The following is a 54,497-nucleotide window of genomic DNA, read 5'->3' on the forward strand; positions in this document are numbered from 1 at the left end:
GCCGCCGCGGTTCCGGCCGCCGCGACCGCGGCTCCCGCCACCACCACTCCGGCCGCGGCCGCGTCTGCGACGCCCGCGCCGACCTCCACGCCTGCCGCGCCCGCTCCGGCGCCGGCGGCGAAATAAGCTTGGGACAGCGTACGATGGCACAAGCCGCCGCTCACGATCATCACGACGAAGCCGACCACAAGCCCGGCTTCATCACCCGCTGGTTCTTCTCCACGAACCACAAGGACATCGGCACCCTCTACATCCTCTTCGCCATCATGGCGGGGTTGGTGGGCGGCGCCTTGTCCGGCCTGATCCGCTGGGAACTGGCCGAGCCGGGCATCCAGATCTTCAAGGAAGGTTCGTCGATCAATCTGCTCGGCCTGATCGAGCAGTCCAAGCACGGATACAACGCCGTGGTCACGGCCCACGCCCTGATCATGATCTTCTTCATGGTCATGCCCGCCATGATCGGCGGGTTCGGCAACTGGTTCGTGCCGCTGATGATCGGCGCGCCGGACATGGCCTTCCCGCGGATGAACAATATCTCGTTCTGGCTGCTGGTCGCCGCCTGGGTGATGCTGCTGGTCTCGATGTTCGTCGACGGCGGCCCCGGCCGGGGCTTCGGCGGCGGCTGGACCATGTACGCGCCGCTCTCCACTTCGGGCCACGCGGGCCCGGCCATGGACTGCGCCATCCTGGCCGTCCACCTGGCCGGCGCCAGCTCGATCCTCGGCGCCATCAACTTCATCACCACCATCTTCAACATGCGCGCGCCGGGCATGACCCTGCACCGCATGCCGCTGTTCGTGTGGTCGATCCTGGTGACGGTGTTCCTGCTTCTGCTCTCGCTGCCTGTCCTGGCCGGCGCGATCACCATGCTGCTCACCGACCGGAACTTTAACACCCACTTCTTCGACGCCGCCGGCGGCGGGGACCCGGTGATGTTCCAGCACCTGTTCTGGTTCTTCGGTCACCCCGAGGTCTACATCCTGATCCTGCCCGGCTTCGGCATGGTCAGCCACATCGTGTCGACCTTCTCGAAGAAGCCCGTCTTCGGCTACCTCGCCATGGCCTACGCCATGGTCGCCATCGGCTTCATCGGCTTCGTCGTGTGGGCGCACCACATGTACACCGTGGGCATGAGCATCAATCTGCGCGCCTATTTCGTGGCGGCCACCATGGTCATCGCGGTGCCGACCGGCGTGAAGATCTTCTCCTGGATCGCGACGATGTGGGGCGGCTCCATCGACTTCAAGACGCCGATGCTCTGGGCGATGGGCTTCATCTTCCTGTTCACCGTCGGCGGCGTGACCGGCGTGGTCCTGGCCAATGCCGGCGTCGATTACAGCCTGCACGACACCTATTACGTGGTCGCCCACTTTCACTATGTGCTGAGCCTGGGCGCCGTCTTCGCGATCTTCGCCGGCTTCTACTACTGGTTCGAGAAGATGTGGGGCGTGAAGTACCGCGAGTGGCTGGGCGCCGCCCACTTCTGGATCACCTTCGTGGGTGTGAACCTGATCTTCTTCCCGCAGCACTTCCTGGGCCTGCAGGGCATGCCCCGCCGCTACGTGGACTATCCCGACGCCTTCACCCTGTGGAACCAGGTGTCGTCGATGGGCTATGTGATCACCCTGGCGGGCGTGGGCGTCTTCCTGCTGGTGCTCATCGACGCCATGATCTCGCGCCGCAAGGCCGAGGCCAATCCGTGGGGCGAGGGCGCGACGACGCTGGAATGGACCCTGTCCTCCCCGCCGCCGTTCCACCAGTTCAACGAACTTCCGGTGGTGAAGCCCGACCTGCACTAGGTCGGCTTGGCCCCAAAAAGACGCAGGACGAGGGGCGCGGGCTGGGACAATCCGGCGCGCGCCCTTCGGTCGTTTTGCGAGGGATTTGAGAGTAACTAGATGGCCATGTCGCCAGCCCTCTCCAGAGCATCCTCTCCGGCCCGGTGGCAGGACTATGTCCAGCTGCTGAAGCCGCGGGTGATGTCGCTGGTGATCTTCACCGCCATCACCGGCCTGGTCTGCGCCCAGGGCCCGGTGAACCCGGTGCTGGGCGCCATCGCCATCCTCTGCATCGCCGTCGGCGCCGGCGCCTCGGCCTCGTTCAACATGTGGTACGACGCCGATATCGACGCCAAGATGCGCCGCACTCGCGCCCGCCCCGTGCCCTCCGGCAAGGTGCAGGGGGCCGACGCCCTGGCGCTGGGCGTGGTGCTGTCGCTGTTCTCGGTGATGCTGCTGGGCATGACCACCAACTGGCTGGCCGCCAGCCTGCTGGCCTTCACCATCTTCTTCTACGCCGTGGTCTATACGATGTGGCTGAAGCGCTCGACGCCGCAGAACATCGTCATCGGCGGGCTGGCCGGCGCCCTGCCGCCGGTGATCGGCTGGGCTGCGGCCACCGGCGCCGCGCCGCTGAACGCCTGGCTGCTGTGCGCCATCATCTTCATGTGGACCCCGCCGCACTTCTGGGCGCTGTCGCTCTACACCAGCGAGGACTATGAGAAGGCCGGCGTGCCGATGATGCCGGTGACCGCGGGCGCGGCCTCCACGCGCAAGCAGATCCTGATCTACAGCCTGCTGTTCACCCCGATCTGCATCGTGCCGGCCTTCACGGGCCTGGGCGGCCTGACCTACCTGGCCGTCGCGGCCGCCGGGGGGCTGGTGTTCCTGGTGCTGGCCTGGCGGGTGTTCAAGAGCCGCGCGGGCGAGCGGATCGGCGAGCGTAACGACGACGGCCTCTACGATGTGAAGGCCAGCTCCAAGGACGCGCGCAACCTGTTCGCCTTCTCGATCCTCTACCTCACCCTGCTGTTCGCCACCCTGCTGGCCGAGCACCTGCTCGGCCTTCCCGCCGTCGGAGCCTTCCAGTGAGCGAGCCTGTTCAAGACCCGCAAGCCGAGGCCAAGGCCCGCCGGGGCCGCAACATCGCGCTCGCGCTCGGACTGGTGCTGTTCGTGGTGCTGGTCTTCGTCGTCACCGTCGTCCGCCTGGGGGCCAGCGTTGCCGTCCGCCCGCTCTAAGCCGACGCCCTCGCCCGAGGCCAGGCGCAACCGGCGCGTGGCGCTGATCTGCGGCGCGCTGTTCTTCGGCATGGTCGGCATGGCCTACGCCTCGGTGCCGCTCTACAAGGCCTTCTGCCAGCTCACCGGGTTCGACGGCACGATCCGCAAGGCCGAGGCCGCGCCGGACCAGGTGCTGGACCAGATGCTGACCATCCGCTTCGACGCCAATGTTCGCGAGCTGCCCTGGACGTTCACCGCCGAGCAGACCTCCCAGACCATCAAGATCGGCCAGACGGGCCTGGCCTATTTCAAGGTCACGAACAACGGGACCAAGCCGATCACCGGCCGGGCGGTCTACAATGTCGTGCCCGAATCGGCCGGCGCCTATTTCCAGAAACTCGAGTGCTTCTGCTTTTCCGACCAGACGATCCCTGCCGGCCAGACCATCGAATTCCCGGTCGTCTACTTCGTCGATCCGGAATACGCGAAGGACTTCGAGACCAAGACCAAGGGGGAGGTGACCCTCTCCTACACCTTCTTCCCGGCGGTCGGCGGCGGCGCGGAGGCCAAGGCCGCGCAGGCTGCGCCGTCAAAGCATCCTTCGGCCCTTGGCGGAACGGCCAGGGCGGGGCTATAGCGTCACGCGAAATGTCTTACGTCCGTTCGAGAGAGGGACGGGCGTCAGTGAGATACAAAAGGGGTTAGGACCGAAATGGCCCACGGCGACGTCAAACACGACTACCATCTGGTGAACCCGAGCCCGTGGCCGCTGGTGGGGTCCGCCTCCGCCACGGTGATGGCGCTGGGCGGGGTGACCTGGATGAAGGGCCTGTTCGGCCTGCCGGAGGGCACCTCCTGGCTGTTCTTCGCGGGCCTGGCCGGCGTGCTCTACACCATGGTCGGCTGGTGGTCGGACGTGGTGAAGGAAGCCAACGCCGGCGACCACACCCCGGTCGTGGCGATCGGCCTGCGCTACGGCATGATCATGTTCATCGCTTCCGAAGTGATGTTCTTCGTCGCCTGGTTCTGGATCTTCTTCGAGATGGCGCTCTTCCACGAGGCGCGGACCCTGTCCGGCATTGAGGAAGTCCGCACGGCCTGGGCCACCTGGCCGCCCGCCGGCATCGAGACCGTTCCCGCCTGGAACCTGCCCCTGGTCAACACCCTGACCTTGCTGCTCTCGGGCACGACGGTCACCTGGGCCCACCACGCCCTGCAGCAGGGCGACCGCCGCGGCACCCAGATCGGCCTGATCCTGACCATCCTGCTGGGGGTCCTGTTCACCTCGATCCAAGCCTACGAGTACAGCCACATCCTGCAGCACAACTACTTCTTCGGCGCCGAGGACCAGGCCAATTCGGGCCTCTACGGCTCGTCCTTCTTCATGGCCACGGGTTTCCACGGCTTCCACGTCCTGATCGGCACCATCTTCCTGACCGTCTGCCTGATCCGGCTGATGAACGGCGGCTTCTCGCCCAAGCAGCACTTCGGCTTCGAGGCCGCCGCCTGGTACTGGCATTTCGTGGACGTGGTCTGGCTCTTCCTGTTCGCCTTCATCTACGTGGTGTTCGGCGGAGTCGGCGGCCACTAGCCGATGAGCAGCCCCAATCCGCTGCTGGCGGGCCTTCGCGGCCGCTGCCCGAACTGCGGAGTGGGGCGCTTGTTTCAGGGGTTCCTGAAGGTCGCGCCGTCCTGCGACAGCTGCGGCTACGACCTGGCCAAGGCCGATTCGGGCGATGGGCCGGCGGTGTTCGTGATCCTGATCGCCGGCTTCCTCTGCGCCTTCGCCATGCTGTTCACCGAGATCGCGTTCTCGCCGCCGATCTGGGTGCACATCCTGATCTTCCTGCCCCTGACGCTCGGCGTCTGCCTTGGCCTGTTGCGCCCGCTGAAGGGCGTCATGCTGGCGGCCCAGTTCTCCAACCGGGCGTCCGAAGCGCGGCATGACTGACAAGGCGCCCCGCCGGCTTCCGATCGGCCTCACCCTCAGCGTCCTGGTCGCCCTCGGCATCCTCATCGCCCTGGGCGGCTGGCAGCTCCGGCGCCTGGTCTGGAAGCAGGACCTGCTGGTCCGGGTGGCGGCCCTGCAGTCCGCGCCCGCCCGCGATCTCAGGCCGCTCCTGGAGCGGCTGAAGGCCGGCGAGGATCTCGAATACGCCCGCGCCCGCGTGGCCTGCCCGGGCCTCGCAACCGCTCCCTATCTCGAGGTCTACGGCGTGCGCGGCGGCCAGGCCGGCGTGCGCCTGGTCTCGGCCTGCGCCCTCGAAGGCGCCGTCTATGGCTCCATCCTGGTGGATCGCGGCTTCGTGGCCGACAGCATCTCCTCCCGCCCGCCGGTCGATTCCACGGCTATCGCCCCGGTGGAGGTGGTCGGAGTATTCCGCGCGCCGGAGAAGCCGAGCTTCGTGACCCCGCCCAACGACCTGGCGGCCAACCACTGGTACTCCCGCGACATCGCCGCCATGGCCGCCCAGTTGAAGGCGCCCGGGCCCGCGCCGCTGTTCCTGATGGCGGAGACGCCCACCAACCCGGAGTGGAAGGCCCTGGTCCCCGCGCCGCTGCCCGCCGAGATCAACAACCGCCACCTGGAATACGCGCTTACCTGGTTCGGCCTTGCCGCGGCCCTGGTCGGCGTCTATGCCGCCGTGCTCTGGAGAAGGTGGAAAGCTTGATGCGGTATGTGTCCACGCGTGGGCAGGCGCCCTCGGTCGGCTTTATCGACGCGATCCTGTCGGGCCTCGCCCCCGACGGCGGGCTATATGTGCCCGAGACCTGGCCGACTCTCTCCAAGGACGAGATCGCCGCCTTCGCCGGCCAGCCCTATCACGCGGTCGCCACCGAGATCCTGTCGCGCTTCGTCGACAACGAGATCGCCCGTGACACCCTGGCCGAAATGTGCGCCGAGGCCTACGCCACCTTCTCCCACTCGGCCGTGACGCCCCTCAAGCAGATCGCGCCGCAGGGCTTCATCGCCGAGCTGTTCCATGGCCCAAGCCTGGCCTTCAAGGACGTGGCCATGCAACTGCTGGCGCGGCTTTCGGATCATGTGCTGGGCGAGCAGAAGCGCACCCAGACCATCCTTTGCGCCACCTCCGGCGACACCGGCGGCGCGGCGGTCGAGGCCTTCCGCGGCCGGACCAACACCAAGATCGTGGTGATGTTTCCCGACGGGCGAATCTCCGAGGTGCAGCGGCGGTTCATGACCACGGCCGACGAGGGCAACGTCGCCTGCGTGGCGGTAGCCGGCGACTTCGACGACTGCCAGGCGATCCTGAAGACCGCCCTGCAGGACGTCGGCCTGAAGCAGTCAGTGGGCTTGGCGGCGGTCAATTCCATCAACTTCGCCCGGATCGTCGCCCAGAGCGTCTACTACTTCACCACCGCGGTGGCGCTGGGCGCACCGCATCGGAGCGTCTCCTTCGCCGTGCCGTCCGGCAATTTTGGCGACGGGTTCGCCGGCTATGTGGCCAAGCGCATGGGCTTGCCGATCGACAAGATCGTGGTGGCCACCAATTCCAACGACATCCTGGCGCGGGCCTTCGAGGAGGGCCGCTACGTGCGCGGCGTCACCGCGCCGACCCAGTCGCCGGCGATGGACATCCAGTCGGCTTCGAACTTCGAGCGGCTCTATTTCGAGTGCGCCCGCCGGGACGGCCTGGAGACCGCTCGCGCTTTCCTCGCCTTCGGCGAGACCGGGATCATCGACATCCCGCCGCAGGCCCACGCCGCCATGCGCGAGACCTTCGTCGGCGTCTCGGTCAGCGAGGGCGAGACCGCGCGGACCATCGTCTCGACCCTGCGCGAGACCGGTGAGCTGATCGATCCCCACACCGCGGTCGGCGTGGCCGGCATGCGCCGCGCGCCCGGCCTGACCGGCCCCGTCGTGGTGCTGTCGACCGCCCATCCGGCCAAGTTCCCCGACACCGTGGCCGCGGCCACCGGCGAGACGCCGGTCATGCCACGCGCCGCCGCGCACCTGGCGGGCAAGGCCGAACGCTACGATCGCCTGCCGGCCGACGCCGACGCCATCAAGGCCTATGTCCAGGCCTTCGCCGAAAGCCACGCGCCTGCCTAGAGTCCACACCCTGAGCAACGGGGTCCGGGTGGTCTGCGATCCCATCGACGGCCTTGAGACCCTCGCCCTTTCCGTGGTCGCCGGACGCGGGGCGCGGTTCGAGGATGAGGCCCGCTCCGGCTGGTCGCACCTGCTGGAGCACATGGTGTTCAAGGGCGCCGGCGCCCGTTCGGCCCGCGATATCGTCGAGGTGATCGAGGCCCAGGGCGGCCAGCTCAACGCGGCCACCGGCTATGAACGCACCAGCTTCCAGGTTCGCGCCCTGAAGGGCGGCCTGGACCTCGGCAGCGCCGTGATCGCCGACCTGGTCCTGCGCCCGACCATGGAGGCCGGCGACCTGGCCCGCGAGATCCACGTGGTCGGCCAGGAGATCGCCGAGGCCGCCGACACCCCCGACGACGTCGTCTTCGAGATGGCCCAGGCCGCTGCCTATACGGGCCAGCCGCTCGGCCGCCCGATCCTGGGCACGGACGCCTCGATCGCGCCCGCGACGCCTGGAACGCTGTCGGACTGGCGGGCCAACGTCTATGCCCCGGACGCTCTCATCGTCACGGCCGCCGGCGCGGTGGACGAGGACGAACTGCTGGCGCTCGTCGAGCGCGATTTCGGCGGAGCCAGCGGGCAGGGACCGGCCATGCCCAGCCCTCCGGTGTTCGAGGGGGGCGCCCAGACTGCCGTGAAGGCGTTGGAGCAGGCCAATCTGGTCTTCCTGCTGCCGGCTGTCGGCGTCCGCGACGAGGCCTATTTCGCCCTGCGGCTCTATGCGGAGATCCTGGGCGGCGGCATGGCTTCGCGCCTGTTCCAGGAAGCCCGTGAGAAGCGCGGCCTAGCCTATGCCGTCGACGCCTATTCCGAAACCTATGCCGACGCCGGACTGCTGGGCGTGTTCGCCGGCTGCGCGGCTAAGGACGCGGCCGAACTGGCCCGGGTCGCGGCCGCCGAGATCCAGGGCATGGCCGCCGGGGTCGAGGCCGCCGAACTCTCCCGCGCCAAGGCCCAGCTCAAGGCGTCCATGTTCATGTCGCGAGAATCGCCGCTGGCGCGCGCCGAACAGGCCGCCGGCCAGGTCCTGCTGTTCGGCGAGACCCTGCGGCCCATCGATCTCGCCGAGCAGATCGACGCGGTGACGGCAGCCGACCTCGAAGGCCTGGGAGCGGCCCTGCTGGCGCCGGGCCGGTGCGCGGTCAGCGTGCTGGGGCCCAAGGCGGCGCTGAAGGCGGCCGACGCCTTCCGCCTGGCCCTATTCGGCTAGCTGCCCGCAGCCGCGGGTTGACGCCGGCTGAAATCCCGCGATTTTCAGGCCATGGCCCTGCTGGATTGGATCGCGCCCGAGAGCGGCCTTCGGATAGAGGGCGAGGGCGTGCGCCTGCGTCCGCCCCGGGCGACCGACTACGCCGAGTGGCGCGACCTGCGCGCCCGCTCGCGGGACTTCCTCCAGCCGTGGGAGCCGACCTGGCCGGCCGACGACCTTAGCCGTGCGGCGTTCCGACGCAGACTGACGGCTTATGGCCGCGACCGGGAGGCCGGCACCGCCTATCCCTTCTTCGTGTTCCGGGCTTCCGACGACGCCCTGACCGGCGGAATCACCCTCTCGAACGTTCGCCGTGGCGTCGCCCAGATGGGGTCGGTGGGCTATTGGTGCGGCCAACCCTTTGCCCGACAAGGACAAACTCTGGCGGCCGTGCGGATGTTGACGGTCTTCGCCTTCCGCACCCTGGCGCTTCACCGGCTGGAGGCGGCCTGCCTGCCACAGAACGACGCCTCGCGGCGCTTGCTCAACCGGGCCGGGTTCAAGGAAGAAGGGCTCGCCTCGGCTTATCTGAAAATTAACGGCGTTTGGCGAGACCATGTCCTGTTCGGCCTGGTGTCGCCCTTGCGGGCGCATGAGGGACCGGACAACGGAGTGTCGGTCTGACCGACGCGTTGGCCTGTAGCGTCTTGAGGCGATGCCGAACGATCGTTGGATCTGGGACGCCACCACGACGCTCGAAGCGCTGGGCGCCGCCGATGTGGTGCTCTGGCTTTGGGAGCCGGAGAAGGATCGTCTGCGCCTGACCGGCGCATCGCGGTCGCTCGGCCTCGGCCCGCTCGCCCCCGAATGTTCTTCCGCCGCCATGCGGGCCTTGGCCCTGCCCCAGGATCGGGCCATGGCCGACGATGTCTTACGGGTGCAGGATCCGGGCTCGGAGATCGCCGTGCGCCTGCGGATGCGCGGCGGCGGCGTCTGCATCTGGCGCGGCGTCTGGCTCGAGGAGGGCCTGCGCGCCGCCGGCGTGATCGCGCCGGAGACCAAGTTCGCCGCCTCCGACCTCGACCATCTCACCGGACTGCTGGACCGCAAGAGCTTCGTCACCCGCGCCCGTGAACAGCTCCAGACCCCGGGTCATCACGAGCTGGTGGTCGCTGACCTGGATCGCCTGCGCCGCCTGAACGAGGCCCTGGGCCACGAGCGGGCCGATCTTGTCCTGGCCGCCCTGGGCTCGCGCCTGGCCGCCGCCTTCCCGCCCGGCGCCCTGCTGGCCCGGGTCGGCGAGGACGAATTCGCGGTCCTGGCGCCCACCTCCACGCCCAGCGCCGCGGAGATCCTGCGCCAGGCCCTGGAGCAGCCCCTGCGTGTGGCCGGCTTCGACATCCATCCCACCCTCTCCATCGGCGCCGTCGAGGCGATCGGCGGCGAGGACGCGCCCGAGGCCGCCGAGCTGCTGCGTCGCGCCGAGCTGGCCGTTGAGTCCGCCAAGAGCGGCGGACGCGGCGGGGCCGCCGCCTATGGCCGTGGCCTGGAAAGTGACGGCCTGTCGCGCCTGGCCCTGGAAAGCGACCTGCGCGGCGCCATGGGACGCGGCGAGATTGTGGCCTACTACCAACCCATCGTGCGGCTTTCGACTGGCGCCCTTTCGGGGTTCGAAGCGCTGGTCCGCTGGCGCCACAGCCGGCGCGGCCTGCTGACCCCCGACCAGTTCCTGCCGCTCTGTGAGGAGATGGGGCTGATGAGCGAGCTGGGCGCGCGGATGATGCGCGAGGCCGGCCATCAGCTGGCTGTCTGGCGTCGTGACCACCGCGCCGCCGGAGAGCTCACCGTGGCGGTGAACCTCTCGACCGGCGAACTCGACCGTCCCGACCTGATCTCCGACGTCCTGGCCATCCGCCGCGAAACCGGCCTGCCGCCGGGGGCGCTGAAGCTGGAGGTCACCGAGGGCGACGTCATGCGCGATCCCGACCGGGCCGCCTTGGTGCTGCGCAACCTGCGCGAGGCGGGCGCGGCCTTGGCCCTGGACGACTTCGGCACTGGTTTCTCGTCTCTCAGCTACCTGACCCGGCTGCCCTTCGACACCTTGAAGATCGATCGCTACTTCGTGCGGACCATGGCCACCAACGAGGGCTCGGCGAAGATCGTCTCCTCGGTGGTCAAGCTCGGCCAGGACCTGGCCCTGGAGGTCGTGGCCGAGGGCGTCGAGAACGCCCAGATGGCCCGCCAGCTCCTGTCGCTCGGCTGCGACTACGGCCAGGGCTTCGGCTATGCCCCGGCCCTGTCGCCGCAGGAGGCCGAGGTCTATCTCAACGAGAGCTATGTCGACGGCGCCGCGCCGGTGAAGGCGCGCGGCTAGCCGCCCGCGACGGGTGGCCCTTTGCGGACAAACTCCAGCAGATCGGTGACGGGTATGTGGAGATCCGGTTGCCCGGCCGTGTCCACCAGGCCGCTGGTCGTGATCTCGCGCCGCGTCTGTACGACGAGCTCGGTGGCGCTGACGGCGTCGACCACGCAGGGCTCGCTCAGCGGGGCGTCTGGCCGCATCCTCCCCGTGTAGAGCCGGGGGGCCGAGCTCCCGCGCTTGTAGGCCCACACGTCGCTCCAGCTGACCGCCAAACTAGGCTCGTCGACCAGACGGCAACTGAAGTCGGGTTGCGAGACGATGTCGCCCACTACCTCGCGGACCTGGCCGTCCGGCCCGCGATAGCGGACATAGTCGTCGAAGACGAATAGCGACTTGGCGATGTTGATCCGCCCCCGTGAAGCGATCCGGGCCTGGTCCTCGTCCGCGAGCAAGTCGGTCGAGATGAGGATCCGGGTCTTCAGGTGTTTCGGACCCAGCCCGGCCAGCTTGCGGAGCAGGACGGCGTTGAACGTCACCAGCGGCGCGGCCTGCGACGTGCCGCTCATGGCGAGGTCTGCGCCCTCCGCGTCGATCCATGAGCGGATCCTGCACCCCGGCGCGGCGACGTCGACAGCCCGGCGTCCGGTGTTGCTGAAGGTCGCCAGCCGTCCCACCTGGGTCAGGGCCGCGACGGTGATCACATTGTCCTTGGCCGGCCCGCCAAAGGCCGCCGGGTAGACCCCGCTACCCTGAACGTCCGACACCGAGTCGTTGCCGGCGGCCACCACATAAAGATGCGGCGAGTCCCCGTTGATGAAGGGGAACGCGCGATCGACCTCCGCAGACAGGCCACCCTGATAGGTCAGGCTGAGGTTCACGATGTGCGGCGTCTTGAGGAATCCGATGTGGTTGGCGAGGGTCTGCTCGGAACCGGTGATCAGAACGTCGCCGCCGCGACCGACATTGAGGATGGCGATCTTGAACGGCGAACCGGCGGCCAGGATGCTTCGATAGGGCATGAACGCGGGTCCGCCCAGGACGAGGCCGGTGACGTGCGTTCCGTGGCCGGCGATGTCGTCGGAGACGGTCAGCTGGTTCTGGAAATTGATCGGGTAGGTCTCGGGCGTGGTTATGGCGAGCACCGGCCCAATGAAGCCGGCGGCATAGTCGAAGGTGTTGAAGTAGTCCCTCGCGAACCGGTCGGGATGATTGAAGCTCAGGGTCGCGGGCGCGCGGGTGACCCCGAAGAAGCCGTTGTCGATGACGAAAACCCGAGCGGTCTCACCCGTGCCGAGTCCGCGCGACGTGGAATATCCATAGGCGTCGGCGACGCGCCTGGCGTCGAAGGCCTCGCCGTCGGAGCCCGCGCACTCGACCGGCTCGGCGATGGCCGCCGGGCCGCTCTTGACCCCCATGATGATCCGGCCTTTGGACGGAGGCGTGTCCTTGGTGGGCGCCAGCAGGTTGTCCGCGGCGACCTGGGGGGCGACGGCGCCGCTGATCGCTGGCACCGTGGTCATCATTCCCTTGGTGAAGTGAAACGCGTCGTCGACGAACAGTTTCGTCGGGGCGGTGATGTAGGGCACCGGGACCTGCTGGCCGATCGACAGGCTGTCGAGCTTTCCAAGCGGCAGGGAGAAGTACTTGGAGTTGGTCTCACGTTTTCCGGGCACCCCGGTCAGCTTGAGGCGCACGGCGCTGGCGACCTCGCCCGATGCGATCGTGTAGTTCAGGTCGCCCGCCGTCAGCCGCACATAGGGACAGGCCGGAAACTCGTACTCGAACGCCCGCGCGCCCATCGGTCCGTCGACGTCGTCATGACTGTTGCGGGCGCGGAACTCCGCGAGATAGCTCTCGCGGACGGAGCCGCACAGGATCTGGATGGCCTCCCGGGCGCTGAACAGCCCGGCCTCCGGATAGTTGGCGCGCGCCAGGCGCGTGGGTTGGGCGTTGCGCGCGATATACTTCAAGAGGTCGTCGGGCAGGTTGGGCGTGGTGGCCCTGAGGGTCACGGTGGAGGTCGTGACGCCCGCCGGCTGGCTCCGGGCCCAGTCAGGCGCGGCCAGGCTCGCGGCCATGACGGTGATGAGCACCTGGCGCGCCAGGCGACCGCCCGCCGAAGTCCTGGTTATGCGGCGGCGGCGCACTTCCCGCCTTCCAGGTTCTTGCCGCAGATCCGGGGGGGCTGCTTGGCCGAATCTTCCTTGGTCCTGGCGGCGATCCAGGCGTCCAGGAAGGCCCTGAAGTCAGGCGTCGCCACAGCGGAATAGCGCGAGACCAGGTCGTATTGAGTGGCCGAGGTCCAGGCCGCGGCGATGGACGAGTTCACCGCGACCACCTCGCGGGCCGCCTTGCCGTTCACGCCATAGTCGGCCGTCACCAGCGCGGGGCCACGATACAGCGGGCCGCCCGAGTCGCCGGGGCAGAGGGCGCCGCCTGTCGCGGGCTTGGACCGGGTGGCCAGGTAGTTGGGTTCGGCGGGCGACCCGGCCGGGGCGTCCACCGGCGCGCCGACGGCCAGGGGCTTGGGACTGGCTTCGCCATGGGCGAAGCCGCCGCCGGGCTTGAAGACCGCCTTGGTGCAGCCCCATCCGGTGATGGCGACGTTCGAGCCCTTAGCCACGATGCTGTTCAGGTTCAGCCGCTCGTAGCGAAGGCCGGGCGCATTGAGCTGGCCGAGGTCGGCGTCGAGCAGGCAGAGGGCGTAGTCGGCGCTGGTGCGCACCGAGCCGGGCTTGGGCGTCGCATTGGCGTAGCTCGCGGGAATGGCGCAGCGCATCGGAATGCCAAAGCCCTGCAGGGTCAGGCTGGCCGATCGCAGGCTCGCCGGCGCGCCGCCCTTGTCCAGGCAGTGGGCGGCGGTGAGCAGGGTGCGCGGGCCGATGATCGTCGCGGTGCAATTGAAGCCGACCGGCGTGTTCGTCGCGGGGTCGACTTCCGTGAACTGCGCCTTGATCAGGGCCGGCCAGTCGGCGGCGACGATGGGCCTGCCGTTGATAACCTGAACGCCGCCCTTCGGGACGAACATCGGCGTAAAACCCAGCTCGGTGGGCTGGTCGACCGCGACAGGCGCGCTTTCGACGAGGGCGGCGACCGGCGCGGGCGGCTCGCTCGCGGCGTTGGTCTCCTCCTGCACGCAGGCTCCCAGCAACAGGAGCGTCGTCAAGAAAGGCCGCATGAAACCCTCCTCCGTGATCCGCCCGATTCAGGCCTGGGCGCAAGCCTTGACCTGTTGCTCCAGCATCGATGTGGCCGTGGTGACGACCGTCAGGTCGTGGGCGCGGGCCGCCGCGGGATTGGCCGCGGCCGCGGCCGCCTTGGCAGCGCCCGCCGCGTTCGCCGCCGCGGTCACCTGCTTGTCCCGCTCATGCTTGACTGCCGAGATGGTCTGGAAGTCGCCCATGGTCATGGCCTTGGTCGTCCGGTCCTGCAGGAAGCGGACATAGATCTTCTGGTATCCCGTCGTGATCGACATGTAAGAGCCGCGATAGGCGCCCAGGGCCTTCGCCTCGTCGGCGGTCAGGCCGCCGAGCTCTTCCTGGGCCTCGAGCTGGCTCACGCTCGCCTGAATCTCGGGGGCCAGGGCGCTGGCGGCGGCCTGGGTGTAGCAGAGGGTGGAGCCCAAGGCCCGGCTCCAGGCCTCCGGCCCGCCGGGATTGGTCACCGCGTCGAGGCTCGGCAACGAACTCCCGATCAGGGAGCTGATGAAGATGTTGTCCGGGTGGGCGCGAAGCCCGGCCGCGCCCGTCGTGTAGACGGTCGCCGTCAGCACCCCCAGATTGATGTTGCGTCGCCACCGCCGCGCATCGGACTCGCCGCGCGCGTAGAAATCGATCAGGGCCGTGCCCACGCCGTAGGCCTCGGCGAGCGAGTGCGCCTCCATGGCCGGAGTGGAGTCCGCGATGCCCGTCGTAAGATTGGCGCCCGACTTCGAAGGTGCGGTCGCGCAGGCGGAGAGCGCAAGCAGCGCCCCGAAGTAGCTGATATTTCGGCTAAATTTCATGCCCGAGCCCCCTCGTTCACGAAATTTAGCCGACTCTAAGGCGTCTTTGTCAAATTAAAAACGTTAAGTTGTGTTCCCGACAAGCAAGCGGGAAGCCGTTTCGATCGGCATGCGATCATCGCCGAACGGCTCAGGCTCGTCCGGCCGTGGCGCTGAGCAGGCTGGCGTCGACGCCCAGCTTGGCGAGCGCCTTGCTCCACTTCTGCCCGTGGTCGCCGTCGAAGATCAGGCTCTCGTCGGCCTCGCAGGTCAGCCAGACGTTCTCGCGGATTTCCCGCTCCAGCTGGCCCGGCCCCCAGCCGGCATAACCCAGGGCCAGCAGCGAACGGCGCGGAGCCGAGTTGTGGCCGGCCATGGCCTCCAGCACCTCGCGCGTGGCGGTCAGCGAGACATCGTCGCCGATAGGCAGGCTGTGGTCGCCGGCCATGTAGTCGTTGGTGTGCAGTACGAAGCCGCGCTCGCGCTCCACCGGCCCGCCCATCAGCACTAGGTCGGGCGGGATATCGATGGTCGACTTGACCTCGAGCCGTTTCAGCAGGTCGGGCACGGTCAGGCCCTCGACAGGCCGGTTCACCGCGATGCCCATGGCGTGGCTCTCGTCGTGGGCGCAGACCAGCACCACCGCGCGCTCGAACCGCGGGTCACCTATTCCCGGCATGGCGATCAGGATCTGGCCGGAGAGAAATGAACCGTCTTCCATTCCCAGCAGATTTGAGCCGGAACGCGGCGCTTTCAAGCCTGGATGCGAGATAAGGGCGTTGAAGACGAACGCATCCGCGTTATCTGCTGCAGAACTTCATTCGGGAGAGAGCAAGATGACCATCAAAGTCGGCGACAAGCTGCCCGCCGCCACCTTCGCCGCCGGCACGGCCGAGGGCCCGCGGCCCATGACCACCGACGACGTGTTCGCGGGCAAGAAGGTCGCCCTGTTCGCCGTGCCCGGCGCCTTCACCCCGACCTGCTCGGCCCGCCACCTGCCGGGCTTCAAGGAGCACGTGGCCGATTTCCGCGCCAAGGGCGTCGACAGCATCGTCTGCCTTTCGGTCAATGACGCCTTCGTCATGAAGGCCTGGGGCGAGAACCAGGGCGTTGGCGACGACATCATCATGCTGGGCGACGGCAACGGCGATTTCACCAAGGCCGTGGGCCTGGGCATGGACGGCTCCAAGTTCGGCATGGGCGCGCGGTCGCAGCGATACTCCATGCTGGTGGAGGACGGCGTGGTGAAGGAGCTCAACATCGAGCAGGGCGGCGAGTTCAAGGTCTCGGCCGCGGACTATCTGCTGGCCCAACTCTAGGTCGACGAGGCGGAGGCGCCGACCAGCGCCTCCGACTTTCTTGACTCCGGTATCGTGGCGTCCGCACTGTTCGAGGCGGGCGACCACAAGATCGCCGGGAGGACGCCATGCCCTACGTCGACGGCCAGACCATCCACGACGCCGACAGCCATGTGATGGAGCTGCCGGGCACGCTGCACCGCTATCTGGATCCCAAGGTCCGGGAGGCCTTCGTCGAGGCGACCGGCAAGAAGGACGTGTTGCCTGAGTGGTTCGAGAAGGCCACCGCCCTGCAGGAGGACCCGGAGTTCCGGGCCGGCGACGAGACCAACCTGCTGCTGCGCAAGAACTACCACGCGCTGGGCGCCTTCCGCAGCCAGGACCGGCCCAAGGCGCTGGACCTGTTCGGTTTCGCCAGCCAGCTGGTGTTCACCACCGCCTCGCTCAGCAATTACGGCCTCGAGGAGATGGGCGAGGCCGACCTCGCCGTGGAGGCCGCGCGCGCGCACAACCGGATGATGAGCGAGTTCTGCTCCGTGGACCGCCGGCTGCTGGCCACGGGCTATGTGCCGCTGATCGACATGGCCCGCGCGCCGCAGATCGCCCGCGAAGCCATCGCCATGGGCTGCAAGGGCATCGTCATCCCCTCGCGTCACCCTAGGGGCCATTCCCCCAGTCACATCGACCTCGATCCCTTGTGGGCGGTGGTCCAGGAGGCCGGCATCCCGATCCTCTTCCACGTCGGCGGCGAGGAGAAGATGCACCAGGACTACCTGGTCAACGGCGGTCCCCAGGTGCTGGATTTCCACGGCGGGGCAGAGAACTTCACCTCGCTGACCTTCATGACCATCCCGATCTCGATCTGGCAGACCCTGTCGGCCCTGGTGATCGACGGGGTCTTCGATCGCTTCCCGCGGCTGAAGTTCGGGGCCATCGAATTGGGCGCGTCATGGCTGCCCAGCCTGATGCGGTTCATGGATTCCGGCGCCGCGGCCTTCGGCAAGGAGGAGCGTCTCCAGAGGCTCTCGGCCAAGCCCAGCGAGATCCTGCGCCGCCAGTTCCGCGTCACCCCCTATCCGCACGAGGACACCGCCTGGATCATCGCCAATTCGGGCGAGGAGATGTGCCTGTTCTCGTCGGACTTCCCGCACATCGAGGGCGGCCGCAACCCGCTGAAGCGGTTCAACGACGCCCTGGAGGGCGCGTCGGACCACGCCAAGCGGGCCTTCTACCGCGACAACTTCATCGACCTGATGGGGCGTGGCCTGGATCCGACCCTGCACGACGCGCCGGGATTGGCGGCGGCCTAGCTAGCCGCCCAGGGCGTGGGCGGTGACGCTTTCCAGGTCGCCGGCGCCGTCCATCACGCCGTCCGCCAACCCTGGCGCCTGGGCCAGGACCTGGCCGGCATAGAGGCGGGCGAGGGCCGACTTGCTCTGCGACCACTCGTCGGACCCAGCCGCCGTAGCGAGCGCTTGGCGGGCCAGCATCCAGCCGCCGATCACGTCGCCGGCCAGCTTCAGATAGGGCGTCGCCGCGGTAAGCGCATTGGGGCCCTTGTTCTGAAGCAGCCAGTCGGTGGCCCGCTCCAGGGCCGCGATCCCGGCGTCGAGCCGCGCGGCCACGGCCTCAAGACCCGGCGCGGCGGCCAGATCCTCGACGGCGGCGTGCATCTCCGCGCACAGAGCATCCATGACTCCGCCGCCCTCCATCGGAACCTTGCGGCCCACAAGGTCGATGGCCTGGATGCCGTTGGTGCCTTCGTAGATCGGGGCGATGCGGGCGTCGCGATAGTGCTGGGCCGCGCCGGTCTCCTCGATGAAGCCCATGCCGCCGTGGACCTGCACGCCCTGCGAGGCGACCTCGACCCCGATGTCGGTGGACCAGGCCTTGGCGATGGGGGTCAGCAGCTCCTGGCGCTGGCGAGCGGTGGTGCGTTCGGCCTCGCTGGGCGCCAGCCGAGCGAGGTCGGCGCAGACCCCGGTGGTCAGGCAGATGGCCCGGGCCGCCTCGATCTTGGCCTTCATCAGCAGAAGGGTGCGGCGCACGTCGGGGTGGCCGTAGATCGAGCCGTCCGCCGACCAGGCCGCGCGGCCCTGGCGGCGCTCCTGGCTGAAGGCCAGGGCCTGCTGGAAGGCCCGCTCGGCGATGGCCACGCCCTGGACGCCGACTTGCAGGCGCGCGGCGTTCATCATCACGAACATATGGGCGATGCCGTTGTTCACCTCGCCGACCAGCTCGGCCTTGGCGCCTTCGAACAGCATGACGCAGGTGGGCGAGCCATGGATGCCCAGCTTGTGCTCGATGGACCCGGCGCGCAGGTCGTTGGCGATCCCCAGGCTGCCGTCGTCCTCCACCAGCCGCTTGGTGGCCAGGAAGAGCGAGATGCCTTTCACGCCGGGCGGCGCGTCGGGCAGGCGAGCCAGGACCAGGTGGCAGATATTGTCGGCGGCGTCGTGATCGCCCCAGGTGATGAAGATCTTTTGGCCGTGCAGGCGATAGCCGCCTTCACCGTCCGGCTCGGCCCGGGTGGTCACGGCGGCCAGGTCCGAACCGGCTTGGGGCTCGGTCAGGTTCATGGTGCCGGTCCATTCGCCGGAGACCAGCTTGGGCAGGACCAGGCGTTTCTGGCGCTCGGTGCCGTGCAGGTCCAGGGCCTCGATGGCGCCCTGGGTCAGCATCGGGCACAGGCCGAAGGCCATGTTGGATGCGTGGACCATCTCGAAGACCGCCAGCTCCATGGCCTTGGTCAGGCCCTGGCCGCCGTGCTCGGGATCGGCCGACAGCGAGTTCCAGCCACCGGCCACGAAGGCCTGGTAGGCCTGGGCGAAGCCGGGCGCCGCGCTGACCACGCCGTTCTCGAAGCGCGCGCCGACCTGGTCGCCCTTGCGGTTCAGCGGCGCCAGCTCGCTCTCGACGAAGGCGCCGGCGGCGTCCAGCACCGCGGCGACGGTGTCGTCGTCGAGCTCGGGGAAGGCCTGACCAACCAGGGCCGGGTGACCGGCGGTCCGAAGGGCGAGCGCGAGATCGCGAACCGGGGCGCGGAAGGTCATTGGGAACTCCTCATGGCTGGCGCGTTCTAGGCTAAGCTAAGGGAGCGGCCAAGCCAGCCGCGTCAGCATGCTGGGAGCCGCCATGGTCAGGACCATGCTCGTCGCAATCGCGTTCAGCCTCGCCCTGGCCGGCCAGGCCGCCGCCGACCCCACCAGCCAGGACCCGGCCCGCGTCCCGGCCGGCGACTATGGGTTAGACCCGCGCCACGCCAGCCTGCTGGTCAAGGTCCCGCACATGGGCGGATTTTCGAAGTTCGTCATCCGGTTCGAAAAGCTGGCCGGCGGCTTCACCTACGACCCTGCCAACTGGGGGGCGACCCAGGTGACCATCACCGTCGACCCGGCATCCCTGCGCACCAATGTGCCGGGTTTCGACAAGACCCTGACGGGCTCGAGCTATCTGGACGCTGAGAAGCATCCGACCATCACCTTCGTCGCCACCCGGACGGAGGGCGAGCCGGCCAAGGGCGTCGTCCATGGCGATCTGACCTTCTTGGGCGTGACCAAGCCGGTGGACCTCGACGTGGTGTTCAACGGGGTAGGGCCTGGCCTGCTGGGCGCAGGCACGCGAATGGGCTTCTCGGGGACCACTCGCATCAAGCGCTCGGATTTCGGCCTGACCACCATGAGCAGCGTGGCGGGCGACGATCTGGACCTTATGTTCGAGGTCGAGTTCACCAGGAAGTAGGAGCCACGTGGTTCGGGACCGTTACAGCGCCGTCGCGATCGTCCTCCATTGGCTGATCGCCGCCGCCATCGTCTTCCAGCTCATCCTCGGCTGGCGCGGCCATGGGCTGAGGACCACCCTGGAGGGCTTCAGCCTCATCCAGCTCCACAAGTCGGTGGGCGTCACCATCCTGGCCCTCAGCCTCGTGCGGCTCGCTTGGCGCCTGACCCATCGGCCGCCACCCGAGCCGGAAACCCTTGCGCCGTGGGAGCGGCGGCTGGCGGTCGCCACCCACTGGGGTTTCTACGTCATCATGATCGGCCTGCCGTTGAGCGGCTGGGTCGTGGTCTCCACCAGCAAGATCACCATCCCGACCCTGCTCTATGGAACGATCCCCTGGCCGCACGTCCCGGGCCTCGCCGAGCTGGCCGCCCCGGCCAAGGCCGCCTGGAACCTCGTGGCCTACGGGGTCCACAAGTCGCTCGCCTGGACGGCATGGGGCTTGCTGGCCCTGCACGTAGCCGGCGCGTTGAAGCATCAGCTCTTCTCCCGCGATGAGCCGGTGCTGGCCCGCATGGCGCCCGGCGCCAGGGCCGGCCGCTGGCTGGAGCCGCGGCTGGTCGCTATCGTCCTGACCGCGGGCGCGATCACGGCCACGGGCTTTCTGGTGTCGCCGCCGGTACGGGCCTCAAAGCTTGCGCCGGCCGCCGTGCCTGTCGCGACGCCGACCCCAGCGGCGGCTGCGCCAATCCCCATCGCGGCCCCGGTGGTTCCGGGGGAGCCCAGCCGCTGGGCCGTCGCGCCGGGTGGAACCCTGGCCTTCGCCACGGCCTTCAGCGGCGCGCCCATCGAGGGCCGGTTCCAGCGCTGGAGCGCCGATATCGTGTTCGCCCCCGAAGCCCTGGATCGTTCCAGCGTCCGGGTGGAGATCGAAGTCGCCTCCGCCGACACCGGTGACAGCCAGCGCGACGAGGTGCTGCCCAGCGGTGACTGGTTCGACGCGGCGTCCCATCCCAAGGCGGTGTTCGCCGCTCGGCGGTTCCGCAAGACCGGGGCGCACCGCTATGTCGCCGAGGGCGAGCTGACCCTGCGCGGGGAGACCAAGCCGCTCAGCCTGCCCTTCACCCTGAAGATCGACGGCGACACGGCGCGGCTACGCGGTGTAACCAGCCTCGACCGAACGGCCTTCGGCGTCGGGCAGGGCGAGTGGACGAACACAGACCAGATACCGGCCAAGGTCACGATCAGCGTGGACCTCACGGCGACGCGGCACTAGCCGCGGCGACGCGGGCGCTGCGCGCCGGCGAACTCGTCATCCTGCCCACCGAGACGGTCTACGGCCTGGCCGGGAACGCCGCCGATCCGGCAGCGGTGGCGGCGATCTTCGAGGCCAAGGGCCGGCCGAGGTTCAACCCGCTGATAAGCCACGTGCCCGACCTGGCCATGGCCGAGACCTTGGCGGTGTTCGATGAGCGGGCGCGGAGCCTGGCGCAAGCCTTCTGGCCCGGCCCGTTGACCCTGGTCCTGCCGATCGCCCCGGACACCGTGGTCTGCGACCTGGCGCGGGCGGGCCTCGACACCGTCGCCCTGCGCGTCCCCGCCCATCCCCTGGCCCGCGCCCTGCTCACCGCGTTCGGCGGGCCGGTGGTCGCCCCCTCCGCCAACCGCTCCGGCCGCCCCAGTCCGACCACCTATGCCGACGCCATGGAGGAGACCGGAGCCAAGGCGGCGGCCTCTCTCGACGGCGGTCCCTGCGAGATCGGCCTGGAATCCACCGTGGTCGCCCTGCTGGACCAGCCGCGCCTGCTGCGGCCAGGCTCGGTGACCCGCGCGCAGATCGAGGCCCTGATCGGGCCCCTCGCCGAGGCGGAAGCGGACGCCAAGCGCTCGCCGGGCCGCCTGGCCCGCCACTATTCGCCCAAGGCGCCGGTGCGGCTGGAGGCGTCGGGGCCAGGACCCGGAGAGGCCTATCTGGCCTTCGGCCCCGGCGAGCACCGCTGGAACCTCAGCCCCACGGGCGATCTGCGCGAGGCCGCCGCAAACCTGTTCAGCTATCTGCGCGAGGCCGACCGCACCGAGCCCGCGGCCATCGCAGTCGCCCCCATCCCGCACGAGGGCCTGGGGGAGGCGATAAACGACCGGCTGATGCGCGCGGCGGGCTTTGTCGGCTAAGGGCGAGGGGCTAGGCTAGGGCATGACCATCTCCGTCCCCGCCGATGTGCTCTCGCGCCTCAAGGCCGTGCTGGGCGAGGGCGGCTGGAGCCAGGACCCGGAACGCCTGGCGCCCAAGCTGGTGGAGTGGCGCGACCGCTGGGTGGGCGAGACCCCATTCCTGGCCCTGCCGAAGACGACGGCCGACGTCGCCGCCGTGGTCGGGATCTGCTTCGAGGCCGGCGTGCCGATCACCCCCCAGGGCGGCAATACCGGCCTGGTCGGGGGCCAGATCCCGCTGGGCGAGATCCTGCTTTCCACCGAGCGCCTGCGGACCATCCGCGACATCGACGCCTTCGACGACGTGATCGTGGCCGAAGCCGGGGTGACCTTGGCGGCGGTGCATGAGGCCGCGCTCGCCAAGGGGCGGCGCTTTCCCCTGGACCTGGCGTCCGAGGGCACGGCGACCATCGGCGGGGTAGTTTCCACCAACGCCGGGGGCACGGCGGTCCTGCGCTACGGGAACACCCGCGAACTGGTCCTGGGCCTGGAGGCGGTGCTGCCCAACGGCGAGGTCTGGAATGGACTGAAACGCCTGCGCAAGGACAATACCGGCTACGACCTCAAGCAGCTGCTGATCGGCGCCGAAGGCACCCTGGGCGTTGTGACGGCCGCCAGCCTGAAGCTGTTCCCGGTCCTGGTCTCGCGCGCCACCGCCATCGCCGCCGTGGACACGCCCCAGGCCGCGCTCGACCTGCTGGTCCGCGCCAAGGACACCGCCGGGACCGGCGTCGAGGCCTTCGAGTTGATGGGCCGGCGCGGCATCGAGTTCGTGCTGGAGAACATCCCCGATCAGCGCGACCCGCTGACCGAGATTCACCCTTGGTACGTGCTGATCGAGATCGCCTCCGGCGAGCCCGGCGCCGCCGAGGCCGCCCTGGAGCGGCTGCTGTCCAAGGGCCTGGAAGACGGCCTGGTCCGTGACGCGGTGGTCGCCCAGACCCAGAGCCAGGCGAGGGCCCTGTGGTCGATCCGCGAGAACCAGTCGCCTGGCCAGAAGCCCGAGGGCGCGACCTGGAAGCACGATGTCTCCGTGCCGGTGAGCCGCGTCGCCGACTTCCTCGCCGAGGCCACCGCCGCCATGGAGGCCTTCGTTCCCGGTTGCCGGGTCACCGCCTTCGGCCACATGGGCGACGGCAATATCCACTACGACATCATCCGCCCCGACGGTGGCGACGACGCGGTTCACTCAGCCAAGCGGAGCGAGGGCTCGCGTATCGTCCACGACATCGTGGCCTCCATGGGCGGCTCGATCTCGGCCGAGCACGGCCTGGGTTCGATGAAGACCGAGGAGGCGCGGCGCTACAAAAGCCCGGTCGAGGTTGCGGCGCTCATCGCCATAAGGCAGAGCCTGGACCCGAAGCGGATCATGAATCCGCGAGTCCTGTTCTGAGCCCCGCATGCTGATCGTCATCTCCCCGGCCAAGGCGCTGGACTTCACCGCGCCCGCGGCCGCCCTGCCGATGACCACGCCGGAAATGGCCGCCGACATCGCCGAGCTGGCCGTGACCGCCAAGAAGCTCAGGACGTCCGACCTGAAGCGGATGATGGACCTGTCGGACAATCTGGCGCAGCTCAACCGCGAGCGCTTCCAGGCCTTCGATCCGGCCATGGAGGATGGGCTGCAGGCGGCCTTCGCCTTCAACGGCGACGTCTATTCGGGCTTGAAGGCCCGCGAGCTGGACAAGAAGGGCCTAGCCTACGCCCAGTCGCACCTGCGGATCCTGTCGGGCCTGTACGGGGTCCTGCGGCCCATGGACATCATCCAGCCCTATCGGCTGGAGATGGGCGTGTCGCTGAAGACCAAGCGCGGCAAGACCCTCTACGCCTTCTGGGGCGACAAGATCGCCACGGCCCTGAATGAGGCCGCCGCCGGCCAGAAGGACCCGACCCTGGTGAACTGCGCCAGCCTGGAATATTTCGGCGCCGTCGACGTGAAGGCGCTGAAGCTGCCCCTGGTGACCGCCAAGTTCTTCGAGGAGAAGGACGGCGAATCCAAGATCATCTCGTTCTACGCCAAGAAGGCGCGGGGCCTGATGGCCCGCTACGCCATCGATCATCGCATCGAGCGAGCCACCGATCTGAAGGCCTTCGACTCCGAGGGCTACAAGTTCCAGAAGAGCGCCTCGACCGACACGGAATGGGTGTTCTCGCGGCCCCAGCCGCCGCTCAAGGCTTGACGATTAAGTCGCTCCATCCGCGGAGAGACGACTCCTCGGCATCATGCCTCTCGCCCAACATCAGGAAGTCCTGACGCGCCGAGTCGCGCATTGTCAGAAGCCGGCGCGCAAACTCCTTAGCCAGCACCGAACGGCTGGGCGTTTTGTTTGGGAGTTCAACACCGATCTGTGCTGCATAGCCGCGTAGGGCACGCGGGGTCCGCAGAAGCTTGCCGCGCGTTACGTCGACGTAGAAGTCCGCGATTTTACGCGCGTCCGGATGGCCACTGGCGGCAATTTCCGCTGGCGTAGAGTCTTCTCTATCCGGGAACGAGCGCGCTGGTGTTCTCCGGGTCCTCACTCTTGAAGGCCCGCTACGTTCAATCTCGGCAAGGACTTCGGGAAGTCCGGCTAAGGCCGAGCCATCTCGAAACTGGTCGAGTACCTCCCGAAATGTGGCCTGACCGTATCGAAGGTAGAGGCTGAGCAATTCCCTCTTAAGCCTCTCGGCTTTGGAGTTCGTCATAGTCCTACTTGTCTCGCGAAAGCGTTGCAAAAAGCCGCAGTCTCACTCGCTACGTTAGACCTCGCGTACGATGTTCGGAAGATGGGGTTCCCCTCACGGGCGCCTTTCGGGAACGATCGGGAATAAGGCACCTCCTCTGAAAACACATGCCAGCCAAAGGTTGCCGAGAGATCGCGGACTTCCTGTTTGGAGCGATTTTCCTCGGGTGAATAGTCCGAGCACATATTGAAGCAAATTCCTGTGACCGATAACGACTTTCTAAATGACCGCTCAAAATCAGTTAGAGATTGCCGAATGAGCGGCAGACCGATTGTGGATAGGAATTCGGGTTTCACAGGAATCAATACATGATCGGCTGACAAGTATGCAGCAGTAGTGAGTACAGATTCTGTTGGGGCGCAGTCAATTATTATTAGATCGTAGTTATTCTCAATGTCGGATAGAAAATTCGCCAAAAGATGTTCCTTTTGGCTCGGATTTTTGAGCGTGTGGCTGAGTTCGAGTTGAGAAGGGATAAGAGATAGAGTCTGCCCGTTGACGAAGGTCGCCACGTTTACGACAGCGTCGGAGAGATTCCGTCCTGACGCTCGTAGACCTGGCGCACGTGAGGCTTGCTCGAAAACATCCCAAATGGTTGGCGAGCCGGCAGTCATAACGTCGCGCTCATATCGCGCTGCGCCTAAGAGGTACTGGCTCGAATTAAACTGAGGGTCGAGATCGACGACAAGCACGCGCTTGCGCCAATTGCTCATCGCGGAAAAGTGCCAGCCGAGGTTGGTACAGAGCGTGCTCTTTCCCACGCCGCCCTTCATGTTTATGACCGCAACCTTCGTAGCCATGTAAGTCCCTCCCCGAGACACTTCAAATCTAGGTTGCAGTAGTACCCTACGAACCGCCTGGGTAAAGATCAGCAAGGCACAGACAGATGTCCGTCGACTATGGGCTGCAAGGCCACGTGGCCGTGATCACCGGCTCCACCAGCGGGATCGGCCAGGCCCTGGCCGGCGCCCTGGCCGAGCAGGGGGTGAACGTCATCCTCAACGGCTTCGGCGATCCGGCCCAGATCGAGCACGACCGCCGCAAGCTGCAGGAGCGCACCAACGCCGCGATCCGGTATCACGGCGCGGACATGACCAAGCCCGAGGAGATCACCGACCTGATCGACTATGCGGTGCGGGAGTTCGGCCGCCTGGACATCCTGGTCAACAATGCCGGCATTCAGCACGTGGCCCCGGTCGACGAGTTCCCGCCGGAGAAGTGGGACGCCCTGATCGCGGTCATCCTGTCGTCCACGTTCCACGCCAGCCGCGCGGCCATCCCGATCATGAAAGCCCAGGGCAGGGGGCGGATCGTCAACATCGCCTCGGCCCACGGCCTGGTCGCCTCGGCCTTCAAGGCGCCCTATGTGGCCGCCAAGTTCGGCGTCGTCGGCTTCACCAAGGGCCTGGGCGTGGAACTGGCCCGCACCGGCATCACCGCCAACGCCATCTGCCCCGGCTATGTGAAGACCCCGCTGATCGAGAAGCAGATCGGCGACCAGGCCATCGCCCGCGGCATCCCGGAGGATCGGGTGATGGAGGACGTGATCCTGGCGGCCCAGCCCAACAAACAGTTCGTCGAGTACGGCCACCTGGCCGGCATGCTGCTGTACCTGGTCTCCGACATGGGAGCATCGGCCACAGGCGCGGCGCTCTCCATCGACGGCGGCTGGACGGCGACCTAGGGCAGCCCCGTGGTCGACCTGGTTGTCCTGGATGGCCTGGTGCGTGGCGCGGCGATCGGGGGGTTCGCCGTCACGGGCGCGGCGCTGGCGATTTCAGGATCCCCGACGCCGATTCGCTGGGTGGGCGCGGCCTTCTTCACCTGCGCCATCGCCCATGCCGTGGCCAACTGCACGATCCTGCAGGGGCGGCTGGGGCCAGTCGAACTGGTCATATGGCTGCTGTCGGTTATGGGCTCGGGGCTGTTCTGGACCTTTGCCGTCACCCTGTTCAGCGACGATCCGGACGTGCCCCCGCAGTGGTTCATGCCGCCGGCCGCGGTCCTCGTCCTGGCGCTGGCCGGCCGGGCGGTCGGCGGCGAGGCGCGAGACATCTTTCAGTTCGCGCAGAGCCTGGTCGCATTCCTGTTGGTGCTGCACGCCGGCTTCGTGATCTGGCGCGGATGGCGCGGAGATCTGGTCGAGCAGCGTCGACGCCTGCGCGCGCCGGTCATGGCCGCCGCGGCCGCCTATGTGCTGCTCACCGCGATCGGCGACCTCGGCGCGATCCTCGGAGAGCAGCCGCCGACCCTGCCCCTGGGACAGGCCGTGGCTCTGGCGGCCCTCGCGCTGGCGGGAGCATTGGTTCTCCTGAAACCCGACCCGGCGCTGTTGAGTGGCCGCACCGCCCTGGCCTCTCCCGACCCCAGGATCACGCCGGACCTGGACGCCGCCGACCAGGCGGCGCTCACCCGCCTCTACCGCGCCATGGACGACGATGAGATCTGGCGGCGGGAGGACCTGACCATCGGAGCCTTGGCCGCCAATCTGTCGCTGCCCGAGCATCGGCTTCGCCGGCTGATCAACGGGGTCCTGGGCCATCGCAACTTCGCGGCCTTCGTCAACGCCCGGCGGGTCGAGGCGGCCAAGGTCGCACTGGGCGATCCGGACCAGGCCCGCAAGCCGGTCTCGTCCATCGCCTACGATCTCGGCTTCGGTTCGCTCGGTCCGTTCAATCGCGCCTTCAAGGCCGCGACCGGCGTAACGCCCACCGCCTGGCGTCAGGCCGGCGTCTCGCCGATTCCCGAAATTCGCGGCGAAACTTGAAAACACTGGCCATTTTCGCAATCGGCGAGACGGCGCGACGTCCCCTCAGCAGTCTTGCGGCATCTTGCATTCGCCGGAGGATCGCCCCATGACCGAACTCGACCTGCCGCCCGTCGTCTTCCAATGGCTGGCCAATATGCGCACCGACCTGACCCGCTATGTGGTCTTCGCGGTCGGCGTCTGGCTGGTGCTCTGGGTGCTGCTGGCGCCCGTGCTGAGGGCCCGGAAGATCCGCGACGAGACACCCTCGGCGCGCCAGCTCCTGATCGAGTTCGGCTGCTCGGTCCGCTCGATCGCCATCTTCTCCACGGTCGGCCTGATGACCTTCGGCCTGGAACGAATGGGATGGCTTCCCGGGCCCCGGATCGCCCAGGGCCTGGGGCCGGTCTGGTTCTGGGTGAGTCTCGGCCTGATGGTGCTGGCCCACGACGCCTGGTTCTACTGGACCCACCGGATGATCCACGACCGGCGGCTGTTCCGGGTCTTCCACCGGCGCCATCACCGGTCGAACAACCCCTCGCCCTTCACCGCCTACAGCTTTGACCTCGGCGAGGCGGTGATCAACGCCCTGTTCGTGCCGCTCTGGGTGCTGCTGGTCCCCACCGTCTGGCCGGCCGTCGGCCTGTTCATGCTGCACCAGATCGTGCGCAACACCATCGGCCACTCGGGCTACGAGCTGTTCCCCGCGACCCGTGACGGTCGGCCGCTGCTGCCCTGGCTCAGCACCGTCACCCACCACGACCTGCACCACGCCCAGGCCGGCTACAACTACGGCCTCTACTTCACCCACTGGGACCGCTGGATGGGCACCGAGCACCCCGACTACGCGGCCCGCTTCGCCGAGGCCGTGCGGCGGCCGGTCTTCCGGCGGGCCGTGGCGACCGGCGGCTAAAGCAGGGCGTCGATCTCGTCCGGCCGTAGGCCCGCGGCCTCGAGCACCTCGCGGGTATGCTCCCCGAGCTTGGGCGCGGGACGGCCGACCGGCGGGGCGCCTTCCGGGAAGCGGGCCGGGGCGGCGGGGGCGCGGAACGAACCGCCCCAGCCGTCGGCGACGATCTCGAAACAGCCGGCTTCTTGGGCCATGTCGGAGTCCGCGAGCTCCGCCAGGGTGGCCATGGGCGCCCAGGCCAGGTCGCCCTCCGTCAGCCGCTGCGAGGCTTCGGCCAGGGTCATGCCGGCGAAGGCCTCGTCGATCATGGCCCGGACCTCCCGCACAATCGCCAGGTCCTCGATCGGCAGGTCGTAGCGTTCGTCGGCGAGAATCTCGGGCCGGTCGATCGCGATCATCATGTTGGTGAAGCAGTCGAGCGTGCGCGGCACGATGCAGACCCAACGGTCGTCGCCGGTGCGGAAGAAGCCCGAGATGGGGACCGGGCGCTCATCGCGCGGCTGGGCGGTGACCACCTGGCCGTAGCGGAGCTGCAGCGACAGGTCCCAGCTGATGGCGTAGGCGCCGGCTCGGATCAGGCTTGTCTCCACCAGTCGGCCACGTCCGGTGGCGGTGCGTTCGTGCACGGCGGCGAGGACCGCCGACAGGGTCGCCAGCGCGGTGGTGTGGTCGCCGAAGCCCGGGCGGGAGGGGAAGGGCTCCTGGTCCGGCGGGATCGTGGCGCGCGCCACGCCGCTGCGGGTCCAGAAGGCGGTGATGTCGAAGGCCGGGACATCGGCTTCCGGCCCGGTGAGCCCATAGCCGGTGACGGCGGCGTAGATCAGGCGCGGCAGTTCGTCCTTCAGGCTCTCATAGTCGAGCCCCATCCGCCGCAGCGAGCCCGGCCGCACATTGGTGATGAAGACGTCGGCCTGGCGCAGCAGGGCGATCAGGGCGCGGCGGCCCTCGGGCTTGGCGATGTCGAGCACCACCCCCTTCTTGCCGCGGTTCTCCATGGAGAAGATGGGGTTGCCGGGGCTCTCGGCGGTGTCGGGATAGAAGGCCCGGGTGGCGTCGCCATCGGGGCTCTCGACCTTGATCACCTCCGCGCCCCAGTCGGCCATGATCCCGGCGCAGCCCGGCCCCGCCACCCAGGTCGCCATCTCGACGACCTTCAAACCCTCGAGCAGCATCCCGGTCTCCACCTCAATGTTCGGCGCAGCAAAGCACGCTCCGCGCCCTAGCCGAAGTCCGGGCTGAAGCGGATGTTCTTGCGCTCCAGGCCGCGTAGGACCACCTCGGCGCCGCCGCTCTTGATCATCCACTCTAGGCGATGGTCGCGGTACTCCCGTTTGAACAGGCCCTTCTCCACCAGCTCGGCCACATTGGGCATGGCCGAGGCCCGGGCCGCGCCAGCGGCTTCCTCCGAGGTCGCGGCGACCGAAGGCCGGGCATTGGCCCGTGTCAGCCAGTCCGACAGCTTCGAGCCCTTGGCTGGCGGGTTGCCGTGTCCGACCGAGCCGTTGAGATAGGGGGCCACCGCCAGGTCACCCCAGCCGAAGCTCTCGCCGTTGAACCAGGTCCGGTCGCCGAGCTGGCCCTCCAGCCAGGCGAAGAAGCCGCGGGTCTGATCGGCGGCCTTGGCCAGCAGGGTCTCGGCCAGCTCGCCCTCGGCGCGGCGGAACCAGCGGATCTCCGACAGGCCCCAGTTGATGGCCTCGAAGTGGGTGTCCATCACCTCTTCCAGCATCCGCACCCGCGCCCGGTCGGCGGGGGAGGCGGGCAGCATCGGCGGGTCGGGATACCGGTCTTCGAGATATTCCAGGATGATGGTGGAATCGAAGACCAAGACTTCGCCGTCCACCAGGGCCGGCACCTCGGCGCGGGGGCTGGCGGCGACGAACGCGCCCTCAGCCCCGCCGGCGCCCAGGCCGCCGGGCGACACGGTCTCGAAGGCCAGCCCCTTCTCGCGCAGGGCGATCTTGACCTTCTGGGCGTAGGGCGAAAGCGGATGGTCGTAGAGCGTGATCATTGTGGCGGTTCTCCCGTGGCCATCGCGCGACCCGGACGACAGGGAAGTCAACCGCCCTAGCTTGACGGCCCCGGCGTCAGGGGGTCCTTCTCCCGAACAAGTGTTCGAAAATACGAGGGAGGCGGCCATGGCCTATAAGCCATTCGATCTGACGGGGAAGGTGGCGCTGGTCACCGGCGGCAATGGCGGTATCGGCTTCGGCATGGTCGAGGCCATGGCCCAGGCCGGCGCCGACGTGGTGATCTGGGGCTCCAATCCCAAGAAGAACGCCGACGCCGAGGACCGGCTGAAGAGCGCAGGCGTCCGCGTCCTGACCCAGGTGATCGATGTCGCCGACGAGGAGGCCGTCCGCGCCGGCATGGTCGAGGCGGTCGCCAAGATGGGCCGGGTCGACACGGTGATCGCCAATGCCGGGGTCGGCGGCGGGGCGCCGTCCTTCTCCGAGTTCTCCACCGAGACCTATCGGCGGGTGCTGTCGGTCAATCTCGACGGGGTGTTCTTCACCTTCCGCGAGGCCTGCAAGCACATGGTGGAGCGGGCGGGATCCGGGGACAAGGCCGGCGGTTCGCTGGTGGCGATCTCCTCGCTCTCGGCCGTCGACGGCGCGGCGCGCAACGAGGCCTACGCCGCCACCAAGGGCGCGGTGATCTCCATGATCCGCGCCATCGCGGTGGAACACGCCCGCTATGGCGTGCGCGCCAACGCCATCCTGCCAGGCTGGATCGCCACCGACATGACGGCGGGCGCCCAGGGCAACGACAAGTTCAACGACCAGGTCATCAAGCGGGTGCCAGCCCGCCGCTGGGGCAAACCCGCCGACTTCGGCGGCATGGCGGTCTACCTCGCTTCGGACGCGTCCAGCTTCCATACCGGCGACAGCTTCATGATCGACGGCGGCTACGCGATCTTCTAGCCCCCCGGCGAACGGCCGTCGTCTCTTCTCCTCTCCACCCGTCTTTCGGGGGGAGAGGAGGTTCCTGCCGCGAAGGTGCTCTCTCGGCCGGTGACGTCGGGTCACGGTTTCCATCGCCTGCGCCCGGCGCCATCCTCCCCGGCATAAAATTCGGGAGGATTTCGATGACCCTGCATACTCCACTCTGCGATCTGCTGGGGGTGAAGCACCCGGTCATGCTGGCCGGCATGGGAGGCGTCTCCTACGCCGAGCTTGCCGCCGCCGTCTCCAACGCCGGGGGCTACGGGGTCCTCGGCATGGCGGGCCGCACGCCCGACTTCATCCGCGATGAGATGCGCAAGGTGAAGGCGCTCACCGACAAGCCCTTCGGCGTCGATCTGCTGGCCGCTTCCCCCGAGAGCCTGACGGCCTCGGTGGAGATCATCATTGAGGAAGGCGCCTCCAGCTTTGTGGCCGGGCTGGGCGTGCCCATGCCGATCATGGAAAAGCTCAAGAAGGCCGGCCTCAAGGTCATGGTGGTCTGCGGGGCCGTGAAGCATGCGGTGAAGGCCGAGCAGGCCGGCTGCGACGCGGTGATCTGCCAGGGCGGCGAGGGCGGCGGCCATACCGGCCTGGTCGGCACCATGCCGCTGGTGGCCCAGGCTGTCGAAGCGGTGAAGATCCCGGTGGTGGCCGCCGGCGGCCTCTATGACGGCCGCGGCCTGGCGGCGTCTCTGGCGCTCGGCGCGGTCGGAGTCTGGATGGGCACGCGGTTCATCGCCAGCAACGAGGCCCATGCGGGCGAACTCTACCGCCAGACCATCCTGGAGGCGGCCGACGAGGACACCATCCGCACCCGGTCCTATTCCGGCAAGCCGATGCGGGTGCGCAAGAATCCCTATGTCGAGGAATGGGAGACCCGGCCGCAGGACATCCAGGCCTTCCCGATGCAGGCCATGCTCTCCAGCCGGGCCGGGGTGATGGGTGGGATCGGCGGGCAGATCGAGGGCCTGGATCCCGACAAGTCGTGCTTCGCCATGGGCCAGTCGGCGGGCGGCGTGCACGAGGTGCTGCCGGCCGGCGAGATCGTCCGCCGCCTCGTGGCCGACGCCGAGGCCGCCTTGGAGCGGGCCTCGAAGCTGCGCCAGCGCGAACCGGTCTAGCCCGGAATGGAAGCCGCCCGCCCTCCGGGCTCCAGAGGGCGGGCGCAGCCGTTGGCGGGACGCCCCGCGGTTCCCTAAGCGGCGTCGACCAAGACGAGTTCGGCGTCTTCCAAGGCGGTGACCCGGACGGTCTTTTCGTCACGGATGGCCAGGCCGTCGCGGGCCTTGGCGGTGACGCCGTTGACCTCGATGGAGCCCGTGGCCGGGACCAGATAGGCGTAGCGGCCTTCGCCCAACTGATACTCTGCGCTCTCGCCGGCCTTCAGGGTCGCGGCCACCACCCGGCCGTCGGCGCGGATCGGCAGGGCGTCGGTGTCGCCCTCGAGACCGCTGGCCAAGGTGACGAACTTGCCGGCCCGGTCGCCCTTGGGGAAGGGACGCGCGCCCCAGGAGGGCTCGCCGCCGGCCTTGGTCGGCAGGATCCAGATCTGGAACAGGGTGGTGGCGACGGGTTCGACATTGAACTCCGCATGCCGGATGCCCGTGCCCGCGCTCATCACCTGGACGTCGCCGGCCTCGGTGCGGCCGGTATTGCCCAGGCTGTCCTGGTGGGTGATCGCCCCGGTGCGGACATAGGTGATGATCTCCATGTTCGCGTGCGGGTGCGGCGGGAAGCCGGAATTGGGCTCGATCTTGTCGTCGTTCCAGACCCTCAGGGCGCCCCAGCTCATGCGCCTGGGATCGTGATAGTCGGAGAACGAGAAGTGGTGCTTGGCGTCGAGCCAGCCGTGGTTGGCGCCGCCGAGGGATTCAAAGGGTCGATGGTCGATCATCGGTCTGTCTCCTGGGCGCTCCGTGGGTGAGCGCCGCTGTTGAGATAGAGGTAGCCCTTTCCCGAAGTTTCGAAATAGAAACGATGGAAACAGATCGTTTCGGAAATTGTCATGTCGAAACTTCCCGACTTCGAAGCCTGGGCGGTGTTCGCCAAGGTCGCCGAGACTGGCGCCTTCGCCCGCGCCGCATCGGAGCTGGATCTCTCCAAGGCCACGGTCTCCAAGGCGGTCAGCCGTCTGGAAGCGCGCATGGGCGCCAGCCTGTTCCACCGGACCTCCCGGCGATTGTCGCTGACCGAAAGCGGCCGCGCGGCGCTTGAGCGGGCCAGCCGTATCCTCTCCGAGGGCGAGGCGGTGGAGATGGAGACCGCGGCCCAGTCGGCGATCCCGCGCGGCCAGGTGCGGCTGGCCGCGCCGATGTCCTTCGGCCTGCTGCATCTGGCCCCGATCCTGCCGGACTTCCTGGCGCGCTATCCGGAGGTCTCCATCGATCTCAACCTGGCCGACGAGCAGATCGACCTTGTGGCCGCGGGCTACGACCTGGCGATCCGCATCGCCAGGCTCGCCGACTCCTCGCTGCTGGCCCGGCGGATCTGCGAAATGCGGATCATGCTGGTGGGCGCGCCCGGCTATTTCGAGGCCCATGGCCGGCCGCTCCATCCGCGCGACCTCGCCCGCCACCAGGCCTTCACCTATTCCAACGTCGAGAGCCCGGAGATCTGGCGGTTCAGCCACGCCACGGAAGGGGACGAGACCGTGACGGTCGGCGGCCAGATGCGGGTCAACAATTCGGATGCCCTGGGCGCGGCTCTTCGCGCGGGGCTGGGCGTGGCGTTGCAGCCGGAGTTCATCTGCTGGCGCGACCTGCTGGACGGCAAGCTGGAGGCCGTGATGTGCGACTGGAGCCCGCCGCGACCGGCCCTGCACCTGGTCAGCCCGCCGGGCCGTCTGCGCCCGGCCCGCGTCCGTGTGCTGTTCGACTTCCTTGTGGAGCGGCTCGCCGCGGCGGCCTGGACCACGAACGCCTAGCTGTTGGCGGCGAGGAAGCCGGCTGGATCGCGGGTGAATTGGGCGAACGCTCCCAAGCAGCCCTGCCAGACACCGAGGTGCTGCTTCATGTCCTCGGCGGTCATCCGCGAGGTGAGCAAGGTCGAGTACATGACGTTCGGCTTTCCGTCCTCGCCCGTGAAGCCGCGACAGGCGAACTGGGTGCGGTTGAAGAGGTTCATATGGGCCAGGGTCGGCGTCTGGCGGTCGAAGCCGGTGGAAAAGGCCACGCCGGCGCAGGCCTTGCCCTTGGCGTCGCAGTTGGCGAACTGCATCCCGAAGCCGCCGCCGGGGGTGACCACCTTCATGGCGACCTGGCCCTCGCCGCCGCGCGCGGTCTCGGTCTTTGCGCCGGCGCCGGCCAGCAGGGCCGCCACCGCGGCCGGGTCGCGGGCGTCGAAGCCAGGCTTGGCCGGGGGCTTCGAAGCCGCGGGCTTGGCGACCGCCGGCTTGACCGCAGCGGGCTTGGCGGGCGCGGCCGCGGCGGGACCGGTGGCCAGGACGGCAAGGACGGTCAACAGGGCGAGGCGCATCGGTCAGGGCTCCAGGTCGCTCAAGTCCTCTGGCCAGCAGACGGAATTAAGGCGCCCGTGACAAGCCGCCGCCGCCCGCTCTAACCTGCGCCATGCGTTGGATGTTCGCCGTGCTCGCCCTCGCGCCCCTGCCGGCCCTGGCCCAGGAGCGCAGCCCCGATCTGCATCAGACCCTGGCCGAGCTGGCCTATGTGTTGGGCGAGAGCCACGCTCTGCGACAGGCCTGTTCCGGGACCGGCGACCAATATTGGCGCAATCGGATGATCCGTCTGGTCGAGGCCGAACAGCCCGACGCCGGACTGGACCGCCAGATCAAGGAGGGCTTCAACGCGGGCTTCGTCGCCCGGCGCAGCGAGTTCCCACGCTGCGGCCCCGGGGTGAAGCGCGCTCAGGCCATGGTGGCCGGCCACGGGCGGGACCTCTCCGCGCGCCTGGCGCGCGCGAAGGTCGCCGTGCCGGTCGCCGAACCCCAGCCGTCGACGGACATGGCGGAGCCCGCCCGCCCGCGTTAAGCTTCGCCTCAGGTTCTCGGGGAGGTTGTCATGGAGCTTACCGCTTCACTCGTATTCTTGGTGCTGGCGCTGGTGATCCTGTTCGCCGCCATCAAGATCGTGCCCCAGGGACGGGAGTTCACCGTCGAGCGGTTCGGCCGTTACACCCGCACGCTGAAGCCCGGCATCGCCTTCCTGACTCCGTTCATCGAGGGGGTCGGCCGGCGGATGAACATGATGGAGCAGGTGCTCGACGTTCCCCAGCAGGAGGTCATCACCAAGGACAACGCCGTGGTGAAGGTCGACGGCATCGTCTTCATCCAGGTGATGGACGCCGCGGCCGCCGCCTATCGAGTGGACAACCTCAACTACGCCATCTCCCAGCTCTGCATGACCAATCTGCGCACCGTGGTCGGCTCCATGGAGTTGGACGAGGTGCTGTCGCAACGCGACCAGATCAACACCCGCCTGCTGCACGTGATCGACTCGGCCACCAGCCCGTGGGGCGTCAAGGTGGCGCGGATCGAGATCAAGGACCTGATGCCGCCGCCGGACATCACCAACGCCATGGCCCGCCAGATGAAGGCCGAGCGCGAGCGCCGGGCGGTCATCACCGAGGCGGACGGCGAGAAGTCCGCCGCCATCGCCCGCGCCGAGGGCGCCAAGCAAGCCGCGATCCTGGAGGCCGAGGGCCGCCGCGAAGCCGCCTATCGCGACGCCGAGGCTCGTGAGCGCGAGGCCGAGGCCGAGGCCAAGGCGACCACCATGGTGTCGGAGGCCATCGCCCGCGGCGACGTCAACGCCATCAACTATTTCGTCGCGCAGAAGTATGTCGAGGCCTTCGCCAAGCTGGCCGAAAGCCCGCACCAGAAGACCGTCATCGTGCCCGCCGAGATGTCAGCCCTGGTTGGCTCGCTGGCAGGGGTGGGCGAGCTGGTGAAGTTCATCAAGAGCGACGTCCCGCCGCCGCCGAGGCCCCCCGCGCCGCCGGCCGCGCGCCGCCCGGCGGTTCCGCCCACCGGAGCTTGAGGAGCATGGACATGTTCGCCCAGATCTACGCCGATCACGCGCTCTGGGTCTGGCTGGCCCTGGGCGCCGCGATCCTCGCCGTCGAGGTGGCCTTCGGTTCGGGCTGGCTGATGTGGCCCGCCGCCTCCGCCGCCGTCGTGGGACTGCTGAGCGGGGTGCTCGACACAGCCGCCCTGGAGATCGGCCTGTTCGCCGGGCTGACCATCGTCTCGACCCTGCTGGCGCGCAGGTTCTGGCCGTCGAAGACCGAGGAGGGTGGTGACATCAACGACAATGTCGCGCGCCTGGTCGGCCACCGCGGCAAGGCCGCCGCGCCCTTCGACGGGCGTTCGGGCCGGGTGCTCATCGACGGCAAGGAGTGGGCCGCCGAACTGGACGAGGGCGAGAGCCTCCCGGCAGGGGTCGACGTTGAGGTGATCGGCCTCAGCGGCGGATCGAGGCTTCGGGTTCGGATTGCTCGCTGATCTCTTCCAGGAAGGTCCGCAGCGAGCGCAAGAACGGCAGGGCCTGGCGGAACTCGTTGTCGGTGAAGCCCTCGCGCAGGGCGTCCATCTTCCACTTCATGTCGCGCAGGATCTGTTCGTAGACCTGGGCGCCGGTCCGGGTCAGGCGGACGCGCTTCTTGCGGCGGTCCTTCACGTCGGCCAGCACGCAGACGAGGCCGAGCGCCTCCATCTTTTGCAGGATGTTGGTGATCGCGCCCTTGGTCATCATCATCGCCTGGGCCAACTCCGCCGGAGTCTGGCCGTCGCCTGACCGGGTGAAATTCAGCAGCATCTCGAAATGGGCGTAGGTCACGCCGGGCGGCAGGTGGTCGGTGACCGCATGGCGCATCAGGTGCTCGATGATCCCGATCTCGTTGAACACGGCGACGTCGGGACGGTCTTTCAAGGCTGGTGGCATAGGCTCCCTCCAGTCGTTCAATCTTGAACTAGATGGGGCGTCGGGCCGCGAGGTCAAGATCACCCGCCGAACAATGTTCGATGGACGGCGTCATTCGACGCTCGGAGTGGTCCGATCAGGCGGGGAGGGCGTCCTTCAGGCCCTGGCGGGCCAGGGCGTCGGCGCGTTCGTTGAGCTCGTGGCCGTTGTGGCCCTTCACCCAGCGCCAGGCGACGTCATGGCGCAGGCGGGCGGTGTCGAGGCGCTTCCAGAGGTCGTCGTTCTTGACCGGCTTCTTGTCGGCGGTCATCCAGCCGCGCTTCTTCCAGGCGTGGATCCATTCCGAGATGCCCTTCATCACGTAGGTCGAGTCGGTGTGCAGCTCGACCTTGCAGGGCTTCTTCAGGGCCTCCAGCGCCTGGATGGCGGCCATCAGCTCCATGCGGTTGTTGGTGCTGGCGGGCTCGCCGCCGCAGATCTCGCGCACATGGGCGCCGGAGATCAGCACCGCACCCCAGCCGCCGGGGCCGGGATTCCCCGAGCAGGCGCCGTCGGTATAGATCACCACCTGGGGTGTCACGCGAGGTCTCCGAACAGCACCAGGTCCGGTGCGGAGCGGTGGACCGCCAGCTTGCGCTCGTATTCCAGCGGGTCCTTGGGCCTGACGAGGGCGCCGGCCGGGGTCGCCCCCCAGTCGTGCAGCCGCGTCAGGAAGAACCGCATGGCCGCCCCATGGGCCAGGACCGGCAGGGCCGCGCGCTCGGCGTCCGACAACGGCCGGCGGCTTTCGTAACCGCCGATCAGCGCGCGCGCGGAGGTAATGTTGAAGCTGCCGTCCGGCTCGAAGCACCAAGCGTTCAAGGCCACGGCGATATCGTAGGCGAGCGCATCGACGCAGGCGAAATAGAAGTCAATGGCGCCGGCGAACCGCCCGCCCTGGAAGAAGACGTTGTCGGGGAAGTAGTCCTCGTGGATCACGCCGGTTGGCAGACCCGCGGGCCAGTTCGCTGCGATGCGTTCCAGGTCGGCGCGGATCGTGGCGGCGAGACCGGGCTTCAGCGCCTCGGCGTCGCCCGCAAGCCCTTCGAACATTCCCGCCCAGGCCGCTTGGCCCAAGTCATTGCCACGCCGGCCCGGATAGCCCTCGGCCGCCTGGTGCAGCCAGGCCAGACCCGCACCTGCCTCGCGGCAGTGGGCGGCGGTGGGGCGGCGCACCGAAAGCCCCGGCAGAAAGCTGATGATGGCGGCGGGCTTGCCGCGCACGCGCTTGAGCGTCTCGCCCCTCCGGTCGGCAATGGGCGTGGCGCTGGGAAAACCGCGGTCTGCCAGCCAGTGCATGAGGCCCAGGAAGAAGGGAAGGTCCGCCTCGCGCACCCGCTTCTCGTAGATCGTCAGAAAGTAGCGCCCGACCTCGGTCTCCAGCAGGAAGTTGGAGTTCTCCACGCCCTCGGCCACGCCTTTCAGCGAGACGGGCGCGCCGAGGTCGAAGGCGGAGAGCAGCTCGGTGAGCTCCTCGTCGGTGATGTCGGTGTAGACGGCCATGCTGGCGCCGGGATGGGGGACGACGGGCGGGCGGTCAAGACGCCACGGACAGCTTCGTGTTAGATTGCCCGGGTTGGAGGCTCCCGATGATCGCATTGAAGCTTGAGCAGAGAGGGCCCGATGTCGTGGCCGTCTTTGACGACGAGACACGCGCCGCCCTCAAACTGGAGGTGGGTGACGTCATCCACATCGAGCGGACCCCGCACGGGGTCACGGCCACCGCCGAACTCGACATCGACCATGAAGTGCGGGCCGGCCGCGGCCGCGCCTTCCTGAAGCGCTACAACAAGACCTTCCAGGCCCTGGAGACCTAGGCGCTCAGCAGGCGCGGGAGCTTGAAGCTCACCGTCTCGCGTACGGTGTCGACGTCCTCGACCGTGACGTCGAAGGCCTCGCCCAGGCGGTCGATCAGGCCCTGGACCAGATCCTCCGGCGCGGAGGCGCCGGCGGTGACGCCCACGGCGGACACACCCTCCAGCCAGGCCAGGTCCAGGCCCGCGGCGTCGTCGATCAGATAGGCGGTCTGGGCGCCCGAGCGCCGCGCCACCTCGACCAGCCGCACGGAGTTGGACGAATTGGCCGAGCCCAGCACCAGCAGGACTTCGGCCTGGGCGGCCACAGCCTTGACCGCATCCTGGCGGTTGGTGGTGGCGTAGCAGATGTCTTCCTTGTGGGGCGCGGAGATCTCCGGGAAGCGTTCCTTCAACGCGGCCACGATCTCGGCCGTGTCGTCCACCGACAGGGTGGTCTGGGTGGCGAAGGCGACGTTGGCGGCGTTCTTCGGCGTATAGGTCCGGGCGTCCTCGACGGTCTCGATCAGGGTGACCGCCCCGTCGGGTAGCTGGCCCATGGTGCCGACGACCTCGGGATGGCCGGCATGGCCGATCAGCACGATCTCGCGGCCGGAGTCGAAGTGCCGTTGCGCCTCGACATGGACCTTGGAGACCAGGGGGCAGGTGGCGTCGAGATAGAGCATCTGGCGGCCCTTGGCCTCGGCGGGCACCGATTTGGGCACGCCATGGGCGGAGAACACCACCGGCCGGTCGGTCGGGCACTCCGACAATTCCTCCACGAACACCGCGCCCAGCGCCTTCAGCCGGTCGACCACGTGGCGGTTGTGGACGATCTCGTGGCGCACATAGACCGGGGCGCCGTACTTCTCGATGGCGCGCTCGACGATCTGGATGGCGCGGTCGACGCCCGCGCAAAACCCACGCGGCGTGGCCAGCAGGACCTTGAGCGGACGGCGAGGACGGGGCTCTTGCAACATGGCGACAAACTAGGGGCTCGCAGGCTTCGCCGCCAGCCGCGTTGCGGCCTCAATCGATAGCCATTAGTAGGGGACCGACCGCGGGGGCCGGAGACGGCCCTTAGCCCTTCATGTTTGGACGACCCCCAATGCGCCGTTCCCTTCTGCTCGCCGCCGGCCTCTCCCTGGTCGTCACCGCGGTTCCCGAGCTTGCCGCCGCCCAGCGCCGCCCCAGCGACCAGGAGCGCCAGGAGCAGGAGGCCGCCAAGAAGAAGAAGCGCCAGAGCGAATGGAGCGACGTCCAGGCGCCGCTGCCGGCCCTGCGCAACGCCGGACCCTGCCCCTATGTGAAGGTGCTCTACGACGCCGCGCGCTATGTGGAGTTCAAGGACAACCGCGAAGCCTCGGCCAATGTCGCCTATTCGGGCGAGATCCAGGGCATCTCGGCCGGCTGCCAGTACAAGGACAGCGATCCCATCAAGGTGACGATGGAAGTGCTGTTCGAGCTGGGCAAGGGTCCCCAGGCGACCGCCGACACCAAGACCTACCGCTACTGGGTGGCGGTGACCAAACGCAACGACAGCGTCATCACCAAGCAGTACTTCGATCTGCCGGTGAAGTTCTCCGAGGGCCAGGATCGGATCTACGCCACCGAGGAGATCGGCCAGATCACCATCCCGCGCGCCACGGCCACCACCAGCGGCGGCAATTTCGAGATCCTGGTCGGCTTCGACGTGACGCCGCAGATGGCCGCCTTCAACCGGGACGGCAAGCGCTTCCGGGTGAACGCCGGCCAGGCCACGGTCGCGGGCGCCGCCGAACCTCGATGAGCGATCTGAAACGGGGCCTCAGCGAAGCGGTCGGGACCGCCTTCGCCGCGGCGGGACTGCCGGCCGAGCTCGGCCGCGTGACGCCGTCCGACCGGCCCGACCTCGCCGACTTCCAATGCAACGGCGCCCTGCCGGCCGCCAAGCGCGCCGGGCGCAATCCGCGTGAGGTGGCCGCCGAGGTCGCCGCGGGCCTGGCGGGCGATGCGCGTCTGGCCGGGGTGGAGATCGCCGGGCCGGGCTTCATCAACCTCAAGCTCAGCAACGCGGCCCTGTCGCAGCGGGCCCGGGAGATCGCCGCCGATCCGCGCCTGGGCGCCGAGCCGGTGGCCGCGCCGCGCAGGGTCCTGGTCGACTACGGCGGGCCCAATGTCGCCAAGCCGATGCATGTGGGCCACCTGCGGGCCTCGATCATCGGCGAATCGATCAAGCGCCTCTACCGGTTCCGGGGCGACACCGTGGTGGGCGACGCCCATTTCGGCGACTGGGGCTATCAGATGGGCCTGCTGATCGGGGCGGTCACCGACGAAAAGCCCGCCGTGAAGCAGGCGGTCGACGCGCTCAACGCCGGCGAGGCTGTCGAGGCGCAGGCGGTCGCGACGTTCGAACGCGAGGTCAGCCTAGCCGACCTGGACCGGCTCTATCCGGAGGCCGCCGCGCGCGGCAAGTCGGAGCCGGACTATCGGGATCGCGCCCGCAAGCTCACCGCCGAACTGCAAGCCCGCAGGCCGGGCCACTTCGCCCTGTGGCGGCACTTCGCCAAGGTCACCCAGGTGGCGCTGGAACGCGATTTCCACGCGCTGGGCGTCGATTTCGACCTCTGGAAGGGCGAGAGCGACGTCGACCAGCTGATCGCCCCCATGGTCGAGGAACTGGACGCCAAGGGCCTGCTGGTCGACGATCAGGGCGCGCGGATCATCCGGGTGACCCGCCAGGGCGACAAGCGCGAGCTGCCGCCGCTGCTGGTGGTCTCCTCGGAGGGCTCGGCCATGTACGGCACCACCGACCTGGCCACCATCGTCGACCGCAATCAGACCTTCGGCCCCGACCACGTGCTCTATGTGGTCGACCAGCGCCAGGCCGACCATTTCGAGATCGTCTTCCGCGCCGCCCAGATCGCCGGCTACGCGGCCGAGGGGCAGCTGGAGCACGTCGGCTTCGGCACCATGAACGGGACCGACGGCAAGCCCTTCAAGACCCGCGAGGGCGGGGTGCTGAAGCTGAACGACATGATCGTCATGACCCGCGACAAGGCCCGCGAGCGCCTGCACGAGGCGGGGCTCGGCGCCGAGCTCGATCCCGAGGCCTTCGAGGAGACCGCCCACAAGGTGGCGGTGGCGGCGCTCAAGTTCGCCGACCTGCAGAACTTCCGCGGCACGTCCTATGTCTTCGACCTGGACCGCTTCTCCAGTTTCGAGGGCAAGACCGGGCCCTATCTGCTCTATCAAGCGGTGCGGGTGAAATCGATCCTGCGCCGCGCGGCCGACGAAGGCGTGGACGCCGGCGAGATCGCCATCTCCGAGCCCGCGGAGCGCGACCTGGTCCTGTTGCTGGACGCCTTCGACCAGGCCCTGGCCGACGCCTATGACAAGAAGGCCCCGAACTTCCTGGCCGAGCACGCCTACAAGCTGGCCCAGACCTTCTCGAAGTTCTACGCGGCCTGCCCGATCATGACCGCCGAGCCGACGGTGCGGGCCTCGCGCCTGGCGCTGGCTCAGACGACGCTGCGCCAGCTGGAGCGGGCGCTGGATCTGCTGGGGATCGAAGCGCCCGACCGGATGTAGGCCCGCGCGCGACTTGGCGCATTGACTTGGGCGCCCTGTTCGAACAGGTTCCGCCTCGACTCTCGCGGGAGAGATCGGGCCCTTCGGGGCCCGGAGCCGAAGGCGCAACCGCCCCGGAAACGCTCAGGCAAAAGGACCGCGCAGAGCTGATGAACGCTGGAAAGTAGGCGCTCCCGTTCGAGGGCGCTCGCCGAAGGAGCAGGGGGTCTTCCAGTTCGCGGAAGGCTCTAAATCTCTCAGGCATCAGGGACAGCGGGGGCGCATGCGTTGCGGGAAGCCTTTCCGTGCGCGCGCGAAATCATCAGCCGGAGTCCAAGCGTGTCCGACGAGACCCTGAAGACCACACCGCTCAACGCCGCGCATGTCGCCGCCGGCGCGCGGATGGTGCCCTTCGCAGGCTACTCCATGCCCGTGCAGTACAGGGACGGGGTGCTGAAGGAGCATCTCTGGACTCGCGAGAACGCGGGCCTGTTCGACGTCTCGCACATGGGCCAGGCCCGCCTGCGCGGGGTCTCGCCGCTCTCGGCCTTCGAGGAGGTCACCCCCGGCGATTTCATCGGGCTGAAGCCCGGCAAGCAGCGCTATTCCGTCCTGCTCAACAAGACGGGCGGGATCATCGACGACCTGATGGCCGCCCGGCCAGTTGCTCCTGATGGGAGTGGCGACGACGGCCTGTTCGTGGTGGTCAACGGCGCCTGCAAGGACAACGATTTCAAGGTCATCGACAACGAGCTGGCCGGCCAGGTGCGGATCGATCGCCTGGAGGACCGGGCGCTGATGGCGCTGCAGGGGCCCAAGGCCGCCGAGGTGCTGGCGTCCCATGCGCCCCAGGCTGCGAAGATGGTCTTCATGGACTCGGCCTCGTTCGAGGCCTTCGGGACCGACGTCATCGTCTCACGCTCGGGCTACACCGGCGAAGACGGCTACGAGATCTCGGTCCCGGCCGCCGAGGCCGAGCGGGTCTGGAACCTGCTGTGCGCCGACGAGCGGGTCCGGCCCATCGGCCTGGGCGCCCGCGACAGCCTTCGCCTGGAGGCCGGCCTGCCGCTCTACGGCCACGACGTCGACGAGACCGTCAGTCCCATCGAGGCGGACCTCGCCTTCTCCGTTTCCAAGAAGCGCCGCGACGCTCGCGACTTCCCGGGCGCGACCCGCATCGCCAAGGAACTGGCCGAGGGGGTGAGCCGCAAGCGCGTTGGCCTCACCGTGCTGGAAGGCGCCCCGGCCCGCGAGGGCGCCGAGATCGCCGACGAGGCCGGGAATGTGGTCGGAGTCGTCACCTCGGGCGGGTTCTCGCCCTCGCTCGGCAAGCCCATCGCCATGGGCTTCGTGCCCCCCGCGCTCGCGGCCGCCGGCACGAAGCTCAAGGTCATCGTCCGGGGCAAGCCGCAGGCCGCGGAAGTCACCACCATGCCCTTCGTTCCCCACCGCTATATCCGCAAGCTCTGAGAAGGACCGCCCAGATGCGCTTCACCAAGGACCATGAATGGGTCGTCCTCGAGGGCGACGTAGCCACGATCGGCATCACCGCCTACGCCGCAGACCAGCTTGGCGATGTGGTGTTCGTCGAGACCCCCGAGGCCGGCAAGACCGTGAAGGCCGGCGACGGCCTGGCGGTGGTCGAGAGCGTCAAGGCCGCCTCCGACGTCTACGCCCCGATCTCCGGCCAGGTGGTCGAGGGTAACGCAGCCCTGGGCGACGCGCCCGAGACCGTCAACGATCAGCCCGAAAAGGCCGGCTGGTTCGCCAAGATCAAGGTCGCCGACAAGGCCGAGTACGAGGCCCTGATGGACCGCGCCGCCTACGAAGACTTCCTGGGGACCCTGTAAGACCCATGCGCTATCTCCCGCTTACCCCCGCCGACCGCGCCGAGATGCTGGGCGTCATAGGCGTCGGATCGATCGATGATCTGTTCGCCGACGTGCCCGCCGCCGCCCGCAAGGCCGACCTGTTCGACCTGCCGCTGCACGCCGGTGAGCTGGAAGTGGAGCGGGAGCTTTCGGCGCTTGCGGCCATGAATCGGCCGGCGGGGGCGGGACCATTTTTCTGCGGGGCGGGCGCCTATCGCCACCACGTGCCGGCCACGGTCGACCACGTGATCCAGCGTTCGGAATTCCTCACCAGCTACACGCCCTACCAGCCCGAGATCGCCCAGGGGACCTTGCAGGTCCTGTTCGAATTCCAGACCCAGGTCGCCGCCTTGACCGGCCTCGAGGTCGCCAACGCCTCGATGTACGACGGCTCCACGGCCTGCGCAGAGGCGGTGATGATGGCCCAGCGGGTCACCCGCCGGAAGAAGGCCGTGGTCTCCGGCGGCCTGCATCCCCACTACGCCGCCACCACCCAGACCATCGCCCATGCCGAGGGCATGGACATCACCCGCCTGCCGGCCGCCATCGACGCCGAAGCCGCGGTGATCGAGGCCATCGACGCCGAGACCGCCTGCGTCGTGGTCCAGACCCCCAACGTGTTCGGCGTGGTCACCGACGTGACGAAGATCGCCGAGGCGGCCCATGCCGCCGGGGCCCTGCTGATCGTGGTCACCACCGAGACCGTGTCGTTCGGCCTGCTGAAGTCGCCCGGCGAAATGGGCGCCGACATCGCCGTGGCCGAGGGCCAGTCAATCGGCAACGGCCTGAACTTCGGCGGCCCCTATGTCGGCCTCTTCGCTTGCCGGGAGAAGCTGGTCCGCCAGATGCCCGGCCGCCTGTGCGGCGAGACGGTGGACGCCGAGGGGCGGCGCGGATTCGTGCTGACCCTGTCGACCCGCGAACAGCACATCCGCCGCGAGAAGGCGACGTCCAACATCTGCACCAATTCGGGCCTCTGCGCGCTGGCCTTCACCATCCACCTCTCGCTGCTGGGCGAGCGGGGCCTGCGCGAGCTGGCCGAACTGAACCACTCCAAGGCCCGCGAGCTGCGCGACGTCCTGGCCAAGGTCGCGGGCGTCGAGATCCTGACGCCGCGGTTCTTCAACGAGTTCGCGATCCGGCTGAAGGGCGACGCCGCGGCTGTGGTCGAGACCCTGCTGGCCGACGGAATCGTGGCCGGCGTGCCGTTCTCGCGCCTCGCGCCTGAGGCCGGCATGGACGACGTCCTGCTGGTCGCGGCCACCGAAACCACCACCACGAAGGACATCGCCGCCTTCGCTGACGCCCTCGCCCGGAGGATCGGCCAATGACCATGCTCAATGTGGGCCGCCCCACCCGTCCGGAAACCGTCGTCGAGACCTCGCACCCGTCCCTGACCGGCGGGCGCGGCCTGTTGCAGGACGAGGCCCTGATCTTCGAGATGGGCGGCTGGGACAAGACCGGCGTCGACCTCGCCCCCGCCGAGCACGACGCTTCGGACCTGGGCGACCTGGTGCGCGCCGCGCCCATCGGCCTGCCGGGGCTCTCGGAGCCAGAGGCCATGCGCCACTACGTCCGGCTCTCCCAGAAGAACCACGCCATCGACCTGGCGCTCTATCCGCTGGGCTCGTGCACCATGAAGCACAACCCGCGGCTCAACGAGAAGATGGCGCGGCTGGCCGGCTTCGGCGACCTGCATCCGCTAAGCCCGCAGTCCACGGTGCAAGGCGCCCTGGCCCTGATCGACCGCCTGGCCCATTGGCTGAAGACCCTCACCGGCATGCCCGCCGTGGCCATGTCGCCCAAGGCCGGCGCCCACGGCGAGCTCTGCGGCCTTCTGACCATCAAGGCGGCGCATGAGGCCAACGGCCAGGGGCATCGCCGCACCGTCCTGGTGCCCACCTCGGCCCACGGCACCAACCCGGCCACCGCGGCCTTCGTCGGCTATTCGGTGGTGGAGATCGCCCAGACCGACGACGGCCGGGTGGATATCGCCGACCTGGCGGCCAAGCTCTCGCCCGACGTGGCGGCGATCATGGTCACCAATCCCAACACCTGCGGTCTGTTCGAGCGCGACGTGATCGAGATCGGCCGCCTGACCCACGAGGCGGGCGCCTATTTCTACTGCGACGGGGCCAATTTCAACGCCATCGTCGGTCGGGTGCGTCCCGGCGACCTGGGCGTCGACGCCATGCACATCAACCTGCACAAGACCTTCTCCACGCCCCACGGCGGCGGCGGGCCGGGCGCGGGCCCGGTGGTGCTGTCGGCGGCCCTGGCGCCCTTCGCGCCGGCCCCCTGGGTGGTCTCCAGCGACGAGGGCTTCATGCTGGTCGAGGAGGCCGAGGGCGAAGCCGCCCAGGCCTTCGGCCGCATGAGCGCCTTCCATGGCCAGATGGGCATGTTCGTCCGCGCCTACGCCTACATGCTGAGTCACGGCTCCGACGGCCTGCGCCAGGTGGCCGAGGACGCGGTGCTGAACGCCAACTACATCAAGGCCAAGCTGTCGGCGGTGATGACCCCGGCCTTCCCGGACGGCCCGTGCATGCACGAGGCCCTGTTCGACGACGCCTGGCTGGAGGGCACCGACGTCACTACCCTCGACTTCGCCAAGGCGATGATCGACGAAGGCTTCCACCCCATGACCATGTATTTCCCGCTGGTCGTACACGGGGCGATGCTGATCGAACCGACCGAGACGGAGTCCAAGCAGGAGCTCGACCGCTTCTGCCACGCCCTGGTCCTGCTGGCCCAGGCGGCCAAGGCGGGGGACGTCGACCGCTTCAAGGGGGCGCCCTACCTCGCGCCCCTGCGGCGGCTGGACGAGACCCTGGCGGCCCGGAAACCGCGGTTGACGTGGAAACCCGAGCTTGCAGGTGTGTCTCCGGCGCCGATTGCAGCCGAATAGCATCGAATGGACGAAATTTAACTGCAGGGTCGTCTTTACGACTCCCTAGTACGTTCTCATATCGCAGTAAGCCCGACCGCCGGTCCTCCCCAAGAACGGCGCGCGGGCGCTACACCCAGGTTGAACGTACGTGTCCTACGCCATGCCCAGCATGCGCGCTCATCGCGCGCCCGACGACGCCAACCGCGAATTCGCGGCGCGACTCGTGCGCGCTGGGTTCGTGGTCCTGGGCGCCTTGATCGTCCTGATCGGCGTGCTGATCGCCCCGATCCCGGGTCCTGGCGGCATCCCGGTCATCGTGGTCGGGCTGATGGTCATCCTGCGCAACTCGTTCAAGGCGCGGCGCCATTTCGTGCGCCTGCATCACGCCCATCCGCGGGTGATCTCGCCGCTGCGCCGCCTGCTGCGGCGCCGGCGGCCCCAGTCCGCCCCGGCCGAATAGCCCAATCAAAAACGGCGGACCGCAGGGCCCGCCGTTTCATTGTCGGTTCGTGGCGAGACCTATTGCAGCTTGGTCGCCAGCTGCTTGATCGCGCCGTCGACCAGCGGATCACTGGACGCGCCGGCCAGCCGCTTGACCAGGACGTCCTCGGCCATCTGGGCGGCGAACTCGGCGGCGGCGGCCTTGACCTCGGCCGCGGCCTGGGCCTCGGCGTTGGCGATCTTGCGTTCGGCCAGGGCGCCGCGGCGCTTGATCTGTTCGGCGAGATTGGCCTGGGCTTCGGTCGCCATGCGCTTGGCGTCTTCCTGGGCGTTGGCCAGCATCTCGGCCGCGGCCTTCTCGGCCTCGTCGCGCTGGCGCTTGATGTCGTCCAGCAGCGCCTGGGCTTCCTTGCGCAGGGCGGCGGCTTCGTCGAGTTGCGCCTGGACCTTGGCCCCGGCGTCGCCGAGCGCTTTCCAGGCGAACTTGTGGACCCCGGCGGCGACCAGGATGCCGAGGAAGACGACGAGGGCGACGCCGACCCAGAAGTGCGTGTCGAGCAGCAGTTCCATCGTCTATCCCTTCGCCACGGCGGCCAGTTCGGCCGGGGTGGCGGCCTTGCCGGTTAGCTTCGCCACGATCGCCTGGGCGGTTTCGCGCCCGATGGTGGCGACATTGGCCATGGCCGCGTCACGGGCCTTGGCGATACGCGCCTCGGCCTCGGAGGCGATGACCGCCAGCTTGGCTTCTTCCTCGGCGAGGCGAGCGGCGATCTCGGCCTGGCCCTTGGCCCGAGCGTCGGCCGCCACCTTCCGCGCCCGGGCGTGGGCCTGGGTGGTTTCGGCCGCGGCGGTCTGGGCCTGGGTATCGGCCTCGTCCTTCATGCGGCGAGCGTCGGCGATGTCGCCGGCGATCTTGCCGTCCCGCGCCTCGATGGTTCCGCCCAGCTTCGGCGTCGCGAAGAAGCGCATGAACGCCATCACGACGAAGAACATGATCAGGAACCAGGCGATCTGCCCGGGCCACTGGGAGAAGTCGAACTGCGGCAGGCCGCTGGACTCGTGTCCGCCGGCCGCACCTTCGTGAGCGCCCGCGGCCCCGGCCTCGTGGCCGGGCGCGGCGGGCTCGTGGCCCGTCGCGGCAGCGTCTTCGTGAGATTGCATCGCCATGGGGCGCTCGGTCGCAGGCTTAGGCGAACAGGATGATCAGCGAGACCACGAAGGCGAACAGGCCCATGGTTTCGGTCAGGGCCATGCCCAGGAACAGCATGGTTTGCTGGCTGGCGGCGGCGGCCGGGTTACGGATCGCGGCTTGCAGGTAGTTGCCGAACAGGGTGCCCAGGCCGATACCGGCCCCGATCATGCCCGAGGTGGCGAGGCCAGCGCCGATAAGCTTCGCGGCTTCAGCTTCCATTTGAATAGTCCTCTTGAGAAGTAGCTTGGGTTAGTGGCCGTGACCGAAGTTCACGACCTCGTTGAGATAGACGGTGGCCAGCGCGGTGAACACGAAGGCCTGGAGAACGGCGACCACCAGCTCGAGGCCGGTCAGGCCGACGATCATGGCGAACGACAGGACACTGGGGACGATGGCCAGGGCGGCGATCCCGCCCGACAAGGCGACGAGGCCCAGCGCCACCACGAAGGAGCCGAACAGGCTCATCACGACGTGGCCGCCCAGCATGTTGCCGAACAGTCGCATGGCCAGGGTCACCGGGCGCACGAAGTAGGAGATCATCTCGATGGGAGCCATCAGGATGGCGCCGATGACGCCCATGCCCGAGGGGAAGAACAGGCCCAGGAACTTCGGGCCGTGCTTGATGAAGCCCAGGAAGAAGACGCTGAAGAAGGTCAGGACGGCGAGCGTCGCGGTGACCGCCAGCTGTGAAGTGACCGTGAAGGTGAGCGACAGGCCGCCCAGATTTCCGATCGCCAGCAGCACGCCCATCAGGTTCAGGACCAGGATGACCGTGAAGAGGGTGAAGAGGTAGGGGATATAGGCCCGGCCGCCGGGGCCGATGATCGGCGTGACCAGCACGCGGTCGACGATGTTGTAGAGGGCCTCGGCCAGGGCCTGGCCACGGTTCGGCACCAGTTGGCCCCGCGCGGTCAGCGCGAAGAAGGCGATGAGGATCAGCGCGCCGGCGATCATGCTGGCCACCGAATTGGTGATCGACATGTCGAAGGTCAGACCGCCGATGGTGAACACGGGTCCCTGGACGATCTTCTGGACCAGGAACTGGTGCATCGGTTCAATGGCAGGCTGTTCCACCAGTACGGTCCTCAATCCTCGTCTTTGTCGTCGGCGACGACGGGCAGCGGCCCGGCCTTCGCCATCGCGTCTTTGGTCGTTCGCGTCGCGGTTCGCACCGCCACGAAAATGGAAAGCCCCGAACCGATCAGCAGGCCGCCGACCAGCCCGAATGGGGCCGTGCCGGCGTAGCGATCGATGAGCCAGCCGAGGCCGACTCCCATGAGCACCCCACCCACCACTTCACCGATGAAGCGGTAACCCTGCGCCATCGCCCGGTGCGTTTCGCCGCTGGCCTTGCGGGCCTGCGCCGACTCGGCCGCTTCGAGGCGCGATTCGAGACTAGGCGTCTCGGATTTCGTCTCGTCCGTCCTGGGCATACGTCGGAAGGCCTTTCGACCGCGACGTTCGCCGCCACGGCGGGGGCTTTAGGTCGCGCGGAACCTATAGACGCGGTTGCAGTGCGTCAAGGTTGCGAGACCAGTTATTAACCAACTGATTTATATAGCGATTTCGGCGCGCTAAACGGCGAATGCACCGGGGTGCGCTATTGCGCCGCCATGGCCTCGGCCTGGCGCAGGTCGACCGAGACCAATTGGGAAACCCCGCGCTCGGCCATGGTGACGCCGAACAGCCGGTCCATGCGCGCCATGGTCACCGGATTGTGGGTGATGGCGATGAACCGCGTCTGGGTCCGGCGGCGCATCTCGTCCAGCAGATTGCAGAACCGGTCGACATTGGCGTCGTCCAGCGGGGCGTCCACCTCGTCCAGCACGCAGATCGGCGCGGGCTGGGCCAGGAACACCGCGAAGATCAGGGCCGCGGCCGTCAGGGCCTGCTCACCGCCGCTCATCAGGCTCATGGTGGCCATGCGCTTGCCGGGCGGGCAGGCGTAGATCTCCAGCCCGGCCTCCAGCGGATCGTCGGACTCCACCAGGCGCAGCTCGGCCTGGCCGCCCTCGAACAGGGCCTGGAAGAGCGTCTTGAAATGCTCGTTGATCACCTCGAAAGCGGAGAGCAGACGCTCGCGGCCCTCGCCGTTCAACTCGTCGATCCCCTGGCGCAGGCGCGCGATGGCGCCGGTCAGGTCGGCGCGCTCGGTCTGCATGGTCTCCAGGCGGGCGGCGTGCTCGACGGCCTCTTCCTCGGCGCGCAGGTTCACCGGACCGATGGCGTCGCGCTGGCGCTCCAGATTGTAGAGGTGGGCCTCCATGCCGCCCGGCTCGGCGGGGATGGCCACCGCGTCGTCGGCCAGCTTGCGGCCGAGCTGCTCGGGCTCGATGCGGGCGGTCTCGCGGATCTGGCCGGTGACCTCCGCCAGTCGTTCGCTGGCGCCCTCGAGGCGGGCGTCGAGGGAGGCGCGCAGTTCGCGGGCCTGGGACGAGGCGGCGTCGGCGGCGCGCACCGCGCGGTCGGCCTCGGCCCGGGCGCCCTCGGCATGGGCGAGCGCGTCGGAGGACTGCGCCCGGCGCGCCTCGGCCTGGGACAGTTCGTCCAGCAGGGTCTGAAGGCGCGCCTGGTGGGTGGCCGGCGCTTCGTGGGCCTTGTCGAGCTTCCCCTGGGCTCCGGCGCGGGCCTCGACCAGGTGCTCCAGGCGCTTGGCGGCGGCCTGGCCGCGGCGGGTCCAGTCATCGGAATCGCGGCGCAAGTGCTCCAGCCGGCGGGCGCGGCCGTCGCGCTCGCGGATCTCGATCTCCAAGGCCGAGCGGGCGGCGGCGGCGGCCTCGCGGGCGGGACCTGCGGCGGCGCGGGCCTGGGCCAGGCGGGCCGGAAGGTCGCCCACGGCGGTGTCTTCCGCCGACTCGCCCACGGCTACTCTCAAGATGGATTCGGCGTCGGCGAGCTCGGCCTCGAAGCGGCCGATGACGTCGTCCAGGGACTGGGCATGGGCCTCGCGCCGGGCGGCCTCGCGGTCGAGCTTCTCGACGGCGGCGCGGGCGGCGGAGACCTTCTGTTCGGCGGCCGGCGGCTCGCGGCGCGCGGCGCGCAGCGCGTCCTCGGCGGTGCGGACGCGGGCGGTGGCGGCGGTCAGGGCGTCCTTGGCCAGCTTGGCCTTGGGCGAGATGACCTCGATCTCGGCCTCCACCTCGGTCAGCCGGGTTTTCTGCTCCATCCGCACGGCGGCGGGCTTCGGCGCGTCGGCGCGGGCGGTGAAGCCGTCCCAGCGCCAGAGGTCGCCCTCGCGGGAGACCAGCCGGCAGCCGGGGGCGAGCAGGTCTTGCAGCCGGTCGCCGTCGTCGCGGGAGACCAGGGCCGTGAAGGCCAGGCGCGCGGCGAGGACCGCGGGGGCCTTGACCAGCGGGGCCAGGGGCTGGGCGCCGTTCGGCCAGGCCGGAGCGGCGGCGTCGCGTCCGCCCCAGAAGGCCGGGGCCTTGGGATCCAGCGCCGCGTCCAAGTCGTCGCCGAGGGCGGCGGCCAGCGCCTTCTCATAGCCGCGATCGGGAGCGACTTCGTCCAGGGCCGGGGTGAAGCCGCCGCGGCGCTGCTGGGCGACGATCTGGGCCAGGGCCCGGGCCTCGGCGGTCAGGCGGCCGAGCTGTTCATCCTGCTTGCGGGCTGCGTCGCGCAGCTCGTTCTCGGCGGCGGCGGCGGTGCTGCGCTCCTCCTCGGCGGCCTCCAGGGCGGCGCGGACGGCGGTGAGCGTGGCTTCGGCGCGCTCCAGCTCGGCGCGCGCCTGGGCGGTCTGCGGATTGACCGCCGGGCCGAGCTGCTCGCGCTCGGTCCTGGCCTGGTCGAGGGCGCGGCGGGTGCGCGACACGCGATTGGTGGCTTCGTCGACGCGGGCGGCGCCGGCGCGGCGGCGGGCCTCGTCCGCGGCGGCCTGGGTGGCCAGCTCTTCCACCGTCTCGTCGGCGGCGACACGGGCCTCGTCAGCCTCGCGGGCGGCGGCTTCCAGCTCGGTCGAACGGTCCGGGGCCGCGGCGATGGCGGCCTCGAGCGCCTGCAGGTCGTCGGCCATGCGCTTGCGCGCGACGTCGGCGTCCTCGACGATCTGGGTCTCGCGCGCGCAGTCGGCGTCGATGCGGCCGACCTCGCCGACCAGCCGCTCGACTTCGGCGGCGATGGCCTCGCCCTCGCGGTCAAGGCGGTCCTTGTCGATGGCCAGGCGGTGCAGGATGGCGGCGGCCACGGTCTCGGCCTCGCGCAGGGGGGCGATGGCCTCCTCGGCCTTGGCGGCGGCCGTGGTGGCGTTCGCCGCCTGGCGGGCGGTCTCCTCCACGGCGCGGGCGGCGTCGGCGGCCTCGGTCGCCAGCCGCTCGGCCGCGCCCTTGGCCTCGGCCCAGCGGGAATAGAGCACCGCGCCCTGCAGCGACCGGATCTCGGCCGACAGCTTCTTGTAGCGCTCGGCCTGGCGCGCCTCGCGCCTCAGGCGGTTGAGCGCGCTCTCCAGTTCATTGGCGACGTCGTCCAGCCGCGAAAGGTTGGTCTCGGCGGCGCGCAGGCGCAATTCGGCCTCATGGCGACGGGAGTGCAGCCCCGAGACCCCCGCGGCTTCTTCCAGGATCAGCCGGCGGTTCTGCGGCTTGGCGGCGATCAGCTCGGAGATCTGGCCCTGGCGCACCAGGGCCGGGGAGTTGGAGCCGGTCGAGGCGTCGGCGAACAGCAGCTGCACGTCGCGGGCGCGCACCTCACGGCCGTTGATCCTGTAGGTCGACCCCGCGCCGCGATCGATACGACGGACCACCTCCAACACCGGGGTGTCGTTGAAGGCCGGCGGCGCCTTGCGGTCGGCGTTGTCGATGGTCAGCGTCACCTCGGCGTGGTTGCGCGAGGCGCGGTCGCCGGAGCCGGCGAAGATCACATCGTCCATGCCGCCGGCCCGCATGGCCTTGGCGGAATTGGCGCCCATAACCCAGCGCAGGGCCTCCAGCAGGTTGGACTTGCCGCAGCCGTTCGGCCCGACGATCCCCGTGACCCCAGGCTCGATCCGGAACTCCGTCGGTTCGACGAAGGACTTGAACCCGGAGAGACGGAGGCGCTGGAAATGCAGTTCGGCCTCCTATTTCGCGGCTGTCTTGGCGGCCGAGGCCACGGCGGCGTCCAGGTCGGAGAGGGTCATGGCCGCCTCGGCGACCTTCTTGCCGTTGAAGTAGAAGGTGGGGGTGCCCTTGATCGCGCCCTCCTCGGCGTTCTTGCCCGCCCGGGCCTGCATGGCCTCGAAGCCGGCCTGGTCGCCGACGCAGGCGACGAACTGGGCCTCGGTCAGGCCGCCGGCCTTGGCCGCGGCCACCAGGTTGGCCCGCGCGTCCTGGGTGCGCAGCATCTCGGGGAAGCCACGGAACGCCGCATCGACGACCTTGAAATAGTTCTCCGCCCCGGCGCAGCGGGCGGTCATGAAGCCCGCGGCGGCCACGTTTGCCGGCTCAGTCAGCACTTCGCGCAGGGTGTAGTGGACCTTGCCGGTGTCGATGTACTTCTTCTTGAAGTGCGGGAAGATCTCGTTGTTGAACGCCGCGCAGTGGACGCAGCTCAACGAGGCGTACTCGACCATCTTCACCGGCGCCTTGGGATCGCCCAGGCTCATATCGCCCGCCGGCGGCGCGCCGGCCGCCGGACCCGCCGCAAGCGCCAGCGCGGCCAGGGCGGC

The 54,497-nt window shown here is 68.7% G+C and carries 57 protein-coding genes and 1 riboswitch (1 of these 58 running past the window's edge); of the genes, 35 read left to right on the forward strand and 22 right to left on the reverse strand.

Features of this window, described 5'->3' with window-relative positions; all coding sequences use genetic code 11:
- The first annotated feature begins 143 nt into the window (after window positions 1-143).
- The 11 genes from ctaD to V6M51_RS22970 all read left to right on the forward strand — a co-directional run bounded on the left by ctaD (window position 144) and on the right by V6M51_RS22970 (window position 10,681).
- Entirely contained in the window at window positions 144-1,799 is a 1,656-nt protein-coding gene (ctaD, locus tag V6M51_RS22920) for a cytochrome c oxidase subunit I (RefSeq protein WP_332770549.1), read from the forward strand.
- 99 nt (window positions 1,800-1,898) lie between these two features.
- Window positions 1,899-2,870, forward strand: coding sequence for a heme o synthase (gene cyoE, locus V6M51_RS22925; protein WP_332770550.1), 972 nt, complete (start codon window positions 1,899-1,901; stop codon window positions 2,868-2,870).
- Window positions 2,867-3,019 (forward strand): hypothetical protein, encoded by a 153-nt coding sequence (locus V6M51_RS22930; protein WP_332770551.1) that lies wholly within the window; start codon window positions 2,867-2,869, stop codon window positions 3,017-3,019. The genes cyoE and V6M51_RS22930 overlap by 4 nt, the downstream gene beginning before the upstream one ends.
- 37 nt (window positions 3,020-3,056) lie before the next feature.
- Window positions 3,057-3,638 (forward strand): cytochrome c oxidase assembly protein, encoded by a 582-nt coding sequence (locus V6M51_RS22935; RefSeq protein WP_442957690.1) that lies wholly within the window; start codon window positions 3,057-3,059, stop codon window positions 3,636-3,638.
- A 75-nt stretch (window positions 3,639-3,713) separates the two neighbouring features.
- On the forward strand, window positions 3,714-4,592 hold the full coding sequence (locus V6M51_RS22940; protein WP_332770553.1) for a cytochrome c oxidase subunit 3: 879 nt from the start codon (window positions 3,714-3,716) through the stop codon (window positions 4,590-4,592).
- 60 nt (window positions 4,593-4,652) lie between these two features.
- A complete protein-coding gene (locus V6M51_RS22945; RefSeq protein ID WP_371129868.1) occupies window positions 4,653-4,952 on the forward strand; it encodes a DUF983 domain-containing protein in 300 nt (99 codons plus the stop codon).
- Window positions 4,945-5,673, forward strand: a complete 729-nt coding sequence (locus tag V6M51_RS22950; RefSeq protein WP_332770554.1) for an SURF1 family protein — start codon at window positions 4,945-4,947, stop codon at window positions 5,671-5,673. The genes V6M51_RS22945 and V6M51_RS22950 overlap by 8 nt, the downstream gene beginning before the upstream one ends.
- The gene (gene thrC / locus V6M51_RS22955; protein WP_332770555.1) at window positions 5,673-7,076 is read left to right on the forward strand and encodes a threonine synthase; all 1,404 of its coding nucleotides are present in this window, start codon (window positions 5,673-5,675) and stop codon (window positions 7,074-7,076) included. The genes V6M51_RS22950 and thrC overlap by 1 nt, the downstream gene beginning before the upstream one ends.
- The gene (locus V6M51_RS22960) at window positions 7,039-8,328 is read left to right on the forward strand and encodes a M16 family metallopeptidase (protein ID WP_332770556.1); all 1,290 of its coding nucleotides are present in this window, start codon (window positions 7,039-7,041) and stop codon (window positions 8,326-8,328) included. Before thrC ends, V6M51_RS22960 begins: the two co-directional genes overlap by 38 nt.
- A gap of 51 nt (window positions 8,329-8,379) precedes the next feature.
- Window positions 8,380-8,991, forward strand: a complete 612-nt coding sequence (locus V6M51_RS22965; protein ID WP_332770557.1) for a GNAT family N-acetyltransferase — start codon at window positions 8,380-8,382, stop codon at window positions 8,989-8,991.
- Window positions 8,992-9,022: 31 nt separating this feature from the next.
- Complete coding sequence (locus tag V6M51_RS22970) at window positions 9,023-10,681, forward strand: putative bifunctional diguanylate cyclase/phosphodiesterase (protein WP_332770558.1); 1,659 nt, start codon at window positions 9,023-9,025, stop codon at window positions 10,679-10,681.
- On the opposite strand, the gene V6M51_RS22975 is transcribed toward V6M51_RS22970, so the two are convergent.
- From V6M51_RS22975 to V6M51_RS22990, 4 genes are all read right to left on the reverse strand, one after another.
- Window positions 10,678-12,762 (reverse strand): S8 family serine peptidase, encoded by a 2,085-nt coding sequence (locus V6M51_RS22975; RefSeq protein WP_332770559.1) that lies wholly within the window; start codon window positions 12,760-12,762, stop codon window positions 10,678-10,680. The two genes, V6M51_RS22970 and V6M51_RS22975, sit on opposite strands and share 4 nt — an antisense overlap.
- A 35-nt stretch (window positions 12,763-12,797) precedes the next feature.
- Window positions 12,798-13,847 (reverse strand): trypsin-like serine protease, encoded by a 1,050-nt coding sequence (locus V6M51_RS22980; RefSeq protein WP_332770560.1) that lies wholly within the window; start codon window positions 13,845-13,847, stop codon window positions 12,798-12,800.
- 27 nt (window positions 13,848-13,874) lie between these two features.
- Entirely contained in the window at window positions 13,875-14,672 is a 798-nt protein-coding gene (locus V6M51_RS22985; protein ID WP_332770561.1) for a hypothetical protein, read from the reverse strand.
- Window positions 14,673-14,802: 130 nt separating this feature from the next.
- The gene (locus V6M51_RS22990) at window positions 14,803-15,372 is read right to left on the reverse strand and encodes a YqgE/AlgH family protein (protein ID WP_332770562.1); all 570 of its coding nucleotides are present in this window, start codon (window positions 15,370-15,372) and stop codon (window positions 14,803-14,805) included.
- 115 nt (window positions 15,373-15,487) lie between these two features.
- Here V6M51_RS22990 and V6M51_RS22995 point away from each other — a divergent pair, with 115 nt between their 5' ends.
- Window positions 15,488-15,970 carry a peroxiredoxin gene (locus tag V6M51_RS22995; RefSeq protein WP_332770563.1) on the forward strand — a complete coding sequence of 161 codons (483 nt, stop codon included), beginning with the start codon at window positions 15,488-15,490 and terminating at the stop codon, window positions 15,968-15,970.
- A gap of 107 nt (window positions 15,971-16,077) precedes the next feature.
- Entirely contained in the window at window positions 16,078-17,259 is a 1,182-nt protein-coding gene (locus V6M51_RS23000) for an amidohydrolase family protein (RefSeq protein WP_332770564.1), read from the forward strand.
- On the opposite strand, the gene V6M51_RS23005 is transcribed toward V6M51_RS23000, so the two are convergent.
- Window positions 17,260-19,002: an acyl-CoA dehydrogenase gene (locus V6M51_RS23005; RefSeq protein ID WP_332770565.1), complete on the reverse strand. Its 1,743-nt coding sequence runs from the start codon at window positions 19,000-19,002 to the stop codon at window positions 17,260-17,262.
- An 82-nt stretch (window positions 19,003-19,084) separates the two neighbouring features.
- Here V6M51_RS23005 and V6M51_RS23010 point away from each other — a divergent pair, with 82 nt between their 5' ends.
- Genes V6M51_RS23010 through yaaA form a run of 5 tightly spaced genes read left to right on the forward strand, consistent with a single transcriptional unit; the run spans window position 19,085 to window position 24,060 of the window.
- Window positions 19,085-19,690: a YceI family protein gene (locus V6M51_RS23010; protein ID WP_332770566.1), complete on the forward strand. Its 606-nt coding sequence runs from the start codon at window positions 19,085-19,087 to the stop codon at window positions 19,688-19,690.
- Window positions 19,691-19,697: 7 nt separating this feature from the next.
- Window positions 19,698-20,945, forward strand: a complete 1,248-nt coding sequence (locus V6M51_RS23015) for a YceI family protein (protein WP_332770567.1) — start codon at window positions 19,698-19,700, stop codon at window positions 20,943-20,945.
- Window positions 20,876-21,841, forward strand: coding sequence for an L-threonylcarbamoyladenylate synthase (locus tag V6M51_RS23020; protein WP_442957877.1), 966 nt, complete (start codon window positions 20,876-20,878; stop codon window positions 21,839-21,841). The genes V6M51_RS23015 and V6M51_RS23020 overlap by 70 nt, the downstream gene beginning before the upstream one ends.
- A gap of 22 nt (window positions 21,842-21,863) precedes the next feature.
- Window positions 21,864-23,273 (forward strand): FAD-binding oxidoreductase, encoded by a 1,410-nt coding sequence (locus V6M51_RS23025; protein WP_332770568.1) that lies wholly within the window; start codon window positions 21,864-21,866, stop codon window positions 23,271-23,273.
- A gap of 7 nt (window positions 23,274-23,280) precedes the next feature.
- The gene (gene yaaA / locus V6M51_RS23030) at window positions 23,281-24,060 is read left to right on the forward strand and encodes a peroxide stress protein YaaA (RefSeq protein WP_332770569.1); all 780 of its coding nucleotides are present in this window, start codon (window positions 23,281-23,283) and stop codon (window positions 24,058-24,060) included.
- Here the strand turns inward: yaaA and V6M51_RS23035 are convergent.
- Window positions 24,050-24,565 carry a hypothetical protein gene (locus V6M51_RS23035; protein ID WP_332770570.1) on the reverse strand — a complete coding sequence of 172 codons (516 nt, stop codon included), beginning with the start codon at window positions 24,563-24,565 and terminating at the stop codon, window positions 24,050-24,052. The two genes, yaaA and V6M51_RS23035, sit on opposite strands and share 11 nt — an antisense overlap.
- Entirely contained in the window at window positions 24,562-25,404 is an 843-nt protein-coding gene (locus tag V6M51_RS23040; protein ID WP_332770571.1) for a ParA family protein, read from the reverse strand. Before V6M51_RS23040 ends, V6M51_RS23035 begins: the two co-directional genes overlap by 4 nt.
- An 86-nt stretch (window positions 25,405-25,490) precedes the next feature.
- On the opposite strand from V6M51_RS23040, the gene V6M51_RS23045 reads away from it, so the two are divergent.
- From V6M51_RS23045 to V6M51_RS23055, 3 genes are all read left to right on the forward strand, one after another.
- The gene (locus tag V6M51_RS23045; protein WP_332770572.1) at window positions 25,491-26,288 is read left to right on the forward strand and encodes a 3-hydroxybutyrate dehydrogenase; all 798 of its coding nucleotides are present in this window, start codon (window positions 25,491-25,493) and stop codon (window positions 26,286-26,288) included.
- A 9-nt stretch (window positions 26,289-26,297) separates the two neighbouring features.
- On the forward strand, window positions 26,298-27,371 hold the full coding sequence (locus V6M51_RS23050) for a helix-turn-helix domain-containing protein (protein WP_332770573.1): 1,074 nt from the start codon (window positions 26,298-26,300) through the stop codon (window positions 27,369-27,371).
- Window positions 27,372-27,459: 88 nt separating this feature from the next.
- Window positions 27,460-28,263, forward strand: coding sequence for a sterol desaturase family protein (locus tag V6M51_RS23055; protein WP_332770574.1), 804 nt, complete (start codon window positions 27,460-27,462; stop codon window positions 28,261-28,263).
- Here the strand turns inward: V6M51_RS23055 and V6M51_RS23060 are convergent.
- Entirely contained in the window at window positions 28,260-29,432 is a 1,173-nt protein-coding gene (locus V6M51_RS23060; RefSeq protein WP_332770575.1) for a CaiB/BaiF CoA transferase family protein, read from the reverse strand. The genes V6M51_RS23055 and V6M51_RS23060 overlap by 4 nt on opposite strands.
- A gap of 47 nt (window positions 29,433-29,479) precedes the next feature.
- The gene (locus V6M51_RS23065; RefSeq protein ID WP_332770576.1) at window positions 29,480-30,271 is read right to left on the reverse strand and encodes a glutathione S-transferase family protein; all 792 of its coding nucleotides are present in this window, start codon (window positions 30,269-30,271) and stop codon (window positions 29,480-29,482) included.
- 127 nt (window positions 30,272-30,398) lie between these two features.
- Here V6M51_RS23065 and V6M51_RS23070 point away from each other — a divergent pair, with 127 nt between their 5' ends.
- Window positions 30,399-31,184, forward strand: a complete 786-nt coding sequence (locus tag V6M51_RS23070; RefSeq protein ID WP_332770577.1) for an SDR family NAD(P)-dependent oxidoreductase — start codon at window positions 30,399-30,401, stop codon at window positions 31,182-31,184.
- Between the two features lie 164 nt (window positions 31,185-31,348).
- Entirely contained in the window at window positions 31,349-32,326 is a 978-nt protein-coding gene (locus tag V6M51_RS23075) for an NAD(P)H-dependent flavin oxidoreductase (RefSeq protein ID WP_332770578.1), read from the forward strand.
- Between the two features lie 74 nt (window positions 32,327-32,400).
- Here V6M51_RS23075 and V6M51_RS23080 read toward each other — a convergent pair whose 3' ends face one another.
- On the reverse strand, window positions 32,401-33,099 hold the full coding sequence (locus V6M51_RS23080; RefSeq protein WP_332770579.1) for a pirin family protein: 699 nt from the start codon (window positions 33,097-33,099) through the stop codon (window positions 32,401-32,403).
- 111 nt (window positions 33,100-33,210) lie between these two features.
- Between V6M51_RS23080 and V6M51_RS23085 the strand changes: the two genes are divergently transcribed.
- Window positions 33,211-34,128 (forward strand): LysR family transcriptional regulator, encoded by a 918-nt coding sequence (locus V6M51_RS23085; protein WP_332770580.1) that lies wholly within the window; start codon window positions 33,211-33,213, stop codon window positions 34,126-34,128.
- On the opposite strand, the gene V6M51_RS23090 is transcribed toward V6M51_RS23085, so the two are convergent.
- Window positions 34,125-34,679: a YbjN domain-containing protein gene (locus tag V6M51_RS23090; RefSeq protein ID WP_332770581.1), complete on the reverse strand. Its 555-nt coding sequence runs from the start codon at window positions 34,677-34,679 to the stop codon at window positions 34,125-34,127. The two genes, V6M51_RS23085 and V6M51_RS23090, sit on opposite strands and share 4 nt — an antisense overlap.
- Window positions 34,680-34,780: 101 nt before the next feature.
- On the opposite strand from V6M51_RS23090, the gene V6M51_RS23095 reads away from it, so the two are divergent.
- From V6M51_RS23095 to V6M51_RS23105, 3 genes are read left to right on the forward strand one after another with little or no spacing between them, the layout of a single operon-like run.
- A complete protein-coding gene (locus V6M51_RS23095) occupies window positions 34,781-35,191 on the forward strand; it encodes a TIGR02301 family protein (RefSeq protein ID WP_442957878.1) in 411 nt (136 codons plus the stop codon).
- Between the two features lie 30 nt (window positions 35,192-35,221).
- Entirely contained in the window at window positions 35,222-36,199 is a 978-nt protein-coding gene (locus tag V6M51_RS23100) for an SPFH domain-containing protein (RefSeq protein ID WP_332770583.1), read from the forward strand.
- Window positions 36,200-36,210: 11 nt separating this feature from the next.
- Window positions 36,211-36,663 carry an NfeD family protein gene (locus V6M51_RS23105; protein WP_332770584.1) on the forward strand — a complete coding sequence of 151 codons (453 nt, stop codon included), beginning with the start codon at window positions 36,211-36,213 and terminating at the stop codon, window positions 36,661-36,663.
- Here the strand turns inward: V6M51_RS23105 and V6M51_RS23110 are convergent.
- The 3 genes from V6M51_RS23110 to thrB all read right to left on the reverse strand — a co-directional run bounded on the left by V6M51_RS23110 (window position 36,623) and on the right by thrB (window position 38,623).
- A complete protein-coding gene (locus tag V6M51_RS23110) occupies window positions 36,623-37,090 on the reverse strand; it encodes a MarR family winged helix-turn-helix transcriptional regulator (RefSeq protein WP_332770585.1) in 468 nt (155 codons plus the stop codon). The two genes, V6M51_RS23105 and V6M51_RS23110, sit on opposite strands and share 41 nt — an antisense overlap.
- Window positions 37,091-37,217: 127 nt before the next feature.
- Window positions 37,218-37,661, reverse strand: coding sequence for a ribonuclease HI (rnhA, locus tag V6M51_RS23115; RefSeq protein WP_332770586.1), 444 nt, complete (start codon window positions 37,659-37,661; stop codon window positions 37,218-37,220).
- Window positions 37,658-38,623: a homoserine kinase gene (gene thrB / locus V6M51_RS23120; protein WP_332770587.1), complete on the reverse strand. Its 966-nt coding sequence runs from the start codon at window positions 38,621-38,623 to the stop codon at window positions 37,658-37,660. The genes rnhA and thrB overlap by 4 nt, the downstream gene beginning before the upstream one ends.
- A gap of 86 nt (window positions 38,624-38,709) precedes the next feature.
- Between thrB and V6M51_RS23125 the strand changes: the two genes are divergently transcribed.
- Window positions 38,710-38,937, forward strand: a complete 228-nt coding sequence (locus V6M51_RS23125; RefSeq protein ID WP_332770588.1) for a hypothetical protein — start codon at window positions 38,710-38,712, stop codon at window positions 38,935-38,937.
- Here V6M51_RS23125 and ispH read toward each other — a convergent pair.
- The gene (ispH, locus tag V6M51_RS23130) at window positions 38,934-39,893 is read right to left on the reverse strand and encodes a 4-hydroxy-3-methylbut-2-enyl diphosphate reductase (RefSeq protein WP_332770589.1); all 960 of its coding nucleotides are present in this window, start codon (window positions 39,891-39,893) and stop codon (window positions 38,934-38,936) included. The genes V6M51_RS23125 and ispH overlap by 4 nt on opposite strands.
- A gap of 128 nt (window positions 39,894-40,021) precedes the next feature.
- On the opposite strand from ispH, the gene V6M51_RS23135 reads away from it, so the two are divergent.
- The 7 genes from V6M51_RS23135 to V6M51_RS23165 all read left to right on the forward strand — a co-directional run bounded on the left by V6M51_RS23135 (window position 40,022) and on the right by V6M51_RS23165 (window position 47,683).
- Entirely contained in the window at window positions 40,022-40,702 is a 681-nt protein-coding gene (locus V6M51_RS23135) for a Tat pathway signal sequence domain protein (protein WP_332770590.1), read from the forward strand.
- A complete protein-coding gene (argS, locus tag V6M51_RS23140) occupies window positions 40,699-42,483 on the forward strand; it encodes an arginine--tRNA ligase (protein WP_332770591.1) in 1,785 nt (594 codons plus the stop codon). The genes V6M51_RS23135 and argS overlap by 4 nt, the downstream gene beginning before the upstream one ends.
- Window positions 42,484-42,538: 55 nt before the next feature.
- Window positions 42,539-42,632, forward strand: a riboswitch (glycine riboswitch).
- Between the two features lie 151 nt (window positions 42,633-42,783).
- Window positions 42,784-43,932, forward strand: coding sequence for a glycine cleavage system aminomethyltransferase GcvT (gcvT, locus tag V6M51_RS23145; protein ID WP_442957879.1), 1,149 nt, complete (start codon window positions 42,784-42,786; stop codon window positions 43,930-43,932).
- A gap of 14 nt (window positions 43,933-43,946) precedes the next feature.
- A complete protein-coding gene (gcvH, locus tag V6M51_RS23150) occupies window positions 43,947-44,312 on the forward strand; it encodes a glycine cleavage system protein GcvH (RefSeq protein ID WP_332770593.1) in 366 nt (121 codons plus the stop codon).
- Between the two features lie 5 nt (window positions 44,313-44,317).
- Window positions 44,318-45,664, forward strand: a complete 1,347-nt coding sequence (gene gcvPA / locus V6M51_RS23155; protein WP_332770594.1) for an aminomethyl-transferring glycine dehydrogenase subunit GcvPA — start codon at window positions 44,318-44,320, stop codon at window positions 45,662-45,664.
- Window positions 45,661-47,241 (forward strand): aminomethyl-transferring glycine dehydrogenase subunit GcvPB, encoded by a 1,581-nt coding sequence (gcvPB, locus tag V6M51_RS23160; RefSeq protein ID WP_332770595.1) that lies wholly within the window; start codon window positions 45,661-45,663, stop codon window positions 47,239-47,241. Before gcvPA ends, gcvPB begins: the two co-directional genes overlap by 4 nt.
- A 130-nt stretch (window positions 47,242-47,371) precedes the next feature.
- Window positions 47,372-47,683 (forward strand): PGPGW domain-containing protein, encoded by a 312-nt coding sequence (locus V6M51_RS23165; RefSeq protein WP_332770596.1) that lies wholly within the window; start codon window positions 47,372-47,374, stop codon window positions 47,681-47,683.
- Between the two features lie 59 nt (window positions 47,684-47,742).
- Here V6M51_RS23165 and V6M51_RS23170 read toward each other — a convergent pair whose 3' ends face one another.
- The 7 genes from V6M51_RS23170 to V6M51_RS23200 form a co-directional block, all read right to left on the reverse strand.
- Window positions 47,743-48,234, reverse strand: a complete 492-nt coding sequence (locus V6M51_RS23170; protein ID WP_332770597.1) for a F0F1 ATP synthase subunit B family protein — start codon at window positions 48,232-48,234, stop codon at window positions 47,743-47,745.
- Between the two features lie 3 nt (window positions 48,235-48,237).
- Entirely contained in the window at window positions 48,238-48,831 is a 594-nt protein-coding gene (locus tag V6M51_RS23175) for a F0F1 ATP synthase subunit B family protein (RefSeq protein ID WP_332770598.1), read from the reverse strand.
- 19 nt (window positions 48,832-48,850) lie between these two features.
- Entirely contained in the window at window positions 48,851-49,075 is a 225-nt protein-coding gene (locus V6M51_RS23180; protein ID WP_254834544.1) for a F0F1 ATP synthase subunit C, read from the reverse strand.
- A 30-nt stretch (window positions 49,076-49,105) separates the two neighbouring features.
- Complete coding sequence (locus V6M51_RS23185) at window positions 49,106-49,930, reverse strand: F0F1 ATP synthase subunit A (protein ID WP_332770599.1); 825 nt, start codon at window positions 49,928-49,930, stop codon at window positions 49,106-49,108.
- 11 nt (window positions 49,931-49,941) lie between these two features.
- The gene (locus tag V6M51_RS23190) at window positions 49,942-50,289 is read right to left on the reverse strand and encodes an AtpZ/AtpI family protein (protein ID WP_332770600.1); all 348 of its coding nucleotides are present in this window, start codon (window positions 50,287-50,289) and stop codon (window positions 49,942-49,944) included.
- 167 nt (window positions 50,290-50,456) lie between these two features.
- A complete protein-coding gene (gene smc, locus V6M51_RS23195; RefSeq protein ID WP_332770718.1) occupies window positions 50,457-53,900 on the reverse strand; it encodes a chromosome segregation protein SMC in 3,444 nt (1,147 codons plus the stop codon).
- Between the two features lie 9 nt (window positions 53,901-53,909).
- On the reverse strand, window positions 53,910-54,497 hold the 3' portion of the coding sequence (locus V6M51_RS23200; RefSeq protein ID WP_332770601.1) for a thioredoxin domain-containing protein. The gene runs 33 nt beyond the window's last position; 588 of the gene's 621 nt are visible here — the last part of the coding sequence; its start codon lies beyond the right edge, outside the window — the gene reads right to left on this strand; it ends in the stop codon at window positions 53,910-53,912.

The sequence above is a fragment of the Phenylobacterium sp. genome, from assembly GCF_036677185.1.
GTDB lineage: Bacteria > Pseudomonadota > Alphaproteobacteria > Caulobacterales > Caulobacteraceae > Phenylobacterium.

Bases quoted from the DNA above. Each gene is read 5' to 3' on its own strand.
- V6M51_RS23100 (WP_332770583.1), top strand. From the start codon at position 35,222: ATGGAGCTTACCGCTTCACTCGTATTCTTGGTGCTGGCGCTGGTGATC.
- V6M51_RS23075 (WP_332770578.1), top strand. From the start codon at position 31,349: ATGACCCTGCATACTCCACTCTGCGATCTGCTGGGGGTGAAGCACCCG.
- V6M51_RS23010 (WP_332770566.1), top strand. From the start codon at position 19,085: ATGGTCAGGACCATGCTCGTCGCAATCGCGTTCAGCCTCGCCCTGGCC.
- V6M51_RS23095 (WP_442957878.1), top strand. From the start codon at position 34,781: ATGTTCGCCGTGCTCGCCCTCGCGCCCCTGCCGGCCCTGGCCCAGGAG.
- V6M51_RS22965 (WP_332770557.1), top strand. From the start codon at position 8,380: ATGGCCCTGCTGGATTGGATCGCGCCCGAGAGCGGCCTTCGGATAGAG.
- V6M51_RS23085 (WP_332770580.1), top strand. From the start codon at position 33,211: ATGTCGAAACTTCCCGACTTCGAAGCCTGGGCGGTGTTCGCCAAGGTC.
- V6M51_RS22970 (WP_332770558.1), top strand. From the start codon at position 9,023: ATGCCGAACGATCGTTGGATCTGGGACGCCACCACGACGCTCGAAGCG.
- V6M51_RS23025 (WP_332770568.1), top strand. From the start codon at position 21,864: ATGACCATCTCCGTCCCCGCCGATGTGCTCTCGCGCCTCAAGGCCGTG.
- V6M51_RS23090 (WP_332770581.1), bottom strand. From the start codon at position 34,679: ATGCGCCTCGCCCTGTTGACCGTCCTTGCCGTCCTGGCCACCGGTCCC.
- V6M51_RS23125 (WP_332770588.1), top strand. From the start codon at position 38,710: ATGATCGCATTGAAGCTTGAGCAGAGAGGGCCCGATGTCGTGGCCGTC.
- yaaA (WP_332770569.1), top strand. From the start codon at position 23,281: ATGCTGATCGTCATCTCCCCGGCCAAGGCGCTGGACTTCACCGCGCCC.
- V6M51_RS23070 (WP_332770577.1), top strand. From the start codon at position 30,399: ATGGCCTATAAGCCATTCGATCTGACGGGGAAGGTGGCGCTGGTCACC.
- V6M51_RS23175 (WP_332770598.1), bottom strand. From the start codon at position 48,831: ATGGCGATGCAATCTCACGAAGACGCTGCCGCGACGGGCCACGAGCCC.
- V6M51_RS23080 (WP_332770579.1), bottom strand. From the start codon at position 33,099: ATGATCGACCATCGACCCTTTGAATCCCTCGGCGGCGCCAACCACGGC.
- V6M51_RS23065 (WP_332770576.1), bottom strand. From the start codon at position 30,271: ATGATCACGCTCTACGACCATCCGCTTTCGCCCTACGCCCAGAAGGTC.
- thrB (WP_332770587.1), bottom strand. From the start codon at position 38,623: ATGGCCGTCTACACCGACATCACCGACGAGGAGCTCACCGAGCTGCTC.
- V6M51_RS22980 (WP_332770560.1), bottom strand. From the start codon at position 13,847: ATGCGGCCTTTCTTGACGACGCTCCTGTTGCTGGGAGCCTGCGTGCAG.
- V6M51_RS22960 (WP_332770556.1), top strand. From the start codon at position 7,039: ATGTCCAGGCCTTCGCCGAAAGCCACGCGCCTGCCTAGAGTCCACACC.
- V6M51_RS23170 (WP_332770597.1), bottom strand. From the start codon at position 48,234: ATGGAACTGCTGCTCGACACGCACTTCTGGGTCGGCGTCGCCCTCGTC.
- V6M51_RS23060 (WP_332770575.1), bottom strand. From the start codon at position 29,432: ATGCTGCTCGAGGGTTTGAAGGTCGTCGAGATGGCGACCTGGGTGGCG.
- V6M51_RS23045 (WP_332770572.1), top strand. From the start codon at position 25,491: ATGTCCGTCGACTATGGGCTGCAAGGCCACGTGGCCGTGATCACCGGC.
- cyoE (WP_332770550.1), top strand. From the start codon at position 1,899: ATGGCCATGTCGCCAGCCCTCTCCAGAGCATCCTCTCCGGCCCGGTGG.
- ctaD (WP_332770549.1), top strand. From the start codon at position 144: ATGGCACAAGCCGCCGCTCACGATCATCACGACGAAGCCGACCACAAG.
- V6M51_RS23000 (WP_332770564.1), top strand. From the start codon at position 16,078: ATGCCCTACGTCGACGGCCAGACCATCCACGACGCCGACAGCCATGTG.
- gcvPB (WP_332770595.1), top strand. From the start codon at position 45,661: ATGACCATGCTCAATGTGGGCCGCCCCACCCGTCCGGAAACCGTCGTC.
- V6M51_RS23135 (WP_332770590.1), top strand. From the start codon at position 40,022: ATGCGCCGTTCCCTTCTGCTCGCCGCCGGCCTCTCCCTGGTCGTCACC.
- V6M51_RS23190 (WP_332770600.1), bottom strand. From the start codon at position 50,289: ATGCCCAGGACGGACGAGACGAAATCCGAGACGCCTAGTCTCGAATCG.
- V6M51_RS22940 (WP_332770553.1), top strand. From the start codon at position 3,714: ATGGCCCACGGCGACGTCAAACACGACTACCATCTGGTGAACCCGAGC.
- V6M51_RS22990 (WP_332770562.1), bottom strand. From the start codon at position 15,372: ATGGAAGACGGTTCATTTCTCTCCGGCCAGATCCTGATCGCCATGCCG.
- V6M51_RS23005 (WP_332770565.1), bottom strand. From the start codon at position 19,002: ATGACCTTCCGCGCCCCGGTTCGCGATCTCGCGCTCGCCCTTCGGACC.
- ispH (WP_332770589.1), bottom strand. From the start codon at position 39,893: ATGTTGCAAGAGCCCCGTCCTCGCCGTCCGCTCAAGGTCCTGCTGGCC.
- V6M51_RS22995 (WP_332770563.1), top strand. From the start codon at position 15,488: ATGACCATCAAAGTCGGCGACAAGCTGCCCGCCGCCACCTTCGCCGCC.
- gcvPA (WP_332770594.1), top strand. From the start codon at position 44,318: ATGCGCTATCTCCCGCTTACCCCCGCCGACCGCGCCGAGATGCTGGGC.
- V6M51_RS23040 (WP_332770571.1), bottom strand. From the start codon at position 25,404: ATGGCTACGAAGGTTGCGGTCATAAACATGAAGGGCGGCGTGGGAAAG.
- V6M51_RS23105 (WP_332770584.1), top strand. From the start codon at position 36,211: ATGTTCGCCCAGATCTACGCCGATCACGCGCTCTGGGTCTGGCTGGCC.
- V6M51_RS22950 (WP_332770554.1), top strand. From the start codon at position 4,945: ATGACTGACAAGGCGCCCCGCCGGCTTCCGATCGGCCTCACCCTCAGC.
- argS (WP_332770591.1), top strand. From the start codon at position 40,699: ATGAGCGATCTGAAACGGGGCCTCAGCGAAGCGGTCGGGACCGCCTTC.
- thrC (WP_332770555.1), top strand. From the start codon at position 5,673: ATGCGGTATGTGTCCACGCGTGGGCAGGCGCCCTCGGTCGGCTTTATC.
- V6M51_RS22985 (WP_332770561.1), bottom strand. From the start codon at position 14,672: ATGAAATTTAGCCGAAATATCAGCTACTTCGGGGCGCTGCTTGCGCTC.
- gcvH (WP_332770593.1), top strand. From the start codon at position 43,947: ATGCGCTTCACCAAGGACCATGAATGGGTCGTCCTCGAGGGCGACGTA.
- V6M51_RS23180 (WP_254834544.1), bottom strand. From the start codon at position 49,075: ATGGAAGCTGAAGCCGCGAAGCTTATCGGCGCTGGCCTCGCCACCTCG.
- V6M51_RS23035 (WP_332770570.1), bottom strand. From the start codon at position 24,565: ATGACGAACTCCAAAGCCGAGAGGCTTAAGAGGGAATTGCTCAGCCTC.
- V6M51_RS23055 (WP_332770574.1), top strand. From the start codon at position 27,460: ATGACCGAACTCGACCTGCCGCCCGTCGTCTTCCAATGGCTGGCCAAT.